Below are 46,571 nucleotides of genomic sequence, written 5' to 3' on the forward strand. Positions count from 1 at the left end.
AAAGAAGCGCACGGCCCCTTCGAGAATCTGCTTCTCGCGATCCTCCGAGCGCATGTTCTTGCGACGACGCGTTTTTGCAGGCGGCTGTTCCATCGAATTGAACTCCGGAAGTTGCCGCGAGCTATAGCCTTTGTGCAGGAAATGACCAACCCGTCTTTTTCTCTTGCATGAAGCGGCATCTCCTGTAATTTGTAACCAAATGGTCACAAGTTGAATTTCGATCGGGAGAAGCGATGAAAATGCCCCTGGAGCTTCGGGTAAACGGCGAGGAGGTAACGGATTTTATCGAACCTCGCACGAGCCTGGCAGACTTTCTGCGTGACAGGTTGCGGCTCACCGGCACGCATCTCGGATGTGAAATGGGCGTGTGTGGCGCCTGTCTGGTGCTGCTTGACGGAAAGCCGGTTCACGGCTGCCTTGTCCTGGCGATGCAAGCCGCTGGAAGCGAAGTCGAAACCATCGAATCCCTGTCCGAAAGTGGCGCGATCGCCGATCTTCAGGCGGCCTTCCATGAACGCAATGCCCTGCAGTGCGGCTATTGCACGTCCGGCATGCTGATGACGGCACATACGCTGCTGTCGGAGACACCTCAACCGGACCGCGAGGCCATTCGCGTTGCGCTTTCGGGCAACTATTGTCGCTGCACCGGCTACGAGGCGATCGTCGACGCCATCGCCACTACTGCCGCACGGCGCGCGGGCGAGGTCGCGACATGAGGGAACGCCCGACGCATATCGGCCACCCACATCGCCGCGAGAATGCCCTGCGCCATCTGGCCGGGCGGGGGAATTACGTCAGCGACCTGCAACTGCCCCGCATGGTCCACTCCGCTTTTCTGCGCAGCCCCATGGCTCACGGCCGCATCACCGAACTCGACGTCGAGGCTGCCCGCACAGCCCCCGGCGTCATCGCGGTCTTTACCGCCGCCGACCTGAACACCCGTTGCGAAAGCTGGACCAGCCATCTCGGCCACTTCGCGGGCATGGTCAGCGCACCGCAAAACATCCTCGCCGAGGAAGAAGTTCTCTGGGTCGGGCATCCCGTGGCAATGGTGGTGGCCCGCACCCGCGCCGAGGCAGAGGATGCCTGCGAACTCATAATGCTCGAGCTGGACGACCTCCCTCCGGTATGCGGGGTGGAGGCGGCATTGGACCCGGACACGCCAGCGGCCGTTTCGAGCCTTTCGAGCAATCTGTGCTTCCAGAATGAGCTGAAGACCGATGACGTCGAGGACGCGTTCGCTGGCGCAGCCGTGATCGTCGAAGGCGAGTACACGTTCGGTCGCCATACGGCCGTAACCCTTGAGCCCCGGGCGGTCGTGGCCGACTACAACCCAGCCACGGGCCAGTTGACCGTCCACCATGGAACCCAGACCCCATACCAGTTCCAGGATATCTATGCACGCCAGTTCGGTCTTGCCGACAACAAGGTGCGCGTGATCGCACCGGATGTGGGCGGCAGCTTCGGAATGAAGCTGCACCTATACAACGAGGAAATGGCCGCCGTCGCGGCCTCGCTGATCCTGCATCGCCCCGTGCGCTTCCTGGCGGACCGGCTGGAAAGCTTCGTGACCGACATCCATTCTCGCGATCATCATGTCCGCGCCCGCATGGCGCTGGACAAGGATGGAACAATCCTCGCCATGGATGTCGAGGATTTCGCACCGATCGGCGCCTTTTCCGCCTATCCCCGCACATCGGTGGTCGAGGGCAACCAGGCTTACCGCCTGATGGGCGCGCCCTACCGCATGAAGGACTATCACGGAAAGCTGACGGTCCTGTTCCAGAACAAGGTGCAGACCAGCCAGTATCGCGCCGTGGGGCATCCGATCGCCTGCCAGGTGACGGAAGAGCTGCTGGACCAGGCGGCAGTCAGGCTGGGCATGGACCCCTGGGAGATCCGCGTCCGTAACGTTGTGCCGGACGACGCCTATCCCTGCAAGTCGGCAACCGGCTACCAGTTCGAAAAGCTCTCGCATGAGGCAAGCCTTCGCAAGATCCGCGAAATGATGGACTACGAGGGGCTGCGCCGCGAGCAGGCGGCGCTTCGCGAAAAGGGCATTCATCGCGGCATCGGTCTTGCGACCTTCGTGGAGATCACCAATCCGGGCGTCGCCTTCTACGGGGTCGGAGGCGCACGCATCTCCGCCCAGGACGGCGCAGTGCTGCGCCTCACGCCGGGCGGCGAGGTCCATTGCGCCATCTCGGTCACCGAGCAGGGCCAGGGAACCGAGACGATCATCGCCCAGATTGTCGCCGATCAGCTTGGTGTCCGTCCCGATCAGGTCAAGGTCACTACCGGGGACACCGACACGACGCCGGCCGGCGGCGCGACATGGGCCTGCCGCGGCGCGGGCATCGGCGGCGAGACGGCCCTGCGAGCGGGGCGCAAGCTGGCCGAACGCATCATCGATATTGCCGCAGCGATCCTGCAGGCCGACCGGGCGAGCCTTGCGCTACGCGACGGCGCGGTGGTCGATGCCGGGACGGGCACCGTCCGCATCCCGCTGGACGAGGTCGGCCGTATCGCCACGTACCGCCCCGATACCTTGCCGAAGGGCATCGACAACTCGCTGACGGTCGCCCAGCACTTCGCCCCGTCGGGCTACCCCTTCGGCTTCACCAACGGCGTGCAGGCCGCATGGGTCGAGGTCGATCCGGAAACCGGCCTCCTGAAACTGCTGAAACATTGGGTGGTCGAGGACTGCGGCACAGTCATCAATCCTCTTCTCGTCGATGAGCAGATCAGGGGCGGCGTCGTGCAGGGCCTCGGCTCGGCGCTCTTCGAGGAATGTCTCTACGACGAAAACGGACAGCTGCTGAACGGCTCGCTCGCTGACTACCTCGTGCCCATGGCCTGCGAGATGCCGGACATCGTCATCGGCCATATCGAGACACCGACTGAGGACACGATCCTCGGCGCCAAGGGTGTCGGCGAGGCCGGCACGGCAGCCGCAGGGGCCGCCGTGATGAATGCCGTAAACGATGCACTTTCACCATTCGGTGCGCGGTTGATGCAAACCCCGATGACACCGGCCCGCATCCTTGCGGCGCTCGGCATCTGAACGGACACACAGGAAGAACAGCATGGAACTCAACGGAACATACGAATTGAACCTGCCCCCGGAAGTGGTCTGGTCGGCTCTTTTCGATGCCGAAACGCTGGCCAGCGCCATCCCCGGCTGCGAACGTCTGGACCAGACCGGCGAAAACACGTTTTCCGCCACGGTAAGGCTGAAGATCGGCCCCGTTTCGGCAAAATTCAATGGCGAGGTAGAGCTGTCAGAGATGATCGCCCCGCATTCCTGCACATTGTCGGGCAAGGGCTCGGGCGGGATCGCGGGCTTTGCCAAGGGATCGGCCCGGCTCAATCTCGCTCCGCGGGATGGAGGAACCGTGTTGACCTATACGGCCGACGCCGCGCTCGGCGGCAAGCTCGCCGCTTTGGGCAGCCGCCTGATCCAGTCGACCACCAACAAGCTGGCGAACGAGTTTTTCACCAGGTTCAGCGAGACCCTGAACAACAAGGTCGATCAGGACGCTTGACGTTAAAAGGCAGCGCGGCCCGGCTGCCAGCGATCAGCCGGGACCCGCGGCAGCCGATTCCATGAAAATACCGGTCGGCAAGCTGCCGGCTCCAATCGATAAGACCTGCCCCTTGCCGCCTCGGCACATGGAGCATTGGTAGAGACGGCATCGCGCATGTCGCTTGCCGTGTCACGGCAAGCGACGGCGATCGACAGCCTATAGCCGCCGTCAGGGCCGCCCTGCCATTTGGCCAAGCCATGCTTTTCAGCAAGCGCTGACGATGCGCGCCCCTTCTCGGTTCAGAACCCCATAGGCCCGTCAGATCACCGCGAGCCGGTGATCCAACCCGACTGCGCAATTGCCAACCGCAATGCCGTGGCGCCATAAAGCAGGCACAACGATCATACATCACATGTTTGATGTTGCATCATATGATGTTTGGTGTTTATTTGCGTTCAAGATTGGCGACATAGGCGCCAACCGCGCGATAGGCGTGATTAATAATCTTATGAATGCAGCCTGGGAGAGCGCAATCATGGAGGCAGCTACTACACGTTCAAGCAAGGGCGGGCTTGTGCTGGAACGGCTCGGCCGCGACATTGCCGCCGGTGTTTTCCAGCCGGGCGACCGCCTTCCGCCCGAGCCTGAGCTTGAACAGATCCTGGACGTCAGCCGTTCCGTCATTCGGGAAGCGACCAAGAGCCTGGCCGCAAAGGGCATGGTGGTGGTCGGCCCGCGCATTGGCGCGCGTGTGGCGCCCCTGTCGCAGTGGAGCCTGCTCGATCGCGACGTGCTGGAGTGGGTACTGGCTGCACCCGACGCCGACCAGAAATATCACAGCGCCATCGACGAAGTGCGCCACATGATCGAGCCGACCTCGGCCATGCTGGCGGCCGAACGCGCCACCGCGAGCCAACTGAACAGCATCGCCGCCGCCTATGAGCGAATGCGGAAGGCTGCGCGCGAAGGGGATGTCGTGGAGGCCGTGCAATCTGACCGGGACTTTCACATCGCGATCCTGAAGGCAACGCAGAATCCGATCCTGCAGGCCCTCGACCACGTGGTCGGGGCCATTCTCGGCGTCCTGTTCGAAACCACGCACATGGACCACTTCAAAGCCAATCTGCCACGTCACGGGGTCGTTCTCGACGCCATCGTGAACCGGCGACCCGTTGAGGCCGGGCAGGCAATGACCCGCGTCATCGGCTTCACCAGCGAGCTGATGGGCAAACAATAACCTTCAACCAAAATCAGTGAGGAGTAGACATATGAATAGAATCCTGTTGAGCGCCGTGGCGGTGCTGATGAGCGGGGCGGCGGCAATGGCCGAGTATCCCGAGCGGCCGATCTCGTTCCTCGTTCCGTGGAATGCCGGCGGCGGCACGGATGCCATCGCCCGCACCTTTGCTGCCGGCCTGGAAAAGGAACTCGGAGCCAAGATTACCGTCATCAACCGCACGGGCGGCGCCGGCGTTGTCGGCCATCAGGCCATGGTGACGGCCGAGCCTGACGGTTACACGATTGGTCTCGGCACGGCTGAACTGGTGTCCTTCTACTGGAACGGCCAGGCCGATTTCACCTACGAAGCCTATACGCCGATTTCGCTGATCAACCTCGATCCGGCGGCTTTCCATGTGGCTGCGGACAGTGAGTGGAAGGATCTGCGCCAGGCGCTCGATGCCATCAAGGCGGCGCCCGCCGGAACCTACAAGATCGCGGGCATGGCTCCGGGCGCAGCGTACCACATCGCGCTCTCCGAGCTGCTGCAGAAGGAAGGCATTGATCCGGTCAACATCACCGTGATCCCGACGCAAGGGGCCGCCCCCGGCTTCCAGGAACTGGTTTCGGGCGGCGTTGAAATCCTGCCATTCTCCCTGCCGGAAGGCCGCACCATGCTCGAGGCCGGCAAGACGCGTGTGCTGGCGACTTTCGATGCCGAGCGCTCGTCCGCTTTCCCCGACGTACCGACGCTGAAGGAAGCCATCGATCTCGACTACGTGAACGGCACGTGGCGCGGCATCGTCGCCCCGGCGGGCCTGCCTGCCGACATCCAGGCGCGCCTTTCGCAGGCCTCTCAGAAAGTGGCCGAAAGCGAGGAGTTCAAGGCGTTCATGGAGAAGCAGGGCTACGGCATCTCCTACAAGAACGCCGAGGAATTCACGGCCTTCCTCAAGGAAAAGCAGGCATCGGTGGGCGAGGTTCTCGGACTGCTGAAGCTGCGCGTACGCGACTAGGATCCAACCATGCGAATGTCTGATCTGCTGTCCGGGGCGATTTTCATCGCCTTCGGTATCACAGTGCTGGTTCAGGCCAACAGCCTCCCCTCGATCGGGGGAGGCGTGTTGTCCGCCGGATTTTTCCCCGGCCTGCTGGGAGCCGGATTGGCCTTGGGGGGAGCAATCGTCGCGGGCAAGGCACTTTTGCGTGGCGCCACGCTGCCCCTGATCCAGACCGAGCCGTGGATGCGCGATAGGCGCAAGCTTGCGATCGTTGCGCTGATCTCACTGTCGATTCCCTTCTTTGCCTTCGCCGCGCCGGCGATCGGCACCATCGCTACCTCGTTCATCATCCTGACCGTGATGATGCTGGCGCAGGGACAGAAGCCGGCGCAGAGCGCCACCATAGCCGTTGTCGTCTCGCTGGCAGTCTACCTGCTGTTTTCCCTGGGGATGGGCGTACCGATGCCGACTGGCGTAATTGAAAGGATGCTGCCATGACGGCCTTTCTCGAAGCCCTGCCGATGGTGCTGTCGCTGGATGTGATGCTCATCATCTTCATCTCCGCCGCTTTCGGCCTGTTCGTGGGCGCAACGCCAGGTCTCAGCGCCACCATGGCCGTGGCCCTTCTTGTGCCGGTCACCTTCTTCCTCTCGCCGGTGGCCGCGATCGGCGCCATCATCACCTGCTCGGCAATGGCGATCTTCGCCGGCGACATTCCCGGTGCTCTGCTGCGTATTCCCGGCACGCCGGCGTCCGCCGCCTATGTCGACGATACGTTTGCGCTGAACAAGCAGGGCAAGCTGGCGCTCGGCCTCGGCACCACGCTGACGACGTCGGCCATCGGCGGCGTCATCGGCACCATCATTCTGGTGATGGCCGCGCCACAACTGGCCAACTTTGCCCTCAATTTCTCCAGCTATGAGTATTTCTGGCTGGCTATGCTCGGCCTGTCCTGCGCCACCGTCGTCGCGCCCGGGGAACCGGTGAAGGCGATGATGTCGCTGATGCTGGGCGTCCTCCTGTCGACGGTCGGCCTCGATGTGGTCACCGGCCAGCAACGCTTCACCTTCGGCGTCATCGATCTGCAGGCGGGGGTCCCGCTGATCGCGGTGCTGATCGCCGCCTTTGCCATCGCCGAACTCTACCGCAAGGCCACCAGCTCGGATGCGCCGCTCCCGATCCCGCCGCCCCTTTCGGCCGCAGGCTTCATGCGCGGACAGGGCGAGGTGTTGTGGCGCTACAAGGCCGGCATCACCCGCGGATCCCTGACCGGTACACTGGTCGGCGCGCTGCCGGGGGCAGGTTCGGACATCGCCGCCTGGATTTCCTATGCCATCTCGAAGCGGTTTTCCAAGACGCCCGAAAAGTTCGGCACCGGCCATCTGGAAGGGGTCGCGGAAGCGGGCGCCTCCAACAATGCGGCGCTGAGCGGTTCCTATGTGCCAACGCTGGTATTCGGCATTCCCGGTGATTCCATTACCGCCATTGTCGTCGGCGTGCTTATCATCAAGGGTATCCAGCCGGGCCCGATGGTGTTCACGTCGTCGCCGGAACTGCTGAATGCGCTCTACGTCGTCTTTTTCCTGTCCAATATCCTCATGGTGCCGCTCGGGATCATGGCGATCATCATGGGGCGCAGAATTCTCATGGTGCCGCCCGGCATCCTCTATTCCATCATCCTGCTCCTGTGCATGGTCGGGGCGTTCGCCACGTCGAACTCGCTGTTCGATCTGTGGTTCCTGCTGGTGGTCGGCGTACTGGTATGGATCCTCGACGCCAACGACTATCCCGCCGGCCCGCTGGTGCTGGGGCTGGTTCTTGGGCGAATTGTGGAAGAGAACTTCATGAACAGCGTTCTGAAGTCCCAGGGCGATATCGCGGCCTTCTTCAGTCGACCGGTTGCCGGCACACTCGGTGTCATCACGCTTCTGGTGTGGAGCTATCCGCTAGTGGCCATGGCCTATCGGCGCCTTCGCACCGCGCGCGCCTGAACCTGATTACTCAACGGCATGAATTTTTCACCCGGGGGGACACCCCCCGGGATACGCATCCTGAACTCCAGAAACAGAGGTTTTTCATGACACACACACCGGACATCGTGCGTCCCGACAAGGCGCTTTTGGACGGGCTGGCCATGGTCGGCAGCGCCACCGCTTCGGCGGAACTGTGCAACATGGGCGTGCGCGATACCCATATCCGCGGCCCCGTGCCGTTCACCCGTGGTCGCGCCATCGCGGGGCCGGCCCTGACGCTGCAATTCATGCCCAAGCGCGAAGACCTGTACGGCGGCAAGGAATATGACGAGCCGGAAAAACAGCTTCATCGCCATGTGCTCTACCATGTGCAGGAAGGCGACATCGTCGTCGTCGATGCGCGCGGCGACATGGCCAGCGGTATTTTCGGCGAGATGATGCTGACCTATTTCGCCGGGCGCGGTGGAGCCGGCATGGTCATCGACGGGTGCATCCGCGATGCGACGGAAGCGTGGAAGCTCGACATTGGCTTCTGGATACGGGGCGTCACGCCGAACTATCACACCCAGACCAACCTGATGCCCTATGCAGTCAATGTGCCGATCGCCTGCGGCGACGCCTTTGTCTGCCCCGGCGACATCATCATCGCCGATGACGATGGAGCCGTGGTGGTTCCGATCGCCCTCGCGGACGAATTGCTGCGGCGTGCGAGCAACCATGCGGAGTGGGAAGGCTTTTCCAAGCTGCGCCTTTCCCAGGGCGGGGACCTGCGCAAATACTATCCGATCACCCCGGAGGTCGAAGACGAATACCGGGCCTGGCGCGCAGAGCAGGATGCGGCAAAGACAAAAGCCTGATCCGGCCTTGTAAAACGTCTGAAGAAACGCCCGCGGATCATTGATCCGCGGGCGTTTCACATCCCGGCCGCCGAGCGAAATCAGGATTCCGGTTGGGGGAGGGGGCCAAGTGCGGCTGCGAAACGGGCGATCATCGCCTCGCCCGCAACGCTGGGCCGGGCAGCGGGCGCGCGGTCATGAACCGTAATGCCGGCGCGTGCGCCGAATAGGCGCTTGCCATAACACATCAAATGCTCGATGCCTTGCATGGTGCTGACCACGGCGGGCAGCATCAGCTGATAGGCCGCCTCGCACTCCTGCTCACGTCCATCCCGGAAGAACTGGTAGACTTTCACAGCATGGTCGATGCAGTCCGGCGCCAGTATCATGCCCTTGCAGCCGATGCGCAGGTTGTCGGGCAGTTCCAGCCCGCCGCGTCCGTTGAACACCGGCAGTTGCCCGCCGGTCACCTCGATGAGATGGGCGATATCGACCACCGGGCCTTCACCCTTGATGAGGCGGATATTCGGATGGCATCTGGCCAGTTCCCGGATATCATCGGCATTGAGACCACGCCCCATCAGTGCTGGCGCATTCTGGATGGCCACGGGGAGCGTGGCGGCATCGGCGACGCGCCCGAAGAAATTCATATACTCCCTTGCGGAATAGGCGCCGATCATCGGCGGCTGCACGATCAGCCAGTCAGCCCCGGCACGGGCAGCGTGCTTGACCTGGCGGATCTGCTCGGCAACCGATGAGCCGTAGATGGTTATGCCCAGCGGAACTCGCCCGGCATTGTCTTCGGCCAGCCATTCCATGACCTGTACACGCTCGTCCTCGCTGAGTTTGGACGCTTCGGTGGCAAGGCCAAGCGCGGCCATGCCATGCACGCCTGCCGCAAGGCAAAGCTGTGTTTGTTTGCGCATGGCGGCCCGGTCGAGCTTCTCCTCTCTATCGAACAGGGCGTAGAGAATGGCGTGGATGCCGTGCAGGTCTTCGATGCGGAATGAATTCATGGTGATCCTCGATGGCTTTCGCGGGCCCGGCGGCAGTGCCTCCCGGTCCCTCAGACACCAGTATCCGTTAAACATATGATGTTTGGTAATCAAGCTTGAGTTTTCTTGGCGCACGGGAGATGAAGGGCTACAAACAGTAGAGAACCGTTCGTCGCATGAGACACAGAAAACCCAACCGCACCGAGAAGCTGGCGGATGACCTGGCGCAACGCATCCTCAGCGGTGCCTTCCCCATCGGCTCCCTGCTGCCCGCCGAGCCGGAACTGGAGCGCGAATACAATTCGAGCCGCACCGTCGTGCGCGAGGCGATCAAGGTACTCTCGGCAAAAGGCCTCGTGACAGTGCGTCAACGACACGGCACCCACGTCAACAACCGCGATCAATGGATGTGGCTGGATGGCGACGTTATCCGCTGGCTGGCGGCAGACCGTATCGATCCGCAGGAGCTGCTTGCCTTTTCGGAAGTGCGCCGGATCTTCGAGCCCGAGGCTGCCGCGCTCGCTGCTGTCCGTGCCACGGATACGCAACGCCGCGCCATTCTGCTTAGTTTCGCCGCCATGTCGGCCAGCCAGAATAGTAGCGAGGAGGCGATTGCGGCCGACAAGGCTTTCCATCTCGCCATCCTGGAGGCGACGGGCAATCCCGTCCTGCGTTCGCTGCGTCGCGCCATCGAAGCGGTCTTGGACGCGCTTTTTCCCTATACGATCGACCGCTATGCAGCCAACATCGACAACCATCGCCTGCTTGCCCAGTCGATCCAAGATAAGGATCCGGAAGCTGCTCGTCGGTATATGCGCGCCGTGCTGGGCGAGACGGAGGATTTCCTTCAGGCCATGGCGCTTGATCCGGTGAGCCCTGCGCACTGAGGCCCACCACGGGGCTGCCGGGGGCATTGTCCGGCCAGCTCGCATCACCTTTGGAATTCTCGCTTCCGTGGCGGATTATCGCCCGCGCGGTACTAGCTAGCCTCTGGAATAGGTCGAGAGAGCGTTCAGCCGCGCTTCCGTTTGCTGGAGCGCTTCGTGTGCGTGCATTTCTGGCTTGCCTGCAAGCATGCTGGCCAGGACCTCGCTGAGGGCGAAGGCTGGTGTCATGGTGTGGAAGAAGCTCAGGCTGTCGGTGGGGCAGAAGAGGACCGAATCCGCCACGGCTCTGATCGGCGCGACCTCACTGTCTGTAATCGCGACGATCTTGAGGCCACGCGACTTCGCGTACTCGCAGATTTGCAGGGTGATCGCGGCATAGGGACTGATAGTCAGAACGAAAAGGACATCGCCTTCCTTGGCCCATGTCAATGCATCGGAGCCGGTGCCAGCGGCCCCGTCGACGAGCACAGTGCGCTCGCCCAGAAGCGAGATCATGTAGTTGAAGTGCCACATCACGGGATGGCAGGACCGTTGCCCCAGGCAATAGATCCGCCTGGCGCCCGTGAGCGCATTGGCCACCGTCGCCAGCGAGGCCAGCACCTCTGGGTGGCTGAGACCGTCGATCTGGTGCGAAAGCCGAGCGAACATTCGCGCTGCAAGAGCGGTGTCGCCCTCAAGTGCCTGATCGCGGATCTGCTGGCGGGCTTTTTCCGCGAAGCCCGTGCTTCGGTCCCGAATGGCTTCGTGGTAGATGGCGCGTACCCTGTCATAGCCGGGCAGGCCCAGGAACTGCGCAAGCCTGGTCATGGTGGCGGGCTGCACGCCGGCCTTGCGCGCCTGATCCCGCATCGAGAGCAATGCGACATCCTGTGGATTTTCAAGGATATACCGACCCGCCATCTGGAGCTGACGCGGCATTTGATTGAACCGCGCCACGATCTCTGAATGGAGGGGGTAGATTTCCATGTGGCATTCTCTTTCGTTTGGACCGGAACGGCGCGCCGCTCCGGTCAAGTAGTGCTCCGGTTGCAGGAGAACCACCAGCGCCATTTGTTTGCAAGCCGTTCAGGACGCAAATCTGAAGCGGCCCCGAGGATCGCACTTCGGCGCCCGGGCAGTTTAGCCGTCCGCCAGCACCTGATCGACGGTATCGCCAAGACGGCTGACGATTTCCCCAACCTCCTCGGAGGTAACAATGTAGGGCGGAGCCAGCAGAATATGATCGCCCGCTTTGCCATCGATCGTGCCGCTGCCCGGATATATCATCAGCCCATTTTTCATGGCCCCGGCCTTGAGACGGCTGGCGAGAGCCATGCCCGGATCGAAAGGCAGCTTGCTGAGGCGATCCTGCACCAGCTCCAGACCGATAAAAAGACCGCGCCCGCGGATATCCCCGATGTAGGGAGAATTCGCGAAGCGTGATTGCAAGGCGCTCATCATCTCCGCGCCGCGCAGGCGGGAGTTCTCCAGCAGGTTGTCCTCAGTAACCACTTGCTGCACAGCGAGCGCCGCCGCCGCCGCCATCGGATGGCCCATATAGGTTTGTCCGTGGACAAAGGCGCCTGAGCCGCGCAGGAACGCGTCATGCACCTTGCTGGACACCAGTACGGCACTGACCGGCTGATAGCCGCCGCCAAGCCCCTTCGCCAAGACTTGGATATCTGCCGAAATCCCTTCCTGTTCGCAGGCGTGGAGCGTGCCGGTGCGCCCCATTCCGCACATGACCTCGTCAAGGATGAGCAAAACGCCGTAGCGATCGCAGATCTCGCGCACACGACGGAAATAGTCGCCGACCGGAGGAACCACGCCGGCGGTAGCGCCGACCACGGTTTCCGCAACGAACGCCATGACGCTGTCAGTGCCGAGCTCAAGGATTTTATCCTCCAACTGGCGTGCGGCGCGTGCGGCATAGTCCAGATCGGATTCGTTTTCCTGCTGGTAGCGATAGGCGAAGCACGGGTCGATGTGGTGTGTCTCGATCAGGATCGGGGTGTGCAACTTTCGACGCCCGGCGTTTCCGCCCGTGGCAAGCGCGCCCAGCGTATTGCCGTGGTAGCTCTGGCGGCGTGCGATGATATGGCGCCGTTGCGGCTCACCGCGCTCGACATGGTACTGACGAGCCATCTTCAGCGATGCCTCGACCGCTTCCGAACCGCTGTTGAGCACCATGGCGTGGCTCATGCCCGCCGGCGCATCGGCGACAAGCCGGCTTGCCAGCGCTTCGGCCGCTTCGCTGGTGAAAAAACCCGTATGCATGTAGGCGACCGTATCGAGCTGGGCGAGCAGTGCCTCGCGCAGGCGCGGATGCCCGTGGCCGAGACATGACACTGCCGCGCCGCCGCACGCGTCGATATAGGTCTTGCCGTCGCTGTCGCGGACATGGATCCCTTCAGCGTGCACCACAGTAGGCAAGCGACCGGTCAGGGAGCGATGGAGAATCTGGCTCATGATTGCAGTGCACACCATGGATGGCAGCGAATTTTCCGTGACATGGCGCATTTCCTTCCGGGTTGATGATTCATTTGTTTCATATATATTGCATTCAATCCACTTGAATCGCAATGGCAAATTGCCGCCTCCTGTCACGGTAGGCGGATCGCCGGAAAAGAGGACGCAATGACAGGCACATTGAAGATCGCGGTCGCCCGCTTGTGGCACGAAGCGCACAGCTTCACCCCGGTTCAGACCCGTCTGACGGACTTCCGGCGCAAGGAGTGGCAGCAAGGGCCCAATACCGCCGACTTCTATCGCGGCACCAACACGGAGATCGGCGCAGTCGTTGAGCTGCTCGACAGCGAGAAGGATCTGGAGGTGCACTTCTCGCTTTGCACCGCCGCACCGCCTGGCGGCCTCGTGCCGCAGGCCGAGATGCAACAGATCCACGACGCCATTCTGGCCGGACTGGAAAGCGGTCCCTTTGACGGGATTTATCTCTCGCTGCACGGCGCAACGCTCTCGACCGGCTCCCTGTCTCCAGACACCGATCTCATCCGCCGCGTTCGCGCCCTTGTCGGACCCGACACACCCATTGCCGTCAGCTTCGACATGCATGCCTGCATCAATCCGGCCCTGGCCGATCTGGTGCAGATTCTGTCGGGCTATCAGACCTATCCCCATGTCGACATGAAGGAGACCGGTCATCGCGCCATGGCGATGCTGCTGGATAGCCTGCGTCACAAACGCGGGATGCGCCTGCACCTGCGGCCGGTACCGATGCTGCCGCTCAGCCACATGATGCGCACCGCCGACGGCCCCATGCGCGAGCTTGTCGATCTCGGACGGAAAGCCGCGCAAAAGCCGGGCATTGCGGACGCGACGTTCTTCGCATCATTCACCTATGCCGACAGCCCTCATGCGTCGGCGATGGTCGCGGTCACCGCGACGCTGGAGGGCGACATCAGTGCGGAACTCAACAGCCTGGGCGCGGCATTTCTCGAGCGCGCGCCCCGTTTCCGCGCCGCTGTCGTTCGCGCCAAGGAAGGGCTTTCCTGCGCGGAAACATTGCTGGAGCAACGGCGGGAAAAGGGCCCTGTCACCCTGATAGACACCGCAGACAACCCTCTGTCCGGCGGCATCGGCGACACGACCGGCCTGCTGCGTGCATGGCTGGAGAGCTCATCTCACCGCCGCACGGTATTCAGCTTCTTCCACGATCCGGCGTTGGTCACCGAATGCCACAGGCTGGGGGAGGGGGCCACGTTCTCCGCGCAGCTCGGCGGCCGGATCATGCCGGAATATGGCGCACCCGTTCCGCTGACAGTGCGCATTCTACGCCTGACAGACGGCCGCTTCCGCAATGTCGGGCCAATGGAAAACGGCATGGCTGTCGACATCGGCAGAACGGCGGTTCTGGAGTGCGGAAACCTTCGCGTGGTGGTGGCCGAAACCTGCCAGAGCGTTAACGACCTCGCCTGGTGCAATCTGCATGACATAGACTTGGCCGAAGTGGACCTGTTTCTGGTCAAGGCCAAGAATCACTTCAGAGCGGCTTTCGAACCCCACTGCATCGCGCTGATCGACATCGAGTCGCCGGGGCCTTCGCCCGCGGATTTAAATCTCGTGCCCTATCGGCATGTTCCGCGGTCTCTTCTCGGTTAAAAACTGCCCAGAAAGCCGTCGAACGGGAAAGATCATAAAACAAGTGTTTCATGCATGTTGACTTTGAAACGCAAACATCAAAGAATGCCTCCGAAGACCGAATGGACCCAGGGAAATTGATGAGCGATACCGTACCGCTTCACGTTCACGATCTGCACAAGAGCTATGGCGAGACCGAAGTGCTCAAGGGCATTTCCATGCAGGCCGGGCGTGGAGACGTCATTTCGATCATTGGCTCCTCGGGTTCGGGCAAGAGCACTTTTCTGCGCTGCCTGAACGTTCTGGAGACCTATCAGAAGGGCGAGGTCCGCTTCTTCGGCGAAAAGATCGAGCTGGGACGGAAGGGGCTGGCAGGCAATCGCCAGATCGACCGCATACGCTCGCGCATGGGCATGGTGTTTCAGGGGTTCAATCTGTGGAGCCACCTGACCGTCCTGCAAAATCTCATGCTGGGCCAGGTCTCGGTTCTGGGCCGCAGCAAGGCCGAAGCGCGAGAGAAATCCGAGGGTTTGCTGGAGCGTGTCGGCATCTACGATCGGCGCGACTACTACCCGATGCAGCTGTCAGGCGGGCAGCAGCAGCGCGCGGCGATCGCCCGCGCTTTGGCGATGGATCCCGAAGTTCTGCTGTTTGACGAACCGACATCCGCGCTCGATCCGGAATTGGTCGGAGAGGTGCTCCGGGTCATGCGTTCGCTTGCAGAAGAGCAGCGCACCATGATCATCGTGACCCATGAAATGCGCTTCGCGCGCGAGGTCTCCTCCAAGGTTCTGTATTTCCATCAGGGCCTCGTTGAAGAGGAAGGACCACCCGAACAGGTTTTCGACGCACCGGTCTCCGACCGCTGCCGCACTTTCGTAACCCAGAATTTCGATCAATGAAAAACGTCCAGGGAGGATGAATGATGACCAACCGATTTAAGATCGTGATCGCCGCGACTGCGGCATTGCTGGCGGCCGGATCGGCCAGCGCGGAAACGCTGCGCCTTGCAACCGAGGGCACCTATCCGCCGTTCAACTTCGTATCGGCTTCGGGCGAGATTCAAGGGTTCGACATTGATATCGCCAACGCGCTCTGTGCCGAGATGAAGACCGAATGCAAGATTGAGACCTTCTCCTGGGATGGCATGATCCCGGGTCTCAACGCTGGCAAGTTCGACGCCATCGTCGCCTCCATGTCGATCACTGAAAAGCGGAAAGAGGCCGTCAATTTCACGCAGCCCTATTATCAGGCCGGAGCGATCATCGTTGCCGCCAAGGGCCAGGAAATCGAGACCACACCGGAGGGCTTGGCAGGCAAGGTCATCGGCGTACAGCGCGCCTCGAGCTACGGCCAGCTCCTGAAGGCGCAGTTCCCGGAAACCGTCATCCGCGAATACGACAAGAACGAGGAACACAATCTCGATCTGGCCGCGGGCCGCATCGACGGAGTGATGGCCCAGCGGCTGTTCATGCAGCAGTGGCTCGACAGCGAGGAAGGCTCCGGCTTCGAAGCCAAGGGCAAGGCATTCTTCGACACGGCCTATCTTGGCCCGGGCGCCGGCATTGCGATCCGCAAGAGCGATCAGGCCCTGCAGGACCGTTTCGACGCGGCTCTGAAGACCATCATGGAAAACGGCGTCTATGACGAGATCAACGACCGGTATTTCCCGTTCAGCCTGAAGCCCGGCCAGGAAGGCTGAGGCATCAATCTGCGGCAGCGGCCTGAGACGAGGGGCGCTGCCGTTCTTTTTCAAGCGGCGGCAGGCGTTGGCGCCTCGTTCGCAAGGGAGTTCGGATGATCGACCTGCAAGGCTTTGGCGGCCTGTTGGCCGAAGGCACATGGATGACGATCCGCGTCACGATGATCGCGGCCACGGCAGGCGTGTGCATCGGCATCGGAGTCGCGCTCATGAAGCTTTCGGGATCGCGACTGTTGCGGTTCCTGGCCGAATCCTACACGACCGTCCTTCGCGGTGTTCCGATCCTGCTGGTGATCCTGCTGTTCTATTTCGGCGCGATCGCCGCGGTGAACGCCGTCGCCCGCGCCGTTGGCTACACCCAGTTCATCGATGTCAGCGCATTCGCGGCCGGTTGTCTCGCCTTGTCGCTGGCCTTTGGCGCCTATTCGGCCGAGGTCTTCCGGGGCGCGCTTCAATCGATACCGAAGGGGCAGGTCGAGGCTGCGCGCGCCATCGGGCTGCCGCGGTCCAAGACCTTCTTCAAGATCACCCTTCCGCAGGTCTGGCGCCTCGCGCTTCCCGGCCTCTGCAACATCTTCCTCGTGATCATGAAGGAAACGGCGCTCATCTCGGTCGTGGGGCTGGATGAACTGATGCGCAAGACGCAATTCGCCGTCGATTTCACAAAGAAGCCCTTCACCTTTTTCCTGGTGGCGGCCTTCATCTATCTTGGACTGACTGTCGTCACGATGGGCGCTACCGCCTTCCTCGAAGCCCGCGCCAACCGTGGATTTGTTGCCCAAAGGAGAGGCGGATGAACGTTCAGGTAATGATCGATTCCATTCCCGCCCTTCTCGGCGGGACTTTGTTGACGTTGAAGCTGGTGGCCGTTGCGTCGGCGATCGGCTTCGTGCTGGCGCTTGGCGTGACGGCGATGCGCCTGTCGGGACGAACCTGGCTCGTAGCGCCATCCTATGCCTATGTCTTCTTCCTGCGCGGCACGCCGCTTCTGGTCCAGATTTACCTCGTCTACTACGGGCTGTCACAGTTTCCAGAAATCCGTCAGAGCGTGCTCTGGCCGTTCCTGCGCGAGCCCTGGTGGTGCGCACTGATCGCGTTCTCGATGAACACCTCGGCCTATGTGTCCGAGGTGATGCGCGGAGCGATCACGGCGGTTCCGCTTGGCCAGATCGAGGCAGCGAAGGCCATTGGCATGCCCGCGTTGAAGCGCTTTCACAAGGTGGTCGCGCCGCAGGCGATGCAGATCGGCCTGCCGGCCTATTCGAACGAGATCATCCTGATGGTGAAAGCCTCGTCCCTGGCCTCGACGGTGACGCTGCTCGATCTGACCGGCGTGGCTCGATCGCTCGCATCCGAAACCTACATGCCGGTCGAGGTACTGGGCATGGCGGGCATCATCTATCTGATCCTGAACTTCATCCTGACCCGAATCCTGCGCGGCCTCGAATGGTTTTTCTCGCCGCGGCTGAAATCGGCTCCGGGCATCCTTGCGAAGGCCTGACATGACCCTGACCCGTGACGACTGGCACACCCGCGCCAAAGCTATCGCGCCGGAAACACACGCCTTCTACGCCGGGCGCGCCCGGATGGCGGCCAGCGGTGAGACCTTCCTTTCGATCAACCCCGCAACGGGTGGCGTGATCGCCGAACTCCCGGCCTGCGGTGCCGAGGACGTCGACCGCGCTGTTGCTGCGGCAAAATCGGCCTTTGAAGCGGGTGTCTGGGCCAACCGCTCGCCCGCCGAACGCAAGGCGATACTGCTCGCCTGGGCCGACCTCATCGAGCGTGACGGCGAGCATCTCGCCTTGCTCGAAAGTATCGATACCGGCAAGCCCATCCGCGATACGATCGCGATCGACGTTGGCTCCTCGCTGAAGTCGATGCGCTGGTTCGCCGAGGCGATCGACAAGGTCTATGACGAGATCGCGCCCGTGCAGGCCTCCGCGCTTGCCATGCTGAGACGCCGGCCGCTCGGCGTCATTGGCGCCATCGTGCCCTGGAATTTTCCGCTGAACATGGCGATCATCAAGATCATGCCGGCTCTGGCGGCGGGCAACTCGGTCATTCTGAAGCCCTCGGAGTTGACGTCGCTCTCCGTGCTCCACATTGCCAAACTCGCGCATGAGGCCGGGTTGCCCGGCGGCGTCTTCTCCGTCCTCACCGGGATCGGCCCCGAAACGGGCCGTGCGCTGGCATTGCACATGGACGTCGCGTGCCTGTCTTTCACCGGATCCACGGCGGTCGGCAAGCTACTTTTGGGATACGCCGCCCAGTCCAACCTGAAACGCGTCAATCTCGAATGCGGCGGGAAATCCGCCAACATCGTCTTTGCCGATGTCGGCGATCCGACCAAGGCGGCGCTGGCGGCCGCCAATGGCATCTTCCAGAACATGGGGCAGATCTGCAATGCGGGTTCGCGCCTGCTGGTCGAGGCCGGGATATATGACGAATTCCTCGAGCGTGTCGTCGCGCAGGCCAACGGCCGCAACTCGGGCGATCCACTCGATCCAGAGACACGCTACGGCACGATGATTTCCGCCGCCCATGCGGATCGGGTCCGCGGCTTCATCCGCTCCGGCCAAAAGGACGGCGCGCGTCTTGTCGCGGGCGGCGAGGGCGCGGCAGGAACTGCTGTCGTGCCGCCGACCATCCTTGCCGAGGTGAGCAACACGATGGAGGTCGCGCGCGAGGAAATCTTTGGCCCGGTCCTTTCGGTCATCCGCTTCGAGACGGAAGACGAGGCGATCCGAATTGCCAATGACAGCCCCTACGGCCTCGCCTCCGCGCTCTGGACCGCGAACGTCCCGCGCGCGCTCCGGCTGGAACCGCGCCTTCAAACCGGCGTCGTCTGGGTCAACACGCTTCGGGTGGGCGATATCACCGTTCCCTTCGGCGGCATGAAACAGTCCGGCCTAGGGCGTGACAAGTCGATCCATTGCTTCGATGAGGTCACCGCCGTGAAATCGGTCTGGGTCGACCTGGCGGAATGACTATGGACGCTCCGCGGATACTTATTGCCTCGCTGCTGCATGAAACCAACAGCTTCAACCGGACCCTCACGCCGATCGATAGTTTTCATGGCCGTTTCCTGCTGCTTGATGACGCGTCGGCGCGTGCGAGGCTTGCGGGATCCGGCACGGAGATCGGTGGATTTCTCGAAGATTGCGAAGCATTGGGCTGGCAATCCCGGATCGCCTTCGCGGCGGCGGCCGGTCCTTCCGGACCGATGGTCGAGACAGTTTTCGAGGATCTGAAGGCACGCCTTTTCGCGGCGGCGCGCGAGGCAACCGATGGCGTGCTGCTTGCACTGCACGGAGCGATGACGACCGAGAAAAGCGCCGATCCGGAAGGCGACATCGCCTGCGAGATGCGGCGGATCGTCGGCCCGGACGTGCCGCTGGTGGTGACGCTCGACATGCATGCCAATCTCAGCCCGCGCCTGGTCGAGGCGGTGGACGGGATCTGCATCTACGAGACCTATCCGCATGTCGATCAGGCCGAGACCGCAAAACGCGCGGTTGCCGTTCTGGCGCGCCTGCTGGCGCGGCCCAGGACAGGCCGTCGTCTTACCCGCGCGGTGATGATGCGACCGCCCATGCTCGACGCTGCCGATCACGGACGCACGTCCCCACCGGGACCAATGAACCCAATCCTGGCGCGGCTTGAGGCGCTGAGGCTTGAGCTCGACCTCCTGTCAGGCGGCATCACGATCGGCTTCCCATGGGCCGACACCACGAATGCCGGCCCGGCTGTCGTGCTCCATGCCGAACACGGCTCGGTCGCCGACCTGTCCCTTGCCGCGCGGGAACTGACCGGCCTCCTGTGGGAAAGCCGCGACCAGACCCAGCTGGAATTTCCCGGTCCCCCCGAGGCTATGGCGGCAGCGCATGCAGGCCGGCCGGGCGACAAGCCCCTGGTGCTGGCCGATTTCGGAGACAATCCGGCAGGCGGCGCCTATGGCGATTCTCCCAATCTGTTGCGTGCGATGGTCGAGGCCGATCTTGCCAATGCGGCCTTTGCCAGCCTGTGCGACCCGGAAACAGTGGAACTCGCCGCGCGAGCGGGGCGGGGTGCGCGATTGGACGTGATGCTTGGCGGCCGAAAGGCGCCGGAAATCTCCCCGCCTCTGGCGCTCAATGTCGAGGTGGTTTGCCTGCACGACGGCCGCATTCGCTTTGATGGTCCGGTCCTGCGCGGCGTCACCGTCAATATGGGCCCGATGGCGGTGCTGCGCCATCGCGGGATCGAGATCGTGGTCGCCAGCCGCGCGCTCGCCATAACCGATCTGCAGCAATTCCGGACCCTTGGTATAGAGCCGACCGAAAAGTCGGTTCTTGCCCTGAAGAGCCGCAACCACCACCGCGCCGCCTTCGGCCCTCTGGCCCGCGAGGTGCTGCTTGTCGATGCCGGGGGCATCGCGAGCATGCAATTGGCCAAGGTTCCCTACCGAAATCTGCCCCGTCCGATCTGGCCGCTGGACCATGATTGCGGTGCCCTCTCATCAATCCGTGTTCTGGAGTTCCGTCACGATGCCTGACAACGCTACCCTTTCGAATGCCTCGCCCGAAACAGTGCGCCTGAAGGCGCTCGACCTTGCACATCATATGCATCCATTCGCCGACCATCAGGAACTTGTGGCCGAAGGCGGCACGCGCGTCATCACCCGCGCCGAGGGCGTCTATCTGTACGATAGCGAAGGCGAGCGGTTGATGGACGGGATGGGCGGCCTTTGGTGCGTCAATATCGGCTATGGCCGCAAGGAACTGGCGGAAGTCGCAGCACGCCAGATGGCGGAGCTTCCCTACTACAACACGTTCTTCAAGACGACGATGCCCAGCACCGTCGAACTGGCCGCCGAGATCGCCACGGTCGCGCCGAACGGTCTCAACCGGGTGTTTTTCGCAAACTCCGGCTCAGAGGCCAATGACACCAATATCCGCCTGGCCCGGCTCTACTGGATCCGCGCCGGCAAGCCCTCGAAGAAGGCGATCATCTCGCGCAAATATGCCTACCACGGCACGTCGATCGGCTCCGGCTCTCTGACCGGCCTGCCGTCGATGCACGACATTCCGGGCCAGCCGATGGCCGATGTCCATCATGCGCCCGCACCCTTCTGGTGGACCGAAGGCCGCGGCCAGACGCCGGAGGAACATTGCGCCGCCGCGCTGGCCGGGCTTGAACAGATGATAGAGACCGTTGGCCCGGAGAATATCGCGGCCTTCATCGGCGAGCCCGTTCAAGGCGCTGGCGGGGTGATCACGCCGCTGGAAGGCTATTGGGTCAAGGTGCAGGAAATCTGCCAGCGTCATGACATCCTGCTGATTGCCGACGAGGTCATCTGCGGCTTCGGTCGCACCGGTCAGTGGTTCGGTTCGCAGACCTACGACATCAAGCCCGACATCATCACCATCGCGAAGGGCATGTCCTCCGGCTACATGCCGATCTCGGCATCCGTCTTCGGCGATCGCATCGCTTCCGTCCTGATGGACCAGCCGGGACGGATGAACCACGGCTATACCTATTCCGGACATCCCGTCGCCTCGGCGGTCGCGCTGGAAAACATCCGCATCCTCAAGCGCGAACGCATCGTCGAGCGTGTCGGCGAGGATACGGGTCCCTACTTCATGGCGAAGCTGCGCGAGCTGCTGGATCATCCGCTGGTCGGGGAAGTCCGCGGTATCGGCCTGATGGCGGCTGTAGAGCTGACCCGTGACAAGCAGGGCCGCACGCCCGTCACGCCGCTCTCAAGCCTTGCCACGCCCGTGCGAAACCTTTGCTTCCAGACCGGCCTGACCACGCGTGCGGTCCGTGACTGCCTGGTCTTCTCCCCGCCGCTCGTCATCTCGCGAACCGAGATCGACTGGCTGGTCGATCGCCTCCGCAAGAACTTGGACGCCTTTGTATGAAGCTGAAAGCGGCAGGCTCCCGATGCCTGCCGCCCCCGTCTCAGGTGGCAACTCTTTCGCACCGGTCGATATAGTACTGGTCGTAGAGATCCCGGTATTTCTCGGCCGCGCCCGCGTCGCTGTAGCTTGGCAGCGCATCCATGTCGGTCTTGTTGAGGACGACGCCGAGGGTTTTCGCGGCGATCCCGTTTTCGGCCGCAAGCAGATCACGCACCAGGTTTGCGGGTGTCTTGCCCCATTCCACGATGAAGAGGAAACCATCGGCAAGCGGCTCGAATGCCTTGGCGTCGATGACAGGACCGAGCGGGGCGAGGTCGACGACGACATAGTCGAACGCCTGTCGAGCCTCCTCGATGAGGCGGTGCATGGCGGGCGAGGAGACGAGGTCGCTTGCATGACGGGCACGGTTGTCGCCCGGGCGGATCCCGATCGGAAGGATCGAGAGCTGCGACTGGCGATCGGTCCTGACCAGCTGGTTCCAGGCGGTCTGCCCGGTGAGCGCTTCGATGAGGCCCGCCTGTGGCGCCGGTTTCATCATGATGCTGAGGCCGGGCTTGCGCACATCGGCGTCGATCAGCAGGGTCCTTTTGCCGCTGACGGCCAGCAGAGCGGCGAAGTTGGTCGCAACGGTGGATTTTCCTTCGCCAGGAAGGGCCGAAGTCACTGCGATCACGCGGGTCTTGCGGCCCTGCAGCATCACGTCGCTGGCGAGTTTTGCATTGCGGAGGGTCTCCGCGAAAACCGAACGTGGCGCGTCCAGCACGACCCGCGTCATGCGTTCGAGGGGAATGACGTCCTCGCCGTCTGACGCCCCCGGTTCCGCCTTCAGCGCCTTTGCACCGATCATCGCCGGCTTGGGCCTCTTCCCGCCGTTGATCAGCGGCAGGTAGCCGAGCGGTTTCAGCCCTAGAATGGTGCGGATGTCGTTTTCGAGCCGGAAGGCGCGCTCGCGCATTTCCTGAATGAAGGTCAATGCACCGCCGGCCATCAGGCCGAGCATCACGCACAGGCCCAGCACCATCGTCTTGCTGGGGGCCGACGGCAAGACGGGCACGCCGGCATCCGAAATCACCCGCGCCTTGGCGATCGGGAAGGACTGTTTTTGCGAAGCCTGCTCGTAGCGGCTGAGATAGGATTCCGAGAGCGCCTTCAGCGCCGTCGCCTTCTGCTCAAGTTCGCGCAGCTGCACGGAGGAACGGTTCGCCTCGGCATTGCTGCCGGCCACCTTGTCGATGCTTTCACGCAAGGAAACCTCGCGCGAACGGGCGACCTCGTATTCGTTTTTGTAGCTGGCGGTGAGCTGCTGGAGCTCGCGGTAGATCTGTCCGGCGAGATCGTCCTTTTCTGCCCTCAGCGCGGCGGCCTGCGGGTGGTCGGCGCCGAAATTCTGCGCGATGTCCTGCGCCCGCTTGACGACGGAATTGTAGCGTTCACGCAACTCCTGAAGCACGGAGCCGCCAGCCTGCTGCGTCGGGACGGAGGCATTGTCGATCGCCTTGTCCGGCCCCTGCTCGACAATGGCACGGAACTGGGCGTAGCGCGCCGAGGCGCTGGCCGCATCGGCCTGCGCCAGGATGAGCTGGCTATTGAGATCGGCAAGCTGCTGCTCGGACATCAGTTCGCCGCGGGCGGAGGTCAGGCCGTTTTCGCTGCGATAGCGCTCGACTTCCAGCGCCGCTTCCTGGGCGCGTGCCTGAAGGTCCGTCAGCCGTTCCTGGAGCCAGGTCGATGCCTGTTCCGTCGCCGTATAGTTGGCGCTGAGCTGATCTTCAAAGAAGGCTTCGGCATAGCGCCTGGCGATCTGAGCTGCAAGCTGCGGATCGGTCGAGCGGAAGGAGACCGCGAGCACGGCGCTGCGAGCGACCCGTTCCACGGCCAGCGATTGTTGCAGCATGGCGGCGGCTTTCTCGCGCCGGCCTCTCGCAAGCGCTTCCTCCGATACCGCCGGCTCGGACGAGCCGAATGACGCGAGCGATTTGGCCCATCCCTTGGCAATCGCGACGGGGGACTGCGGCGGATTGAGAACGGTCTCGTTGTCCGCAAGCTTCAGGTCGTCCACCACGCGCAGAGCCAGCCGGCCGGATTTCAGGATCTCGACGGCGCTCGCGATGCGCATGTCGACCTGCTGGCTGCTCTGCGGCGAGGGTTCGTTTTCCTCGGCATAGCGCGACAGATCCTCGTCGAGCAGAATCTGCGTCATCGACGTGTAGATGGGCGTCGCAAAAACCAGATAGACGACCCCCAGCGCGACCGTGACGGCGATCGCAAGCGCGATCAACCGAGCGCGGCGAAGGAGGATCGTTAGGAGACGGTTGAGGTCTATGAAGGAATCGGATGGATCCGGCTCCCTTCGAAAGACGCTGCTGTGCGGTACGGTGCGATGGTGCATGGGGCTCCGTTCTACCTTTCGGCGCGATGGACAACTTCCTCCTCCCCGAAGGCGGCCCCGGATCGGGCTCTTTGTTTCGCGCAATTTCTGGAACTGCTTCGATCCGGGGCCGTAGGATTATGCCGCGCGAATCCGGCCCTCGTGCGACATCATCATGGCACGCAGGGATTCGTAGACGGCACCGCCGATATCGGGGCGGGCGAGCGCGAAAGCGACATTGGCCTCGATGAAGCCGTGCTTCGAGCCGCAGTCATAGGTTCGCCCCTCGTAGACATGGGCGTGGAAGGGCTGCGTCGCGGAGAGCTTCAGCATGCTGTCGGTGAGCTGGATCTCGTTGCCCGCACCGCGCTGCTGGCGCGCGAGGTGTCCGAAGACCTCCGGCTGAAGGATGTAGCGGCCATTCAGGAAGAGGTTTGACGGCGCTTCGCCGGCCCGCGGCTTCTCCACCATATGGGTGACGGCAAAGCCGTGGCGCACGGCCGCACCCTTGCCGACGATGCCATATTGCGAGGCTTCTTCCGGGGCGCATTGCTCGACGCCCACCACGTTGCCGCCGACTTCCCCGTAGAGGTCCATGAGGCCGGAGAGGCAGCCGCGCGGGCCGAAGGAGGTCATGTCGGGCAGGAGCAGCGCGAAGGGCTCGTCGCCGATGACATCGCGCGCGCACCAGACCGCGTGGCCGAGGCCGAGCGGCGCCTGCTGGCGCGTGAAGCTCACCGAGCCCGCCGTCGGCAGCAACTGGCTGAGCTCGCTGACCTTGTCGTCCTTGCCGGATTTTTCCAACGAGGAGATCAGCTCCGGCGTATCGTCGAAATGGTCCTCGATGACCTGCTTGTTGCGGCTCGTGACGAAGACGACATGTTCGATGCCGGCCTCACGGGCTTCGTCCAGGGCATATTGCACGACCGGGCGGTCGACGATGGTAAGCATTTCCTTGGGCATGGCCTTGGTGGCCGGCAGGAAGCGGGTTCCATTGCCGGCGACGGGAATGACGGCCTTGCGGACGGTCCTGGTTTTCTCCATGGAATTATCCTTTGTTCTTGAGCGCGAGATCCTGCGCTGTCGATGGGGAAGAAGCCGCGCGGGGCGCGGCCCTCTTGCGAGGGGTCGGTGGCGCGAGGAGACGGCGCCACCGGGCAGCGATCGGCATGGCGAGATGCCGGAGCGCGACGGGATCGCCAAGCGCCACCTTGAGGGCGGCACCGGGCGAACGGTTCTTGAGATGCCGGACGAGCGAGAGGAAGGCGTGCGCTTCCTGTAGGCTGCGGGTGCGTCGGCGCTGTGCAGCGGCCGCAGGGCCAGCGAGGGGAAAGCTGGCGAGGAATTTCCGGTCGCCCTCCAGCATCGCCTCCACGTGATGCAGATGCAGAACGCGCGAAATCGAGCCTTCGCGGATGTGATAGGTATAGCCCACCTCGGGAACCACCACGCAGCGGCCGCTGGAGGCGAGCGCTGAGGCGAACAGCAGATAGTCCTCTCCGATCCTGAGCATCTCGTCGAAGGCCAGGCCTTTGTCCTCCAGGAAGGCCCGGCGGATGACCGGCTTCATGTAGCCGAAATTGTGCGTGCTGCGGAAAATCCTGTTGGAATCGATGAAATCCGGCAGCGTCAGCTGCGGCGTGAGGGCGAGCAGGTCGTCCGGAAACATGCGCTCCTTGCGGCCATCGAGGTGCAGCACCTCGAGATTGTCCACTGCGATGTCGGCCTCTTCCCGCCCGGCGGCGGCAATCAGCCGCTGGAGGCGGCCGGGCTGCATCGTATCGTCGGCATCGAGCACCGCGATCCACCGGGCGCTTGCTGCGGCAATGCCTGCATTGCGTGCGCCGCCTGGCCCCACGTTGCTGTCGAGCGAGACCAGCCGCACGGAAGGCAGGCCAAGGGACGCAACGGCCTCACGCGTCCCGTCCGTCGAGCAATCGTCGGCGACGATGACCTCCACCGTCACGCCCTGTTGCGCGACGGCGCTGCGGATCGCGCGCTCGATCGTATCGGCTGCATTGTAGGCGGCGATCACGACGCTGACATCGAGGGTCATCGGGCCGCAGCCTCCAGCCCATAGGGCTCGATGGCGCGCGCACCGAAAAGACCGCCGATCACGCCGGCATGAAGGAGGCCGCGCAGGAGAAGGCGATTGCGCCGTACCGGCAGGAAAGCGAGGGCACCCGCACCGGCAAGGCAGGTTGCGCATTTTCCTGCGGCAAGGACGGCAGCGCTCATCCGCGCCGCGCCGTCATGCCGTTCGGCAAGGAGGCGGCCATGCGTCTGGCCCATGCGCAGCCGGCGCTGCGCCAGCCAGGTGAAGCTTGCGCGGGAAGACGGCACCGGCTCGTTCACCCAGGCATCGCTGGCAAAGGCGATGCGGCCTCCCGCCTGGTGCACCTGATCGAAGAAGGCGGTATCCTCGCCGCCGCTGCGGCCAAGCGAGAGGTCGAAACGGCGGGCGGCAAGCGCCGGGGCAGCAAGGCGCATCAGGACATTGCAGGTATAGCCGGTGCGGATTTCGCCCTTGACCCAGACGGGCCGGGTGGCATGAAAATCGCCCTGCCGCATCCAGCCCGGCGCATCCGCTCGGTAGAGCGCCCGCACCGGACCGAGCACCACGTCGGCTTCGCTTCTGGCCGCCTCGGCAAGCAGCCGGTCCAGCCAATGCGGCTCCACCGTCTCGTCGTCATCGACGAAGGCGATGAAATCGGCATCGGCCTGATCGAGGCAGGCATTGCGGGCAATGGAAATGTTGCCGGCCGGGCAATGGACATAGAGCACGTCCATCGACAAATGCGCCGCCGCGGCCTCGACGCGGGCATGCGCGCTCGGTTCGGCATCGTTGTCGGCGACGATGACGCGCAGGCGCACGCCCGGCGGCACGATCAGCCGGGCGAGCGAGGCCAGCGTTTCCGCCAGCGCCTCCCGCCGGAAGGTGCAAACCGCGATGTCGACGCGAAGTGGTTTATCCGTCATGCCGGCACCCTGCGCTGGCGGATGTCGAGCACCTCGCGCCAGAAGCCGGCCGACCAGGCGAAATGCATGATCATGGCCGAGACGGCAGCAAGCGGGCCATAGGGGTTGCGCTGGCCGAGCGCCATCCATGCGCCATAGCCCATGCAGGCGACAGCCCAGAGTACGAAGGGCACGGCAGCGATCCAGGTGAGCGCTGCAAGGAACGCGCCGGCAGCAACGGGCGCCACCATCAACGGCAGCAACTGGCGCAGGCTCGGACGCGAGCGGTGCTTCAGGAAATTGCGCGCCCGGCCCCGGCCATAGCCGAAATACTGCTTGAATAGCGGCAGGGCGCTGGCGCGCGGATAGTAGATCATGCTGGTGCGCGCGGTCATCCAGATGCGATAGCCGGCCTGCTGGAGCCGGTAGTCGTATTCGGCATCCTCGTTGGCGGTGAAGGTCTCGTCATATCCGCCGACGGCGCGGAAGGCGGCTATGCGCATCAGCGCATGATGGCCGTGGTCCGCCCAGTGGCTCTGCGCGCCGGCGCGGTGCTTTGCGCCACCATTGCCGAGTACCGAGTTCTGCGCAACGGCGGTAGCCTTCTGGAAGGTGCCGAAGCCGACGGTCTGCATGGCGACGACGACGGAATCCGCGCCTGTCTCCAGCGCGTCCTCGACCAGCACACGGCAATAATCCTGCGGATAGGTGCCGTGCGCGTCGATGCGGATGAGATAGTCGTGTTCGACGCCGAACATATCGACGGCAAGATTGATCGCGGCGCTCTGGATGCGCTTTGGATTGTCGAGCACCCGCATCTTCGGCACGGTTGCGGCGAGGCGCCGGGCGATCTCCCGCGTCCCATCGGTGCTGCCGCCATCGACGATGACAAGGGTCGCGTTGAGGTCGGAAAGGGTCGGTTCGAGCTGGCGGACCAGCGGCTCGAGGTAGCGGGCCTCGTTGAGGCACGGAATCACGATCAGGCACCGCACGGATGCTGCAGCGTCAACGGTCATGGCAATCCACCTTGTTTGCGACGAGGGAGGGAAGGGCGCGCGGCATCGCCGGCTGGCGAAGTGCGGCAAGGCGCTGGACGAAGGCGGCGCAGTCGCCGCGATCGGCGATCCAGGGCCCGGCCCCGAGCTTGACAAGATTGGCATAGAGGGCCCGGTAGGCATCGCCGTCGAAGGCGGAAAACCGGTTGGCCAGTGTATCGACCCGCCCATCGCGAAGCGCGATGCCGACGCCGCGCTGGAGGGCAAGCCGCGCCGTCTCGGTTCCATCCAGAACGATCGGCAGGGCGCCATGCCGGCAGCCTTCATAAAGCCGGTTGGGCAGCAGCCAGAGCGAGTTCTGTCCTTCCTCGAAGAAGTCAATGGCCCAGGCGAAATCGACGTCCGCATAGATGGCGGAAAGGTCTTCCGGATTGCGGTACGGACCTTCGAAGCGCAGGAAGGGTTCGCGGGCGACAAGGCCGTCGAAATCGTCGAACTCGGAATAGGCCGGCCGGCCGCGCAGCACCACCTCGAAGCGGCCCTCCATCTGCCGGGTGAAGGCGGAGAGAAGGTCGAGCGACTTGCGGCAGCGGATTGCGCCAAACCAACCGATCCGCCAGGGTTCGCCCGCCGGCCGCGTGCGCACGGGCAGGCCTGTCTGACCGCCGTCCAGCTCCAGCACTTGGTTCTCAAGGAGGTGCACGGGTGCTCGGATGCCCGAGAGCGGCTTGAAGTAGTGTTCGACGAATGCCGGCGAACTGGTGACGATCAGACCCGACTTGCGGCCGAAATGGCGCTCCGCCGCCCGCACGGCGCGGCCGGCCATGCCGTTTTGCAGTAACAGGCGATGCACGTCGAGGCATTCATAGGCGATCGGCACGCCGCCGAAGCGGGTGGAGGCGCGGCCAGCGAGCGGCAGCATTTCAAGATTGCGCGCAAGAATGACATCCGGTCGGGCAATACCGGCGAGACGCCTGGGGAGCAGCGCCGCCGCACCAGCTATGGCAAGAAGGCGCTGGGCGAAACGGGCGTCCGCGGTCGTGCCGAGTTCCAGCGGCGTCACGCCCTCGATATCGGCAAGCCGGTTCTCGCCGCGCCGGAAACCGGCAAGCGTCACCGCAGCCCCGCCCGCCTGCAGCATCAGCACACGGCGGCGCACGGAAGGATCGGAAAGATCGTGTACGAGATAGAGAACGCGGAGCATCGAGGACATCCGCTCAGTTCACGAGGCAGGCGACGGAGCCGTCGAACTGGCAGGCATCACCCTCGGCGGTGAAGGCGAGACGCTCCACTTCGAGCGTCGTCTTCCCGGAGAAGGCGAAGCGGCCCATCCAGTCGGAAAGCGTGTCGGTGCCCCAGAGCGACAGGAAGATCTTCTGTGCATTGGTCGGCAGCTTCCGCGCATCCGTCACCTCATGCACGAGTGCGCCATTGACATAGTAGCGCAGGCGCTCCTTCTGCCAGACGAAGGCGTAGTCGTTGAAATCGCTGTCCGCCCCGCCGGGAACGGCGACCAGCTTCTCGTTGCCGCCCTTGCCGGCGACATACTGGTTGACCTGTACGCGGGACATGTCCTTGCCGAGCACCTCGAAGTCAATCTCGTCATGCGGCTTCTTGTCGGTAGGGCCGATATAGGTGAAGAAGGCCGAGTTGAGCCCTTCGCCAGTCGCCGCCTTCATGCGCACTTCGTAGGTGCCGTAGCCGTAGCGCTTGCGTGTCTGAATCTCGCCGCAGACATATTGGCGGTCGCCGGCGGGCTGCGCATCAAACGAGAGAGCCAGCTTGCCGCCCTCGACCTCTACCCGGTCCTTCGACCAGGTGCAGTTCTGGTGCGCGCCGTTGTTCCAGCCGTCCGAGACATACCAGCGTGCACTGTCGAGCGTGTCGAACTCCTCGACGAAGGAACTGCCGTTTGCGCTGTCCTGCGCGGCGAGCGGACTGGCCGTGACGAGAAGAGCAAACAGCGTGTTTTTCAAGGGAACGGTCATGATCATCTCCGGTGGGCGATGGAGCCCGTGGGCTTCATCTGCGGACGTTGATGGCTTTCAGCCACGGCCGGTTTCCGGTCGCCCATACGGCGGCCGGTAAGGATGGCGTGCAGCGCGGGCGCAAAGCGCCGTGCCAGTGCATGGGTGGAAACGAGTATGGCGAGGGCAAGAACCGGGCTGGCGGCATAGAACAGTGGGTATTCGCCAATGCCGAGCCTGTTCCAGATCATCCAGAAAACGATGAGCAGCGGATAGTGAGCGCAGAAGATCCAGAAGCTGAGACCGCCGAGCCGCGACAGGGACTGACCGGCGCCGGTGCGGATAAGGAGCGCCGAGAGCGCCCACGCTCCGAAGATGCCGGCAATGGCGGCGAGGCTGCGCAGCATGTCGAGCCAGATGGGGAATTGCGGGCCATAGTCGTAAAGCGCGACGGAAAGCAGCAGCGCCATCACGAGCGCGGCCAGCACGACCGGAACGGCGAAACGGTCCACGCGCTTGATGTCGATGCGATGAAGCGCCATTGCGACACCGAAGCTGAAGCCGAACAGGATGGACTTCTTGAGGAAGATGCCGTTGGGCAGCGGAAGCACCGCATAGGCCAGCATCAGCGCCAGCACGGTGCGCGGATAGCGCAGCACGGCAAGCGCGATCAGCGGCGAGAGGATGAGGCACAGCAGCAGGTCGCGCAGGAAGTAGAGCGGGATGTTGATCGGCCATGTCTCGACGGCGAGGGCAAGGTTCATCAATTCTCGCGGCGTGGCATTCACCACGTCCGGCAGGTAGCCGAGGCCGATACCGCGCAACTCCGCTACATAGACGAGCAGCAGGAAGGCGGTGTTCCAGAGCAGGAACGGCAGGAGGATGGTGGATGCCTTGGTACGCAGCGTCTTGCGGTAGTCGAAGGCATCGAGACCGCGATGGAACAGCAGGTAGCCGGAAATGGCGCTGAGGCACGGCACGCCGATGCGGAACAGGCTGTCGGCCAGGAACACGTGCACCCAGTCGAACCCGCCGAACTGCCCCAGATAGGGGCTCGTTGCCGGATCGTAGGGAACATGCACGAAGATGATCCCGGATATCAGCACGATCCGCATCAGGTTTATGCGTGTTGAAACGCTTGCGTCGATCTGCACGGTTCCGTCACCCCAATGGTGTGCCGTTCCCCACGGCGTTCAAACGAGAGCAGACTTGAGCCTACGAAGATGAGTCTGGGTGACGGGATCGCAGAAAATATGGCGACGCAGCAGATTTCCAGGGTCGCGCGGTTGCAATGCAGCATATTGCGCATGGTTGTGCGGAACGAAAACTATTGCCTCACATTGCGGTGAGGGAAATGTGAAGGCCTGCTCGCCAATACTTTGACAGAAATTCGCATGTACTGATGGAAGCGCAATTTCTGGCTGAAACACGCGCGGAACTTTTTTCCCGCTGCTTTGGGGGATTTACGAAAAACTGGCGCGATTGCGGCGTGTGGTTGTGCAATTGGGGCGGGGTCAGGGCAGGCCGGCGACGGTTTTCGCCCTGGAAGGGCGCGCAAGATCGAGAAGTTTCCGCAAGAGCGGGCGCTCGGTGACAAGAATCAGAACCGCGTAGATCGCACCGCCGAGCGCTATGCCAAGACCGACCTGCAGGACTGGATGGACATGATGGGCGAGATAGTTGTCCAGCGCATAGCGCACCGCGACGGCCATCAGCGCGGCGGCAAGCATCGGGCGGATGGACAGGTAGAAGCCGGAGAGGAACGGCGTCCCGTCCACCCGGAACACCACCCAGGAGTAACCGACGAGCACAAGGGCATTGATGACACAGAGGGCGACCATTACCTCGATGAGCGTGCCGCTATAGGCGCTCCAGGCGACTGCGGCGGTGGTCGCTACCGCGCGGCCGACCGCCCACCAGAACAACGCCCCGCCATGGCCCGAGCCCTTGAGGTAGGGGATGAAGGTGCTGCACGGCGTCAACAGCCCCTTGGAGAGCGCGAGCAGCCCGAGCACCGGCCACGCCGCCGCCCATTGGTGTCCGAACAGGACCAGCATGGAAGGTTCGGCTAGGGCCCACAGGCCGAACATCATCGGCGCGAGCAGCAATGTCGTTACCTGCGTGCTGAGCATCAGCGCCTGCGACCGGCGCTGGCGGTCGTGCATCATCGAACTGAAAGCGGGAAAGAGCACGCCCATGACGCCCGACAGGACGATCTGGTTGGGGATGCTGGAAAAGCGGTTGGCAGCCGAATAGGCGCCTGCATCGGCTAGACCGAGAAAGCGTGAGATCACCACCATGGGCGACTGGAAGGTGACGAAATTGGCGACTTCCGAGCCCATAAGACCGAGGCTGAAGCGCGTCAGCCGGACGACGCCATCAAGCCGGAACCGGAAACGCGGCAGGTAGCGGGAGACGAAGAACAACCCGGCCAGCCGGATCACGCCCGAAACGAAAAGCTGCGCGACCAGCGCCCAGATGCCGAAGCCGGCAAGGGCGAGGATCACAGCGGCGATTGCCGCAATCGATTCGGAAATCATGTTCCACAGAGCATCACGGCTGAACTGCATGCGCCGCGCGATGAGCGCATAGGCTACATCGCCGGCAAGCTGCAGCGGAATGAGCAGGCACATGAGACGCAGGAGATAGGCCGCATCCGTTGCGCCGAACCAGCCGGCAAGCGGTTCCGCAAAGAGGTAGAGCCCCGCCGCCATCAGAAAGGCGAAGCCGAGGTTGGCCCAGAAAACCGAGTGGATCGTCTCCTCGTCTTCCTTCGGTTCAAGGATCAATGCAGAGGCAAGTCCCGCCCCGCCGATCATCGCCAGGAACTGCACGACAGCCAGCGCGACGGCCACTGCGCCGAATTCTTCCGGCGTCAACAGCCGGGCGAGAATGGGCACGGTGACAAATTTAAGCCCGAATGTACTTGTCTTGGATAGGACGCTCCAGCCGACGTTTCGCGTTACCGACTTCGCGTTCACATGCTGGGACATTGCGATTCCTGCTTCAAGAAGGGAGCCTTGACGAGGACGAAAAGCCTGCGCCGGAAACGGCCGCACCCCGTGGGAGGAGACCAGAATTACCTCTTTCTAAAGAAACCACAGGGACGAAAAGATGGCGAAGCTGACAGTAATCATCCCCTTCTACCAGAAGGAGCCGGGCATCCTGACGCGTGCGCTAGCATCCGTCTTTGCCCAGGAATTCAAGGACTTCGATATCATTGTCGTCGACGATGAATCGCCGTATCCGGCCGATGGCGACGTTGTGACTTTTTCACAGGAGGAACGTGCGCGCATTCGTATCCTGCGTCAGGAGAACGCGGGACCGGGCGGTGCGCGCAACACTGGCCTCGACCACGTTTCACCCGAGACGGAGTTCGTCGCGTTCCTCGATTCGGACGACGCCTGGACGGCCGGGCACCTTGCGCTCGCCCATGCGGCGATGACCCGCTTCGATGCGAATTGCTATTTTGCCTCCATCACTGGCGGCGATGCCTTCTACTACCATTTCGGGATTGACGATCTTGAGAAGACCGAAACCGTCGAGCGGTTGAGCGAGAACCCGCTCCTCATCGAAATTCCAGGTCTCACGCAGGTCATGCTGAAGAACTGGAGCTTCCTGCACCTCTCCTCCATGGTCATCGGTCGGCCTCTGATCGATACCGTGCGCTTCGATGCGGCGCTGCGGCTTGCGGCGGAGGATGTGCTGTTTTTCTGCGATTGCGTGCTCGCCGCGCGCCGGGTGGTGCTCGGCGGCGTTGCCGGCGCCGTTCGTGGCGAAGGCATCAACATCTTTCACGGCGTCGACAACGACTCGCCGGAATTCCTCAGCCAACAGTTCAACACCTGGGTGGCGCTGGACCGAATGGAATCGCGGTTCGCCGAGCGGCCGGCGGAGGTCGCCTCGCTGCGCTCCTACAAACAGACGGCGCGCCGTCAGGCGCTGTGGAGCCAGGCGCGGCGCGTCAAGCACCGCAAGCTGCCCCAGTTCGACCTGCTTGCCCGCTGGGCCCTGCGCGATCCGCGCATCCTGGCGAGCGCCATCCAGCTCGCCGTTGGAAAATTTTCCCGCTGATCCACGACGGAGACAACCATGAAGCCCTTTTACTGGGAATCGCAGCACGGCAATTTCGGTGACGACCTCAATCTCTGGCTCTGGGATTTCCTCCTGCCGGGAATGCGCGACGCTCACCCGGATGTGCTGCTCGTCGGTGTCGGCACGGTGCTGAACCGCTCCCTGCTGCCAGAAGAGGGACGCAAGCTCGTGCTCGGCAGCGGTTTCGGCTATGGCGAGTTGCCGGATATGCGCGACAGCAGCCTCTGGGACATTCGCTGCGTGCGCGGCCCATTGACCGCAGAAAAGGTCGGCGTACCGGAGCACCTCGGTATCATCGATCCGGCGGTTCTGGTCGCCGACATGCCGGAATTCAGGAACCTGCCGAAGCGCTACAAGCGCAGCTTCGTTCCCCATTGGGAATCGGCGGTGGCGGGACTGTGGCCGGTCACCTGTGCGAGCGTGGGCATGCACTATATCGACCCGCGCGGCGAGGCGAGGGATGTGATCAGTCAGATCGCCCAGTCCGAGACGATCATTGCGGAATCCATGCACGGAGCGATCCTCGCCGATGCGTTTCGCGTGCCGTGGGTGGCCGTCAGCACATCGGCCAACATCAACAGTTTCAAGTGGCGGGACTGGGCCGCGACGGTCGGCGTCGACCCCGCACCCCGTCGCATCCCGATTTCCACCCGCGCGGAGGCGATCATCAAGGGTGCACGCTTCTGGGGCATCGACTATGCCCGGCAGGGCTGGACCGAGGCGGCGGCCGAAGACGGCGAGGTGTTGCAGGCGAAGGCGGAGCAGCAATCGGGCTTGCGCCTTGCGGCCAAGCAGGTGCTCGCCGCCCCCTCGACGCTGGCGCTATGGCAGACGAGCCGTGCCGCGCCGCAACTCAGCGCCGACGCGCGTCTTGGGGAGCGGAAGGAGCGGCTCTACAAGGTCCTTGAGGACGTGCGCCGCGACTATGTCTAGTCAGGACGGATCCGTGGAGGAGGCGGGCAGCAGGTAGCGCAGCCCGCTTTGCGGCGCATGCGTCTGCGGGCGCCGCCTTGCCGCGTCCAGCTTGTCGCGCAGGATGCCGCCGGCAATTGCGGGGATGGCTGCGGGATTTTGAAGGGCATAGGCGAGGGCTGCACCTGCGCCGCCCTCGCGCTTACGGTCGAGGAAGTGCCGTAAGGCATGCCGCTTGCCGATCTGCCGGCAGTGGCGGCGCATCACGCCGGCCGCCTCGGACGGTACCTTGCCCGCCGCGAGAATCGCGCTTTCCGCAGCGTGCAGCGCCTCGAGATCCTCCGTCCTGTGCTGGCCGCTCAGGGAGTTGGCGCGCACCACCGCGCCATAGCCGCAGCTTTCTATGACAGTATAGCGCGCGCCGCTGAGCAGCGCGCGGACATAGAGTTCGTAGTCCTCGCCGAGCCGCATGTCCTCGCGATAGTTGAGGCTGTGTGCTTCGAGAAACGACCGGCGCATGACGGGCTTCAGGAAGCCCAGTTCGCCGCGAGACGCCCCGCGCCGGGAAATATTGCCGAGAATGAAGGCCTTCAGGTCGAGCGGGCGCGGGCGCGGCGCGAAACGGGCCGGCTTGCGGGAGAGATCGGCCTCATCCATGAAGGCGATGTTGTCGGCAATGAAATCCCAGTCCCGGCAGGCGAGCATCTGCCGGAAACGGCCGGGAAAGAAGAAATCATCCGCATCGAGGATGGCGACCAGCGGCGCGCGGGAACTGGCGATCGCGTGATTGCGTGCCGCCGAGGGCCCGCGATTGTTCTCGAAGCGGATGATGTCGAGCCGGCCGCTCCCGTCGTCTGCGGCGGCAGCAGACAGCGTCGTGCGATCGGCCGATCCGTCATCCACAACGACGACTTCCGCCACTTCGGGCTCCGCGAGCGCCGAGCGCACGGCGCGCCCGATCGTTCCTTCCGCATTCTTCGCGGCAATGATGACGCAGACCTTTTCGTCCTCTGTCACGACCACACCTTTCACGCATTGAACCGTCGCAGCGCGGGCGCGCTTGCGCTGCAAAGCAGGATGAAAGGCGAAAGGGGCACAAAAACGGCCCAGCGAAAAATGCCGGCGGATCAGGGTTGCAGGTGGCCGGGCTCGTTCATCGGAACCGGGACTTTCGGCTTGGTCTTGTCGAGATCCTGCTTGGCGCGAAGCCCTTGTTCGGCCTCGGCCTTGCGCTCTCTGGCGGTTCGCCGGACGAGATAGAGCGTCGCGAGGAAGTAGCCGACCTGGATGAGGACCGCGCAGATGATCGTCTGGATCGCCGTCGTCGCGAGCGACCCCGTTGAAATGTAGGTCACCACGGCAAAGACCACCAGTGCGATGGCCATGCTCAGGAAGAAGCGCGGCGCATAGGCCGTGCTGTCCCGCCATTTTGTCTCCGGCGCACGTTTCATCGGTGGATCCCACCTTCTCCTCTTAGGCTGCTTCGGACTATAGGGTCCGGCGGCCCCGCGTGCAATCATTGGTATCAGCCAGTCGGGAGCGGGGTCGGCTCCGATCCATGCCGACTTTGTGTTGCGCTTCCGTTAAGGCGACGGCCCGGATGGGAATCGCCTTGCCCTTTTTCGGCCCGATTTCGACCACTTGGGCATCGCCGTCGGCCGGTCCATACGCCGATGAGGCGAGTTCGACGGCCCGCGCCGCAGCCGATGGGTTGCGCCGGCGACGCCGCCCGATCAACTTTTGTTACTAATTTTGCTGACTCTCATGGAAGAAATGTGCAGCGCAAAATAATATTGCATTGCGAAATTTTCCCCGGTTTCCAGGCATTGGCTGCCCGTGGCGTCCGGCGGCGGCGGGCTTACTGTGTAAAAATGCGCAGAAATGCATGTATTTCCGCACATCACGTGAAGTGACGACCAAGGTGATCATCCCGTCAGGATCCGGAAGAACAGACCAGCCTTAATCGAAAAGCTTAGATGGTTACTTAACATATACTGAGATCGATAAAATCAAAGGATATTACCAACCTCTTAAATACGCACGAAAAGCGCCCGCGCTCCGATTTCACATTTCAAAAAACAAACTGTGACCACACAGTCCGCATTGGATGTCCGAACGCGTCTGAGGGACCCGACCCTATCGCAAACCCAAATGGAGCGACCTCTATGAAGTCCGCGAGTCGATCGGCCAGTTCGCCGTTTTTCAGTCTATATGCAACCGGCGCTCCGCCGGTGGGGGGTATATCGAAACGAAGCTTTGATGTTCTGGTGGCGCTTGCCGCCCTTGTCATCCTCAGCCCGATCTTCGTGCTGATCATGGCGCTTGTGAAATATTCCGATGGCGGCAGTGTCTTCTATGGCCACAGCCGCATCGGCTATAACGGCTCGACCTTCCGTTGCCTGAAATTCCGCACGATGGCGGAGAATGGCGACGCTCTGCTGCACGCCTATCTGGAACAGAATCCGGCTGCCTATGACGAGTGGCGCGCCACCCGCAAGCTGCAGGACGATCCGCGCGTCACCATTGTGGGCACGGTGTTGCGCAAGCTCAGCCTTGATGAACTCCCCCAACTCATCAACATCCTGAAAGGCGAGATGAGCCTTGTCGGGCCACGCCCGGTCGTCGAGGATGAGCTGGAGATGTATGAGGCCTCGGCAGCGTACTACCTCCAGACCCGCCCGGGCCTCACCGGCCTCTGGCAGGTGAGCGGCCGCAATGACGTGTCCTATGCCGCACGCGTCGCTTACGACACCCACTATGTCCGCAACTGGTCTCTGGTGAGCGACCTCGTCATCGTCGCGCGCACCATTCCGGCAGTCTGCCTGTCACGCGGCAGCTACTGATCCGTAGACCTCTCCCGCCTCCGCCGTGAGCGTGGGAGACAGAGATAGGAATTCCCATGAAGACAATTCTGAGCGCGGCCCATGCCGCGACCGCTCATCCAGTGAAAGCGTTTGGCGGGGTTTGCATCGCGCTGGCGCTTCTGTCCGCTCCCGCTTCGGCCGGGGAATACAGGCTCGGCGTGATGGACAAGCTGCGCATCCGCGTTGCCGAGTGGCAGACCGCCGAAGGGGCCATCCGTGACTGGAGCGCCGTCAGCGGGGACTATGGCGTCGGTGCCGATGGTTCGGTCTCCCTGCCGTTCATCGGCCAACTACCGGCTGACGGACGCACGACGGGCGAGCTTGCCGAGGAAATCGGCAAGAAGATGCAAGTCCTGTTCGGCCTTCGCGACCTTCCTTCCGCATCAGTGGAGATCGCCGAATACAGGCCCGTCTATCTTGCCGGCGAGATACAGACGCCCGGTGCCTATCCCTATGCGCCCGGCCTGACCGTGCTGAAAGCTGTCAGCTTCGGTGGCGGCCTTCGCCGCGCCGAAGCCGGCCAGCGCTTTGCCCGCGATTTCCTGCGCTCGGAAGGGGAGGCGGCCGTCTATCTTGCCGAGCGCAATCGCCTCGCCATCCGTCGCGCCCGTATCGGAGCCGAGATGAGCGACGCCAAGGACATCGAGATGCCGAAGGACCTTGGCACATCGGATGAAGCACGCGCGATCCTTCAAAGCGAGAAGGCGCTGATGGCCTCCCGGGAGAAGCGGCTGCGGTTGCAGCTGACCGCCCTTGCCGACCTCAAGTCGCTGCTCACCAACGAGATCGACGCGCTGAGCAAGAAATCCGACACGCAGACGCGTCAGCTCGAACTTGTACAGGGCGACCTCGCGAAGATGGATTCACTTGCGGAAAAGGGCCTTGCCATCAGCTCCCGCCGTCTTGCCCTGGAGCAGCGCACCGCCGATCTTCAGGCGGCCTTGCTCGACATCGATACGGCCTCGCTGAAGGCCAAGCAGGACATCAACAAGGCGACGCAAGACGAAACGAACCTGCAGAACGACTGGGACGCTCAGCTGGCGCAGGAGCTGCAGAACACCGAACAGGAACTCGATACGCTCACTCTGAAGCTCGGCACGAGCCGCGACCTGATGTCCGAGGCATTGATGCAATCAGCCGATGCCGGTTCCCTCAAGGGCGGGCTGTCGGCCGCCGATATCGGCTACTCAATCCTGCGCACGGTCGATGGCAAGGCCGAAACGATCCGCGCCACCGAGACGACGCCGGTCCTGCCGGGCGATATCGTCAAGGTGGATGTCAGCGTCGGGACGCAGTGAGGCCGGCATGCGGATCACGAAGACGCGCCTGATCGACCCCGACGGCAACGCGGCTTATGCCGCGACCGCCGTCGCGCTGTCTTTCTTCGTCTTCGCCTATTCCTTCCGCTTCGGACAGGTCTCGATCCTTGCCTACTACGCCCTGTGGCTGCCGCTCGTCGCGGTCGACTACCGGCGTGTACTCGGCAACTATACGCGTTACCTCTGGCTCTTCGCTTTCGCGCTGTTCGCCTGCCTTTCCGTCTTCTGGTCGCAGGTGCCCGGCGCCACGGCGCGTGCCGGCGTGCAATATCTCTCCCATGTCGTGTGCGCGCTGATCGCCATGCGCGTCGTCGATACGCGAATGCTGGTGCGCGGCGGGTTGATCGGCACCGGGCTGGTGCTGCTCTATTCGCTCGTCTTCGGCGTCTATCATCTCGATCCGCTCGACGGCACCTACAGCTTCGTCGGTGCCTTCGCCTCGAAAAACCAGCTCGGTTTCTATGCCTCGCTCGCGGTGCTCTTCGGCTTCGCCGCGCTCTTCCTTGGCATGGAGCAGCGTTTGTGGAAGGTGGCGGCCGTCGGCTGTATCCTGATCGCGCTCTATTGTCTGAAAGCCTCGCAATCGGCGACCTCGGTGCTGACCACCATCGCCGTGGCGGGCTTGTGCCTTGCGCTCCGCCTCCTGGAAATGCTGGCGCCGGCCCATCGCAAAACGCTGTTCCTGATCCTAGCCGTCTTCACGGTGCTTGCCGTGATTGCCGGGGCCTATGGCGGCGGATACGAAATGCTGCTTGGCGCCTTCGGCAAGGATGCGACGCTGACGGGCCGCACCTATCTCTGGCAACAGGGCATCGAAGCGGCCGGACAAGCGCCGCTGGTCGGCATCGGTTATCAGGCATTCTGGGTGCAGGGGCTTGCGGAGGCCGAGCGGCTGTGGGCTGCCTTCTTTATCGCCACGCGCACCGGGTTCCACTTCCACAACACGTTCATTGCCGCGACCGTCGAGACCGGCCTGATCGGCTGCCTGCTGCTTTCAATGGTGCTCGTCGCCACGCTGGCCGGGCACCTGCGCCGCCTTCTGACGATGGCGCGTGACCGCGAAGCGCTTGTGCTCTTCACGGTGGCGGCGCTGCTGGCCGTGCGCACCTTCGTGGAGATCGACATCCTGAACCCTTACCACGTCGGTTCCTTCCTGCTCTATTTCGCCGCCGGCAAACTGACGGACGGGCGCAGGAGCCGCGCGGGCCAGCCCCTACGGCAGCAACAGTCGATGCATCGCCGGCATGGAGCGGCGATCGCATGACGCGCATTTCCTCGTTGCAAGAGCCGAAGGGAACGCTCTACGGCATCCAGTATCTGCGCGCCTTCGCAGCGCTGGCGGTCGTGTTCTTTCACGCTGCCGAACGCAGCGGTTATGCCTTTGCGATCGGTGCGGCCGGCGTCGATGTCTTTTTCGTCATCAGCGGCTTCATCATGTGGGTCATCGTCGAGCGGCGTCCCGTGTCGCCGGGCCGTTTCCTGCAAGAGCGCATCCGGCGTATCGTTCCGGTCTACTGGCTTGCGACCGGCGTCATGGTGGCGGGCGCCATTGCCGGTCTGTTTCCCAATTTGGTGCTGACGGCGGAGCATGTAGTCGCATCGCTGTTCTTCATACCGGTGCGCTCGCCCAGCAGCGACGGGATCTGGCCGGTGCTCGTTCAGGGCTGGACGCTCAACTACGAAATCTTTTTCTATGCCATCTTCGCCGCGTGCCTGTTCCTGCCCGCCCGCATCCGTCTGTCCGCCCTCGCCACCGTGTTCCTCCTGCTCGTGTCGCTCGGCTTCGCGGTGGACAGTGACAACCCGCTGTTCGTGACCTATACGCGGCCGATCATTCTCGAGTTCGTCGCCGGCATGCTGATCGGACGGCTCTGGCTGGCCGGATATGTTCCGGCGCGCGCCTGGGCTCTCGCCCTTGTCGCTGCGTCGCTGGCAGGCTTTGCCGTGATCGGCATCTTGAAGCTACCCTTCGATGAAACGAGTTGCGGACCGCTCGCCTCGGTTCTCGTCTATGGTGTGGTAACGCTTGAAAGGAGAGGGGGCATCGCGCCGTTCAAAATCCCGGCTCTCCTCGGGGCGGCTTCCTATTCGATCTATCTCTGGCACACCTTCGCAATCTCCGTCGCCGCAAAAGCAGGCATTGCCTTCGGCATTCCACCGGCCGTCATTTTCATCGGATCGGCAGGTGCCGGTCTAGCCGCTGGCCTATGCGCCTACGCCCTGGTCGAACGGCCGCTCCTGCAAGGCAAGCATTTCAGGTTTCCTTGGCTGGCGGGAATGTGGAGCTCAAGGTTTCGTTGAGGCTTGTGGCTTGCCGCATCAGCCATGTTCCATAATACCGATTATGCAATATATGCGCCGCCTTGGGGTGGGTTCAAATTTCTAGCGCAGGACAGACGCTGACCGCCAATTTTCCGGTGGGTTTGCATCGCCGACGCCGTGGCGGCAATTGCGTTTCGGCAAAATGCAGTCCGTAATAAAGCCCATCGTCATATAAGCTGGAGGCAGCGACGGGATGGAGCCGACACATTTGTTCGAATTGGTGATCGGCATGTTCGTCGCCATCATCGTGCTGCACTATGCCGCTCATCGCCTGGGATTGCCGCCCTCCGTGGCGCTTCTTGCCGGTGGCGCGGCGCTCGCCTTCGCACCGGGCCTGCCGACAATCGAAGTCGATCCGGAACTGGTGCTGGTCATATTCCTGCCGCCGCTACTGATGGATGGTGCCTGGTACATCGCGCTTGGTCGGTTGCGCCGCCACATGATCGGTATCGCTTCGCTCGCCATCGGCGCGGTGTTCTTCACCTGCGCCGTCGTCGCCGTGGTAACGCACCTTCTCTTTCCCGCGCTACCCTGGGCCGCCTGCGCGGCGCTCGGCGCAATCGTCTCGCCGCCCGATGCCGTTTCGGCCCGCGCCGTGCTGCAACGCGTGCGACTGCCGCGCCGCCTGCAAATCCTGCTCGAGGGCGAAAGCCTGCTCAACGATGCAAGCGGCCTCGTGCTCTTCCGCTTCGCCATTGCCGCCGGCGTTACCGGCGCCTTCAGCGCCAGCGAAGCGATGGGCAGCTTCTTCCTCCTGGCAATCGGCGGAGCGCTTGTCGGCATCGCCGTCGGCACGACCTGGGTGTTGCTGGCACGCCGTCTCGGCGACGAATATCTGATCATCGCCGCCACCATTCTCATCTCCTGGGCCTCCTACCTGCTCGGCGAGTTCCTGCATGTCTCCGGCGTCATCGCCACCGTGACAACCGGGCTCATTGCCGGCTGGTACCAGCATACCGTGTTCACCGCCGCAACGCGCATGCGCGGCACATCTTTCTGGACCGTCCTTGTCTTCCTGATGGAGGCGGCGGTCTTCATCCTCATCGGCCTGTCGTTGCGCGGCGTGGTCGAGCGCGGCGGCAGCCTCGATGTGATGGCAGTCACCATGGGCGGGCCGATCCTCGCGATCCTGCTTGCGCTCACCGCCGCCCGCTTCGCCTGGGTGTTCGGGTCGGACTACCTGATCCGGATCGGCAATGCGCTCGGCATCAAGCGCTATACGCCGGTCGGCGCGCGTGGCGCGCTGGTGCTTTCCTGGGCGGGCGTTCGCGGCGTGGTGACGCTGGCTCTAGCCCTCAGCGTGCCGGAAGGCTTTCCCGGCCGCGACTTCATCCTGGTGACGTCCTTTGCCGTCATCCTCGGCACAGTGCTCATCCAGGGCACGACGCTTGGCAAGGTGATCGCCTGGGCGCAGCTTTCCGAGCCGCCTTCCGAAAAGCCCCGCTTTTCCATGAGCCAGGCGGAAGCCGCGATGGCGCAGGCGCAATTCGTCACGGTCAAGGCCCGCGCCTATGACGAGAACGGCCAGCTCATCCATCCGCAGCTGCTCGACAAGTACCGGCGCCGGGCCGTGACGAGTGTCGACTATGCCGAGCGCACCGAGCACTACACCCCCATGCTGCACGCCCATTTCGACGTCATCCTCGAAGCGGTCGTCACCGGGCGAAGCGAACTCCTCCGCCTCCACCGCGCCGGCGAGATCGACGACGAGACGCTGCACGAGCTGGAGCGGGACCTCGATCTGGAGGAACTGAGCGCTCTCGCAGCCAAGGCCTAGCGGCCGTTGCGGCGGCGGGATTAACCCCGTTTGCTGAAAGACGGCAAGGGGGAAGCTGCCTCGTTTCCCCCGCCCTGCCCGCATGGTAGTTTCGCAGCCTCGAACAGAGGGTTTCGCAGCGTGCAGGTAGACCGGTCAGCAAGGCGTGCCACGATGCCGGCATGGCGCATGCGCCTCTGGCTCGTCGCCGTGCTGCTCTTTGCGGCGCTTGGCGCCTGGCCCGCCATGGCGCAGATCGCCTGGGGCGTCAACGGCCACCCGATCAATTCCTATCCGGGCATCTCCTACGCCGCCCAGCTCGACCTCCTGAAGGATCTCGGCGCGCGCTCCTACCGCGTCGACATTTCCAACGTCGCATCGGGCGACAGGCTCGCGGAACTCATCGCCGAGGCGGAAAAGCGCGGGATCACCATCCTGCCGGTCCTGACCCCGGACGTCGATCTCAAGACGATGGGCGTGGACGAGCTGTACACGCGCACGCGGGATATGGCCAAGGCGCTCGGAGCGCGGTTCAGGGACAAGATCCGCGTCTGGGAGCTCGGAAACGAGATGGAGAATTTCGCCATCATCCAGCCCTGCGAAAACCGTGACGACGGCACGGTCTACCCCTGCGAATGGGGGCCGGCCGGCGGCGTCGGGGTGCTGGATTATTACGGCCCGCGCTGGGCAAAGGTCAGCGCGGCGCTGCGCGGTCTGTCCGATGGCATGAGCGAGGCCGACCCCACCATCCGCAAGGCGATGGGAACCGCAGGATGGGGCCATACCGGCGCCTTCGAGCGCATGCGCATCGACGGTATCGGGTGGGATATTTCCGTCTGGCACATGTATGGCGAGGATCCCGAATGGGCGTTCAAGCAACTGGCCGCGCATGGCAAGCCGATATGGGTGACGGAATTCAACCAGCCCTATGGCAGCCAGAAGAGCGCGCAGGAACAGGCCGACGGGCTCGTGCGCTGGATGAGGCGGCTTCGTGAACTGCAGGCTTCCTACCACATCGAAGAGGCGCATATCTACGAACTGCTAGACGAAACCTACTGGGCGCCCGATTTCGAGGCCTATATGGGGCTGGTGGAACTGCATGGCAGCGCGGCGGAGGGCTGGCGGCTTGGCGGCCTGAAGCCTGCCTATGTGGCGGTGCGCGGGGAAATCGAAACCCCGCAGCCCGCAGGCAACCCCGGCTGCGACCCGGCTTCCATCGGCAGGATAGCCGATCCCGCCTTCCGCAAGGCAAGCCTCGGCTATTGTCTCGTGCTTGGTCGCTCCGCCGGTCTTTTCGAGGCCGAAGGCTGGGTCCGGGCGCTGGAGGACGGCACGAGCGAGGTCGACATGCTCGTCGCCATGCTCGGGTCCGAGGAATTCCGCGACAAGCACGCAGTCGCCGGCATGGACGACCGCGCCTATGTCGATCTTCTCTACAAGCGCCTCCTCGCCCGTCCCGCGGACGGCGCTGGGCTGGACAGCTACGTGGCACAGATCAAGGCCGGAACGGCAACGCGCGAGACGATCGCCAGGGCGATCCTGCTGTCGGGCGAATTTGCGAAAAAATACGCCAGTCCCTAGCCGGCTCGCCGCGAGAAGCGATAGGCGAGCGCGCGCAGCCGCCGCTTCAGGCCGCGCAGCTTCAGCCGCCAGGCCGGCAATTGCCCGTCAAGCCACAGAATATTGAGCGGCAGCGAGACCATGGTGCGCTCGTCCGTGCGCAGCGGCGCGTCCGGATGCCTCACTTCATAGAAGCATTCGTGGTCGGGCCAGGCATAGGCATCCTCCCAGGTCCAAATCTTGTGCGCCTGGTATTGCAGCTTCAGCGTCTGGCAAAGATCCTTGTCGGTCGGCAGCATGGCGACTGCCGGGCCGAGACGCGGCATGTTCCTTTCCATGAAATGGAGCACCCGGTCGCTGACATAGCCCGTGACGAACAGGCGGAAGTTCCGCTCACGCTTCACATCGGCCACGGCGCGGTACACCTGTACATGCTCCTCATGGCCGTATTCACCCCAGGGATTGTGGGTGACGACAATGTCGCACTCCTCCAGGTGGTCTTCGAGCGCCTCACGCAGCAGGTGGAAGTTGCGGGCATAGGCATCGCCGTTGCGCCCGCACTGGATACCATAGGCCGTCTCGACCGGATGGCGCCAGTCTACCGCAAGGTGCACATCGGATTCGGCAATGTTCAGGCCGACCACCGTCTTCAGGGGAAAGTCCCGCAGGAGCGCCCGCCGGCCTTCGCCGATCGCAGGTTCGGGCGGGCTGTCGCCGTAGCACAGGATGATCTTCTTCGCCGCAGCAAGCAGCGAACTTGCCCAAAGGATCTCGTCGTCCGGATGGGCCATGACGACGACGCATCTTCTAAAGTCATCCAAAGTCAGCATCGAACAGCTCTCGAACGATAGTTGCCGCGCACCGGGCAAGGGGCGGACGCAGATGGGAGGCGTCTGACGGGCAGCCGCCGGTTCTTCAGAAGGAAGACATGCAATTCTTAAGAAAACCGGCGCGTTCCTGCATGAAATACCACGCAAGCGTGCGGAAATCGCCGGCCCGGCGATTGCAGGCTGATCCAAATCCGGCCTGTACCGGCGCCCTGCCGCCGGATTTTTTAAGAAATCCTTAATCCTGTTCCCGTTTTGCGGCGCGATTTTTCCCAAAACCGTTCATGAATTACCTGATCGGTTGGATTTTAATCGAAGTCCAGGGTTGCGGTTCATGGTTTCTCGACACTGTTGCTCTATCCGGTTGCATGGGATTGCTCGGATTGCGGGAGTGTTGCGGTGAAGGTCGCTCTGGTACATTATTGGCTGGTCGGGATGCGCGGGGGCGAGAAGGTGCTGGAGACCTTCTGCGACATCTTTCCCGACGCCGACATCTTCACCCTCGT

41 protein-coding genes (1 of these 41 cut by a window edge) are annotated in these 46,571 nt (G+C 63.2%); 25 read left to right on the plus strand and 16 right to left on the minus strand.

The genetic code is table 11. The features are described 5' to 3' along the window. On the minus strand, nucleotides 1-93 hold the start of the coding sequence (locus WA950_RS05030; protein ID WP_424550592.1) for a TetR/AcrR family transcriptional regulator. The gene continues 552 nt to the left of window position 1, outside the view; the window shows 93 of its 645 coding nt (coding positions 1-93); the start codon lies at nucleotides 91-93; its stop codon lies off the left edge, out of view. Between the two features lie 140 nt (nucleotides 94-233). Here WA950_RS05030 and WA950_RS05035 point away from each other — a divergent pair, with 140 nt between their 5' ends. From WA950_RS05035 to WA950_RS05070, 8 genes are all read left to right on the plus strand, one after another. Beyond that, nucleotides 234-716 (plus strand): (2Fe-2S)-binding protein, encoded by a 483-nt coding sequence (locus WA950_RS05035; protein WP_424550593.1) that lies wholly within the window; start codon nucleotides 234-236, stop codon nucleotides 714-716. Next, on the plus strand, nucleotides 713-3,064 hold the full coding sequence (locus WA950_RS05040) for a xanthine dehydrogenase family protein molybdopterin-binding subunit (protein ID WP_424550594.1): 2,352 nt from the start codon (nucleotides 713-715) through the stop codon (nucleotides 3,062-3,064). The genes WA950_RS05035 and WA950_RS05040 overlap by 4 nt, the downstream gene beginning before the upstream one ends. A gap of 22 nt (nucleotides 3,065-3,086) precedes the next feature. Continuing rightward, a complete protein-coding gene (locus WA950_RS05045; protein WP_424550595.1) occupies nucleotides 3,087-3,545 on the plus strand; it encodes a CoxG family protein in 459 nt (152 codons plus the stop codon). 394 nt (nucleotides 3,546-3,939) lie between these two features. Next, nucleotides 3,940-4,764: a FadR/GntR family transcriptional regulator gene (locus tag WA950_RS05050; protein ID WP_424550596.1), complete on the plus strand. Its 825-nt coding sequence runs from the start codon at nucleotides 3,940-3,942 to the stop codon at nucleotides 4,762-4,764. A 31-nt stretch (nucleotides 4,765-4,795) separates the two neighbouring features. Next, complete coding sequence (locus WA950_RS05055; RefSeq protein ID WP_424550597.1) at nucleotides 4,796-5,761, plus strand: tripartite tricarboxylate transporter substrate binding protein; 966 nt, start codon at nucleotides 4,796-4,798, stop codon at nucleotides 5,759-5,761. Between the two features lie 15 nt (nucleotides 5,762-5,776). After that, the gene (locus WA950_RS05060) at nucleotides 5,777-6,244 is read left to right on the plus strand and encodes a tripartite tricarboxylate transporter TctB family protein (RefSeq protein ID WP_424550598.1); all 468 of its coding nucleotides are present in this window, start codon (nucleotides 5,777-5,779) and stop codon (nucleotides 6,242-6,244) included. Next, the gene (locus WA950_RS05065; protein ID WP_424550599.1) at nucleotides 6,241-7,737 is read left to right on the plus strand and encodes a tripartite tricarboxylate transporter permease; all 1,497 of its coding nucleotides are present in this window, start codon (nucleotides 6,241-6,243) and stop codon (nucleotides 7,735-7,737) included. Before WA950_RS05060 ends, WA950_RS05065 begins: the two co-directional genes overlap by 4 nt. A gap of 86 nt (nucleotides 7,738-7,823) precedes the next feature. Continuing rightward, nucleotides 7,824-8,576 carry a ribonuclease activity regulator RraA gene (locus tag WA950_RS05070; RefSeq protein WP_424550600.1) on the plus strand — a complete coding sequence of 251 codons (753 nt, stop codon included), beginning with the start codon at nucleotides 7,824-7,826 and terminating at the stop codon, nucleotides 8,574-8,576. 80 nt (nucleotides 8,577-8,656) lie between these two features. Here the strand turns inward: WA950_RS05070 and WA950_RS05075 are convergent, their stop codons facing one another. After that, nucleotides 8,657-9,571 carry a dihydrodipicolinate synthase family protein gene (locus WA950_RS05075; protein ID WP_424550601.1) on the minus strand — a complete coding sequence of 305 codons (915 nt, stop codon included), beginning with the start codon at nucleotides 9,569-9,571 and terminating at the stop codon, nucleotides 8,657-8,659. A gap of 155 nt (nucleotides 9,572-9,726) precedes the next feature. Here WA950_RS05075 and WA950_RS05080 point away from each other — a divergent pair, with 155 nt between their 5' ends. Beyond that, nucleotides 9,727-10,437, plus strand: coding sequence for a FadR/GntR family transcriptional regulator (locus tag WA950_RS05080; RefSeq protein WP_424550602.1), 711 nt, complete (start codon nucleotides 9,727-9,729; stop codon nucleotides 10,435-10,437). Nucleotides 10,438-10,533: 96 nt separating this feature from the next. Here WA950_RS05080 and WA950_RS05085 read toward each other — a convergent pair whose 3' ends face one another. Next, complete coding sequence (locus WA950_RS05085) at nucleotides 10,534-11,403, minus strand: MurR/RpiR family transcriptional regulator (RefSeq protein ID WP_424550603.1); 870 nt, start codon at nucleotides 11,401-11,403, stop codon at nucleotides 10,534-10,536. A 153-nt stretch (nucleotides 11,404-11,556) separates the two neighbouring features. Continuing rightward, nucleotides 11,557-12,885 (minus strand): aspartate aminotransferase family protein, encoded by a 1,329-nt coding sequence (locus tag WA950_RS05090; RefSeq protein ID WP_424550604.1) that lies wholly within the window; start codon nucleotides 12,883-12,885, stop codon nucleotides 11,557-11,559. A gap of 168 nt (nucleotides 12,886-13,053) precedes the next feature. On the opposite strand from WA950_RS05090, the gene WA950_RS05095 reads away from it, so the two are divergent. The 8 genes from WA950_RS05095 (at nucleotide 13,054) to WA950_RS05130 (ending at nucleotide 22,122) form a co-directional block, all read left to right on the plus strand. Next, nucleotides 13,054-14,535, plus strand: a complete 1,482-nt coding sequence (locus tag WA950_RS05095) for a M81 family metallopeptidase (RefSeq protein ID WP_424550605.1) — start codon at nucleotides 13,054-13,056, stop codon at nucleotides 14,533-14,535. Between the two features lie 119 nt (nucleotides 14,536-14,654). Continuing rightward, nucleotides 14,655-15,416, plus strand: a complete 762-nt coding sequence (locus WA950_RS05100; RefSeq protein WP_424550606.1) for an ATP-binding cassette domain-containing protein — start codon at nucleotides 14,655-14,657, stop codon at nucleotides 15,414-15,416. A 23-nt stretch (nucleotides 15,417-15,439) separates the two neighbouring features. Beyond that, nucleotides 15,440-16,216, plus strand: coding sequence for a transporter substrate-binding domain-containing protein (locus WA950_RS05105; RefSeq protein WP_424550607.1), 777 nt, complete (start codon nucleotides 15,440-15,442; stop codon nucleotides 16,214-16,216). 95 nt (nucleotides 16,217-16,311) lie between these two features. Then, nucleotides 16,312-17,013, plus strand: coding sequence for an ABC transporter permease (locus WA950_RS05110; protein ID WP_424550608.1), 702 nt, complete (start codon nucleotides 16,312-16,314; stop codon nucleotides 17,011-17,013). Further along, nucleotides 17,010-17,717: an ABC transporter permease gene (locus tag WA950_RS05115; RefSeq protein WP_424550609.1), complete on the plus strand. Its 708-nt coding sequence runs from the start codon at nucleotides 17,010-17,012 to the stop codon at nucleotides 17,715-17,717. The genes WA950_RS05110 and WA950_RS05115 overlap by 4 nt, the downstream gene beginning before the upstream one ends. A gap of 1 nt (nucleotide 17,718) precedes the next feature. After that, complete coding sequence (locus WA950_RS05120) at nucleotides 17,719-19,206, plus strand: aldehyde dehydrogenase (protein WP_424550610.1); 1,488 nt, start codon at nucleotides 17,719-17,721, stop codon at nucleotides 19,204-19,206. A 2-nt stretch (nucleotides 19,207-19,208) separates the two neighbouring features. Further along, nucleotides 19,209-20,753, plus strand: coding sequence for a M81 family metallopeptidase (locus WA950_RS05125; protein ID WP_424550611.1), 1,545 nt, complete (start codon nucleotides 19,209-19,211; stop codon nucleotides 20,751-20,753). Next, the gene (locus tag WA950_RS05130) at nucleotides 20,746-22,122 is read left to right on the plus strand and encodes an aminotransferase (protein WP_424550612.1); all 1,377 of its coding nucleotides are present in this window, start codon (nucleotides 20,746-20,748) and stop codon (nucleotides 22,120-22,122) included. Before WA950_RS05125 ends, WA950_RS05130 begins: the two co-directional genes overlap by 8 nt. A gap of 40 nt (nucleotides 22,123-22,162) precedes the next feature. Here the strand turns inward: WA950_RS05130 and WA950_RS05135 are convergent, their stop codons facing one another. The 9 genes from WA950_RS05135 to WA950_RS05175 form a co-directional block, all read right to left on the minus strand. Further along, nucleotides 22,163-24,511 (minus strand): polysaccharide biosynthesis tyrosine autokinase, encoded by a 2,349-nt coding sequence (locus tag WA950_RS05135; RefSeq protein WP_424550613.1) that lies wholly within the window; start codon nucleotides 24,509-24,511, stop codon nucleotides 22,163-22,165. A 117-nt stretch (nucleotides 24,512-24,628) separates the two neighbouring features. Next, on the minus strand, nucleotides 24,629-25,534 hold the full coding sequence (locus WA950_RS05140) for a UTP--glucose-1-phosphate uridylyltransferase (RefSeq protein ID WP_424550614.1): 906 nt from the start codon (nucleotides 25,532-25,534) through the stop codon (nucleotides 24,629-24,631). A 4-nt stretch (nucleotides 25,535-25,538) separates the two neighbouring features. After that, the gene (locus tag WA950_RS05145; RefSeq protein WP_424550615.1) at nucleotides 25,539-26,546 is read right to left on the minus strand and encodes a glycosyltransferase family 2 protein; all 1,008 of its coding nucleotides are present in this window, start codon (nucleotides 26,544-26,546) and stop codon (nucleotides 25,539-25,541) included. Next, on the minus strand, nucleotides 26,543-27,469 hold the full coding sequence (locus WA950_RS05150; RefSeq protein WP_424550616.1) for a glycosyltransferase family 2 protein: 927 nt from the start codon (nucleotides 27,467-27,469) through the stop codon (nucleotides 26,543-26,545). The genes WA950_RS05145 and WA950_RS05150 overlap by 4 nt, the downstream gene beginning before the upstream one ends. After that, nucleotides 27,466-28,464: a glycosyltransferase family 2 protein gene (locus WA950_RS05155; RefSeq protein WP_424550617.1), complete on the minus strand. Its 999-nt coding sequence runs from the start codon at nucleotides 28,462-28,464 to the stop codon at nucleotides 27,466-27,468. Before WA950_RS05155 ends, WA950_RS05150 begins: the two co-directional genes overlap by 4 nt. Next, nucleotides 28,454-29,647, minus strand: a complete 1,194-nt coding sequence (locus WA950_RS05160; protein ID WP_424550618.1) for a glycosyltransferase — start codon at nucleotides 29,645-29,647, stop codon at nucleotides 28,454-28,456. The genes WA950_RS05155 and WA950_RS05160 overlap by 11 nt, the downstream gene beginning before the upstream one ends. 13 nt (nucleotides 29,648-29,660) lie before the next feature. Continuing rightward, on the minus strand, nucleotides 29,661-30,437 hold the full coding sequence (locus WA950_RS05165; RefSeq protein WP_424550619.1) for a glycoside hydrolase family 16 protein: 777 nt from the start codon (nucleotides 30,435-30,437) through the stop codon (nucleotides 29,661-29,663). Then, on the minus strand, nucleotides 30,434-31,564 hold the full coding sequence (locus WA950_RS05170; protein ID WP_424550620.1) for an acyltransferase family protein: 1,131 nt from the start codon (nucleotides 31,562-31,564) through the stop codon (nucleotides 30,434-30,436). The genes WA950_RS05165 and WA950_RS05170 overlap by 4 nt, the downstream gene beginning before the upstream one ends. A 360-nt stretch (nucleotides 31,565-31,924) precedes the next feature. Beyond that, nucleotides 31,925-33,403 carry a lipopolysaccharide biosynthesis protein gene (locus WA950_RS05175; RefSeq protein WP_424550621.1) on the minus strand — a complete coding sequence of 493 codons (1,479 nt, stop codon included), beginning with the start codon at nucleotides 33,401-33,403 and terminating at the stop codon, nucleotides 31,925-31,927. 121 nt (nucleotides 33,404-33,524) lie between these two features. Between WA950_RS05175 and WA950_RS05180 the strand changes: the two genes are divergently transcribed. Both WA950_RS05180 and WA950_RS05185 read left to right on the plus strand, forming a co-directional pair. After that, complete coding sequence (locus WA950_RS05180) at nucleotides 33,525-34,484, plus strand: glycosyltransferase family 2 protein (protein ID WP_424550622.1); 960 nt, start codon at nucleotides 33,525-33,527, stop codon at nucleotides 34,482-34,484. A gap of 18 nt (nucleotides 34,485-34,502) precedes the next feature. Further along, nucleotides 34,503-35,438: a polysaccharide pyruvyl transferase family protein gene (locus WA950_RS05185; RefSeq protein ID WP_424550623.1), complete on the plus strand. Its 936-nt coding sequence runs from the start codon at nucleotides 34,503-34,505 to the stop codon at nucleotides 35,436-35,438. Here the strand turns inward: WA950_RS05185 and WA950_RS05190 are convergent, their stop codons facing one another. Then, nucleotides 35,439-36,440, minus strand: a complete 1,002-nt coding sequence (locus WA950_RS05190; RefSeq protein WP_424550635.1) for a glycosyltransferase family 2 protein — start codon at nucleotides 36,438-36,440, stop codon at nucleotides 35,439-35,441. A 104-nt stretch (nucleotides 36,441-36,544) separates the two neighbouring features. Next, the gene (locus WA950_RS05195) at nucleotides 36,545-36,868 is read right to left on the minus strand and encodes an exopolysaccharide production repressor protein (RefSeq protein ID WP_424550624.1); all 324 of its coding nucleotides are present in this window, start codon (nucleotides 36,866-36,868) and stop codon (nucleotides 36,545-36,547) included. A gap of 714 nt (nucleotides 36,869-37,582) precedes the next feature. On the opposite strand from WA950_RS05195, the gene WA950_RS05200 reads away from it, so the two are divergent. The 6 genes from WA950_RS05200 to WA950_RS05225 all read left to right on the plus strand — a co-directional run bounded on the left by WA950_RS05200 (nucleotide 37,583) and on the right by WA950_RS05225 (nucleotide 45,259). Then, nucleotides 37,583-38,260 (plus strand): sugar transferase, encoded by a 678-nt coding sequence (locus WA950_RS05200; protein WP_424550625.1) that lies wholly within the window; start codon nucleotides 37,583-37,585, stop codon nucleotides 38,258-38,260. A 56-nt stretch (nucleotides 38,261-38,316) separates the two neighbouring features. Beyond that, nucleotides 38,317-39,579 carry a polysaccharide biosynthesis/export family protein gene (locus tag WA950_RS05205; RefSeq protein WP_424550626.1) on the plus strand — a complete coding sequence of 421 codons (1,263 nt, stop codon included), beginning with the start codon at nucleotides 38,317-38,319 and terminating at the stop codon, nucleotides 39,577-39,579. A gap of 7 nt (nucleotides 39,580-39,586) precedes the next feature. Then, a complete protein-coding gene (locus tag WA950_RS05210; protein WP_424550627.1) occupies nucleotides 39,587-40,864 on the plus strand; it encodes an O-antigen ligase family protein in 1,278 nt (425 codons plus the stop codon). Continuing rightward, nucleotides 40,861-41,901 carry an acyltransferase family protein gene (locus WA950_RS05215; RefSeq protein WP_424550628.1) on the plus strand — a complete coding sequence of 347 codons (1,041 nt, stop codon included), beginning with the start codon at nucleotides 40,861-40,863 and terminating at the stop codon, nucleotides 41,899-41,901. Before WA950_RS05210 ends, WA950_RS05215 begins: the two co-directional genes overlap by 4 nt. A 214-nt stretch (nucleotides 41,902-42,115) precedes the next feature. Then, nucleotides 42,116-43,699, plus strand: a complete 1,584-nt coding sequence (locus WA950_RS05220) for a Na+/H+ antiporter (protein ID WP_424550629.1) — start codon at nucleotides 42,116-42,118, stop codon at nucleotides 43,697-43,699. A gap of 153 nt (nucleotides 43,700-43,852) precedes the next feature. Next, the gene (locus tag WA950_RS05225; protein WP_424550630.1) at nucleotides 43,853-45,259 is read left to right on the plus strand and encodes a DUF4214 domain-containing protein; all 1,407 of its coding nucleotides are present in this window, start codon (nucleotides 43,853-43,855) and stop codon (nucleotides 45,257-45,259) included. Here WA950_RS05225 and WA950_RS05230 read toward each other — a convergent pair. Continuing rightward, nucleotides 45,256-46,029 (minus strand): hypothetical protein, encoded by a 774-nt coding sequence (locus WA950_RS05230; RefSeq protein ID WP_424550631.1) that lies wholly within the window; start codon nucleotides 46,027-46,029, stop codon nucleotides 45,256-45,258. The two genes, WA950_RS05225 and WA950_RS05230, sit on opposite strands and share 4 nt — an antisense overlap. Nucleotides 46,030-46,571: the final 542 nt, after the last annotated feature.

Origin of the sequence: Shinella sp., from assembly GCF_049651085.1 — a bacterium.
In the GTDB taxonomy this organism is placed as follows: Bacteria; Pseudomonadota; Alphaproteobacteria; order Rhizobiales; family Rhizobiaceae; genus Shinella.

Excerpts from the sequence above, each read along its gene's own strand:
- WA950_RS05035 (WP_424550593.1), top strand. The coding sequence starts at position 234 with ATGAAAATGCCCCTGGAGCTTCGGGTAAACGGCGAGGAGGTAACGGAT.
- WA950_RS05040 (WP_424550594.1), top strand. The coding sequence starts at position 713 with ATGAGGGAACGCCCGACGCATATCGGCCACCCACATCGCCGCGAGAAT.
- WA950_RS05045 (WP_424550595.1), top strand. The coding sequence starts at position 3,087 with ATGGAACTCAACGGAACATACGAATTGAACCTGCCCCCGGAAGTGGTC.
- WA950_RS05050 (WP_424550596.1), top strand. The coding sequence starts at position 3,940 with ATGTTTGATGTTGCATCATATGATGTTTGGTGTTTATTTGCGTTCAAG.
- WA950_RS05055 (WP_424550597.1), top strand. The coding sequence starts at position 4,796 with ATGAATAGAATCCTGTTGAGCGCCGTGGCGGTGCTGATGAGCGGGGCG.
- WA950_RS05060 (WP_424550598.1), top strand. The coding sequence starts at position 5,777 with ATGTCTGATCTGCTGTCCGGGGCGATTTTCATCGCCTTCGGTATCACA.
- WA950_RS05065 (WP_424550599.1), top strand. The coding sequence starts at position 6,241 with ATGACGGCCTTTCTCGAAGCCCTGCCGATGGTGCTGTCGCTGGATGTG.
- WA950_RS05070 (WP_424550600.1), top strand. The coding sequence starts at position 7,824 with ATGACACACACACCGGACATCGTGCGTCCCGACAAGGCGCTTTTGGAC.
- WA950_RS05075 (WP_424550601.1), bottom strand. The coding sequence starts at position 9,571 with ATGAATTCATTCCGCATCGAAGACCTGCACGGCATCCACGCCATTCTC.
- WA950_RS05080 (WP_424550602.1), top strand. The coding sequence starts at position 9,727 with ATGAGACACAGAAAACCCAACCGCACCGAGAAGCTGGCGGATGACCTG.
- WA950_RS05085 (WP_424550603.1), bottom strand. The coding sequence starts at position 11,403 with ATGGAAATCTACCCCCTCCATTCAGAGATCGTGGCGCGGTTCAATCAA.
- WA950_RS05090 (WP_424550604.1), bottom strand. The coding sequence starts at position 12,885 with ATGAGCCAGATTCTCCATCGCTCCCTGACCGGTCGCTTGCCTACTGTG.
- WA950_RS05095 (WP_424550605.1), top strand. The coding sequence starts at position 13,054 with ATGACAGGCACATTGAAGATCGCGGTCGCCCGCTTGTGGCACGAAGCG.
- WA950_RS05100 (WP_424550606.1), top strand. The coding sequence starts at position 14,655 with ATGAGCGATACCGTACCGCTTCACGTTCACGATCTGCACAAGAGCTAT.
- WA950_RS05105 (WP_424550607.1), top strand. The coding sequence starts at position 15,440 with ATGACCAACCGATTTAAGATCGTGATCGCCGCGACTGCGGCATTGCTG.
- WA950_RS05110 (WP_424550608.1), top strand. The coding sequence starts at position 16,312 with ATGATCGACCTGCAAGGCTTTGGCGGCCTGTTGGCCGAAGGCACATGG.
- WA950_RS05115 (WP_424550609.1), top strand. The coding sequence starts at position 17,010 with ATGAACGTTCAGGTAATGATCGATTCCATTCCCGCCCTTCTCGGCGGG.
- WA950_RS05120 (WP_424550610.1), top strand. The coding sequence starts at position 17,719 with ATGACCCTGACCCGTGACGACTGGCACACCCGCGCCAAAGCTATCGCG.
- WA950_RS05125 (WP_424550611.1), top strand. The coding sequence starts at position 19,209 with ATGGACGCTCCGCGGATACTTATTGCCTCGCTGCTGCATGAAACCAAC.
- WA950_RS05130 (WP_424550612.1), top strand. The coding sequence starts at position 20,746 with ATGCCTGACAACGCTACCCTTTCGAATGCCTCGCCCGAAACAGTGCGC.
- WA950_RS05135 (WP_424550613.1), bottom strand. The coding sequence starts at position 24,511 with ATGCACCATCGCACCGTACCGCACAGCAGCGTCTTTCGAAGGGAGCCG.
- WA950_RS05140 (WP_424550614.1), bottom strand. The coding sequence starts at position 25,534 with ATGGAGAAAACCAGGACCGTCCGCAAGGCCGTCATTCCCGTCGCCGGC.
- WA950_RS05145 (WP_424550615.1), bottom strand. The coding sequence starts at position 26,546 with ATGACCCTCGATGTCAGCGTCGTGATCGCCGCCTACAATGCAGCCGAT.
- WA950_RS05150 (WP_424550616.1), bottom strand. The coding sequence starts at position 27,469 with ATGACGGATAAACCACTTCGCGTCGACATCGCGGTTTGCACCTTCCGG.
- WA950_RS05155 (WP_424550617.1), bottom strand. The coding sequence starts at position 28,464 with ATGACCGTTGACGCTGCAGCATCCGTGCGGTGCCTGATCGTGATTCCG.
- WA950_RS05160 (WP_424550618.1), bottom strand. The coding sequence starts at position 29,647 with ATGCTCCGCGTTCTCTATCTCGTACACGATCTTTCCGATCCTTCCGTG.
- WA950_RS05165 (WP_424550619.1), bottom strand. The coding sequence starts at position 30,437 with ATGATCATGACCGTTCCCTTGAAAAACACGCTGTTTGCTCTTCTCGTC.
- WA950_RS05175 (WP_424550621.1), bottom strand. The coding sequence starts at position 33,403 with ATGTCCCAGCATGTGAACGCGAAGTCGGTAACGCGAAACGTCGGCTGG.
- WA950_RS05180 (WP_424550622.1), top strand. The coding sequence starts at position 33,525 with ATGGCGAAGCTGACAGTAATCATCCCCTTCTACCAGAAGGAGCCGGGC.
- WA950_RS05185 (WP_424550623.1), top strand. The coding sequence starts at position 34,503 with ATGAAGCCCTTTTACTGGGAATCGCAGCACGGCAATTTCGGTGACGAC.
- WA950_RS05195 (WP_424550624.1), bottom strand. The coding sequence starts at position 36,868 with ATGAAACGTGCGCCGGAGACAAAATGGCGGGACAGCACGGCCTATGCG.
- WA950_RS05200 (WP_424550625.1), top strand. The coding sequence starts at position 37,583 with ATGAAGTCCGCGAGTCGATCGGCCAGTTCGCCGTTTTTCAGTCTATAT.
- WA950_RS05205 (WP_424550626.1), top strand. The coding sequence starts at position 38,317 with ATGAAGACAATTCTGAGCGCGGCCCATGCCGCGACCGCTCATCCAGTG.
- WA950_RS05210 (WP_424550627.1), top strand. The coding sequence starts at position 39,587 with ATGCGGATCACGAAGACGCGCCTGATCGACCCCGACGGCAACGCGGCT.
- WA950_RS05215 (WP_424550628.1), top strand. The coding sequence starts at position 40,861 with ATGACGCGCATTTCCTCGTTGCAAGAGCCGAAGGGAACGCTCTACGGC.
- WA950_RS05220 (WP_424550629.1), top strand. The coding sequence starts at position 42,116 with ATGGAGCCGACACATTTGTTCGAATTGGTGATCGGCATGTTCGTCGCC.
- WA950_RS05225 (WP_424550630.1), top strand. The coding sequence starts at position 43,853 with ATGCCGGCATGGCGCATGCGCCTCTGGCTCGTCGCCGTGCTGCTCTTT.
- WA950_RS05230 (WP_424550631.1), bottom strand. The coding sequence starts at position 46,029 with ATGGCCCATCCGGACGACGAGATCCTTTGGGCAAGTTCGCTGCTTGCT.